Annotated in this window: 53 protein-coding genes, 2 tRNA genes and 1 pseudogene (2 of these 56 only partly in view); 44 read left to right on the top strand and 12 right to left on the bottom strand. The window is 70.6% G+C overall.

Annotated elements, in window-relative coordinates; all coding sequences use genetic code 11:
- The 9 genes from JOC24_RS12890 to JOC24_RS12930 all read left to right on the top strand — a co-directional run.
- On the top strand, positions 1 to 116 hold the 3' portion of the coding sequence (locus JOC24_RS12890) for a hypothetical protein (protein WP_205020358.1). The gene continues 37 nt to the left of window position 1, outside the view; 116 of the gene's 153 nt are visible here — the last part of the coding sequence; its start codon lies beyond the left edge, outside the window; the stop codon is at positions 114 to 116.
- 84 nt (positions 117 to 200) lie between these two features.
- The gene (locus JOC24_RS12895) at positions 201 to 362 is read left to right on the top strand and encodes a hypothetical protein (protein ID WP_205020359.1); all 162 of its coding nucleotides are present in this window, start codon (positions 201 to 203) and stop codon (positions 360 to 362) included.
- 38 nt (positions 363 to 400) lie between these two features.
- A complete protein-coding gene (gene nadD / locus JOC24_RS12900; protein ID WP_205020360.1) occupies positions 401 to 1,018 on the top strand; it encodes a nicotinate-nucleotide adenylyltransferase in 618 nt (205 codons plus the stop codon).
- Positions 1,019 to 1,037: 19 nt separating this feature from the next.
- Positions 1,038 to 2,783 carry an LCP family protein gene (locus JOC24_RS12905; RefSeq protein WP_205020361.1) on the top strand — a complete coding sequence of 582 codons (1,746 nt, stop codon included), beginning with the start codon at positions 1,038 to 1,040 and terminating at the stop codon, positions 2,781 to 2,783.
- Between the two features lie 60 nt (positions 2,784 to 2,843).
- Positions 2,844 to 3,275, top strand: coding sequence for a ribosome silencing factor (gene rsfS / locus JOC24_RS12910; protein ID WP_033305683.1), 432 nt, complete (start codon positions 2,844 to 2,846; stop codon positions 3,273 to 3,275).
- Positions 3,272 to 3,925, top strand: coding sequence for a histidine phosphatase family protein (locus tag JOC24_RS12915; RefSeq protein ID WP_205020469.1), 654 nt, complete (start codon positions 3,272 to 3,274; stop codon positions 3,923 to 3,925). The genes rsfS and JOC24_RS12915 overlap by 4 nt, the downstream gene beginning before the upstream one ends.
- Before the next feature lie 116 nt (positions 3,926 to 4,041).
- A tRNA-Ala gene (locus JOC24_RS12920) sits at positions 4,042 to 4,114 on the top strand.
- Between the two features lie 443 nt (positions 4,115 to 4,557).
- Positions 4,558 to 4,791, top strand: coding sequence for a hypothetical protein (locus JOC24_RS12925; protein WP_205020362.1), 234 nt, complete (start codon positions 4,558 to 4,560; stop codon positions 4,789 to 4,791).
- A gap of 155 nt (positions 4,792 to 4,946) precedes the next feature.
- Positions 4,947 to 5,019, top strand: a tRNA-Ala gene (locus tag JOC24_RS12930).
- 84 nt (positions 5,020 to 5,103) lie between these two features.
- On the opposite strand, the pseudogene JOC24_RS33180 reads toward JOC24_RS12930, so the two are convergent.
- Positions 5,104 to 5,945, bottom strand: a pseudogene (locus tag JOC24_RS33180) (ferredoxin); the annotation flags it as partial.
- A gap of 428 nt (positions 5,946 to 6,373) precedes the next feature.
- Here JOC24_RS33180 and leuS point away from each other — a divergent pair.
- The 7 genes from leuS (at position 6,374) to JOC24_RS12970 (ending at position 17,532) form a co-directional block, all read left to right on the top strand.
- Positions 6,374 to 9,247, top strand: coding sequence for a leucine--tRNA ligase (gene leuS / locus JOC24_RS12940; protein WP_205020364.1), 2,874 nt, complete (start codon positions 6,374 to 6,376; stop codon positions 9,245 to 9,247).
- 201 nt (positions 9,248 to 9,448) lie between these two features.
- The gene (locus tag JOC24_RS12945) at positions 9,449 to 10,135 is read left to right on the top strand and encodes a hypothetical protein (RefSeq protein ID WP_205020365.1); all 687 of its coding nucleotides are present in this window, start codon (positions 9,449 to 9,451) and stop codon (positions 10,133 to 10,135) included.
- A gap of 181 nt (positions 10,136 to 10,316) precedes the next feature.
- Positions 10,317 to 11,162, top strand: a complete 846-nt coding sequence (locus tag JOC24_RS12950; RefSeq protein ID WP_205020366.1) for a DegV family protein — start codon at positions 10,317 to 10,319, stop codon at positions 11,160 to 11,162.
- A 226-nt stretch (positions 11,163 to 11,388) separates the two neighbouring features.
- Entirely contained in the window at positions 11,389 to 12,705 is a 1,317-nt protein-coding gene (locus tag JOC24_RS33185) for a ComEA family DNA-binding protein (RefSeq protein ID WP_307792678.1), read from the top strand.
- On the top strand, positions 12,702 to 15,329 hold the full coding sequence (locus tag JOC24_RS12960; protein ID WP_205020367.1) for a ComEC/Rec2 family competence protein: 2,628 nt from the start codon (positions 12,702 to 12,704) through the stop codon (positions 15,327 to 15,329). The genes JOC24_RS33185 and JOC24_RS12960 overlap by 4 nt, the downstream gene beginning before the upstream one ends.
- Before the next feature lie 270 nt (positions 15,330 to 15,599).
- Entirely contained in the window at positions 15,600 to 16,418 is an 819-nt protein-coding gene (locus JOC24_RS12965) for an arylamine N-acetyltransferase family protein (protein ID WP_205020368.1), read from the top strand.
- A 229-nt stretch (positions 16,419 to 16,647) separates the two neighbouring features.
- Entirely contained in the window at positions 16,648 to 17,532 is an 885-nt protein-coding gene (locus tag JOC24_RS12970) for a YceI family protein (protein WP_205020369.1), read from the top strand.
- Positions 17,533 to 17,814: 282 nt separating this feature from the next.
- On the opposite strand, the gene JOC24_RS12975 is transcribed toward JOC24_RS12970, so the two are convergent.
- Positions 17,815 to 18,060: a hypothetical protein gene (locus JOC24_RS12975; protein ID WP_205020370.1), complete on the bottom strand. Its 246-nt coding sequence runs from the start codon at positions 18,058 to 18,060 to the stop codon at positions 17,815 to 17,817.
- A gap of 89 nt (positions 18,061 to 18,149) precedes the next feature.
- Here JOC24_RS12975 and holA point away from each other — a divergent pair, with 89 nt between their 5' ends.
- Positions 18,150 to 19,139 carry a DNA polymerase III subunit delta gene (gene holA / locus JOC24_RS12980; protein ID WP_205020371.1) on the top strand — a complete coding sequence of 330 codons (990 nt, stop codon included), beginning with the start codon at positions 18,150 to 18,152 and terminating at the stop codon, positions 19,137 to 19,139.
- 296 nt (positions 19,140 to 19,435) lie between these two features.
- Here holA and rpsT read toward each other — a convergent pair whose 3' ends face one another.
- Positions 19,436 to 19,702: a 30S ribosomal protein S20 gene (gene rpsT / locus JOC24_RS12985; RefSeq protein ID WP_014156344.1), complete on the bottom strand. Its 267-nt coding sequence runs from the start codon at positions 19,700 to 19,702 to the stop codon at positions 19,436 to 19,438.
- 215 nt (positions 19,703 to 19,917) lie between these two features.
- On the opposite strand from rpsT, the gene lepA reads away from it, so the two are divergent.
- The 4 genes from lepA to hemW all read left to right on the top strand — a co-directional run bounded on the left by lepA (position 19,918) and on the right by hemW (position 27,404).
- Complete coding sequence (gene lepA, locus JOC24_RS12990) at positions 19,918 to 21,792, top strand: translation elongation factor 4 (RefSeq protein ID WP_205020372.1); 1,875 nt, start codon at positions 19,918 to 19,920, stop codon at positions 21,790 to 21,792.
- 299 nt (positions 21,793 to 22,091) lie between these two features.
- On the top strand, positions 22,092 to 23,981 hold the full coding sequence (locus tag JOC24_RS12995) for an AMP-dependent synthetase/ligase (protein WP_205020373.1): 1,890 nt from the start codon (positions 22,092 to 22,094) through the stop codon (positions 23,979 to 23,981).
- Positions 23,982 to 24,155: 174 nt separating this feature from the next.
- The gene (locus JOC24_RS13000) at positions 24,156 to 26,114 is read left to right on the top strand and encodes an ATP-binding SpoIIE family protein phosphatase (RefSeq protein WP_205020374.1); all 1,959 of its coding nucleotides are present in this window, start codon (positions 24,156 to 24,158) and stop codon (positions 26,112 to 26,114) included.
- Between the two features lie 57 nt (positions 26,115 to 26,171).
- The gene (gene hemW, locus JOC24_RS13005) at positions 26,172 to 27,404 is read left to right on the top strand and encodes a radical SAM family heme chaperone HemW (protein WP_205020375.1); all 1,233 of its coding nucleotides are present in this window, start codon (positions 26,172 to 26,174) and stop codon (positions 27,402 to 27,404) included.
- Between the two features lie 43 nt (positions 27,405 to 27,447).
- Here hemW and JOC24_RS13010 read toward each other — a convergent pair whose 3' ends face one another.
- Positions 27,448 to 28,266, bottom strand: coding sequence for a DUF3097 domain-containing protein (locus JOC24_RS13010; RefSeq protein WP_205020376.1), 819 nt, complete (start codon positions 28,264 to 28,266; stop codon positions 27,448 to 27,450).
- A gap of 25 nt (positions 28,267 to 28,291) precedes the next feature.
- Positions 28,292 to 29,014 carry an MBL fold metallo-hydrolase gene (locus JOC24_RS13015; RefSeq protein ID WP_205020377.1) on the bottom strand — a complete coding sequence of 241 codons (723 nt, stop codon included), beginning with the start codon at positions 29,012 to 29,014 and terminating at the stop codon, positions 28,292 to 28,294.
- Between the two features lie 165 nt (positions 29,015 to 29,179).
- On the opposite strand from JOC24_RS13015, the gene hrcA reads away from it, so the two are divergent.
- The 7 genes from hrcA to JOC24_RS13050 all read left to right on the top strand — a co-directional run bounded on the left by hrcA (position 29,180) and on the right by JOC24_RS13050 (position 35,639).
- Positions 29,180 to 30,196, top strand: coding sequence for a heat-inducible transcriptional repressor HrcA (gene hrcA / locus JOC24_RS13020; RefSeq protein WP_205020378.1), 1,017 nt, complete (start codon positions 29,180 to 29,182; stop codon positions 30,194 to 30,196).
- Positions 30,197 to 31,336, top strand: a complete 1,140-nt coding sequence (dnaJ, locus tag JOC24_RS13025; RefSeq protein WP_205020379.1) for a molecular chaperone DnaJ — start codon at positions 30,197 to 30,199, stop codon at positions 31,334 to 31,336.
- 121 nt (positions 31,337 to 31,457) lie between these two features.
- Positions 31,458 to 32,531, top strand: a complete 1,074-nt coding sequence (locus JOC24_RS13030; RefSeq protein ID WP_205020380.1) for a nitronate monooxygenase — start codon at positions 31,458 to 31,460, stop codon at positions 32,529 to 32,531.
- Positions 32,528 to 33,274 carry a 16S rRNA (uracil(1498)-N(3))-methyltransferase gene (locus JOC24_RS13035; protein WP_205020381.1) on the top strand — a complete coding sequence of 249 codons (747 nt, stop codon included), beginning with the start codon at positions 32,528 to 32,530 and terminating at the stop codon, positions 33,272 to 33,274. The genes JOC24_RS13030 and JOC24_RS13035 overlap by 4 nt, the downstream gene beginning before the upstream one ends.
- An 81-nt stretch (positions 33,275 to 33,355) precedes the next feature.
- Positions 33,356 to 33,715: a histidine triad nucleotide-binding protein gene (locus JOC24_RS13040; RefSeq protein WP_205020382.1), complete on the top strand. Its 360-nt coding sequence runs from the start codon at positions 33,356 to 33,358 to the stop codon at positions 33,713 to 33,715.
- Positions 33,716 to 33,727: 12 nt separating this feature from the next.
- The gene (locus tag JOC24_RS13045) at positions 33,728 to 34,636 is read left to right on the top strand and encodes a ribonuclease Z (protein WP_205020383.1); all 909 of its coding nucleotides are present in this window, start codon (positions 33,728 to 33,730) and stop codon (positions 34,634 to 34,636) included.
- A gap of 10 nt (positions 34,637 to 34,646) precedes the next feature.
- A complete protein-coding gene (locus JOC24_RS13050) occupies positions 34,647 to 35,639 on the top strand; it encodes an adenosine deaminase (RefSeq protein WP_205020384.1) in 993 nt (330 codons plus the stop codon).
- Here JOC24_RS13050 and JOC24_RS13055 read toward each other — a convergent pair.
- Complete coding sequence (locus JOC24_RS13055) at positions 35,603 to 36,961, bottom strand: MFS transporter (RefSeq protein WP_205020385.1); 1,359 nt, start codon at positions 36,959 to 36,961, stop codon at positions 35,603 to 35,605. The two genes, JOC24_RS13050 and JOC24_RS13055, sit on opposite strands and share 37 nt — an antisense overlap.
- Positions 36,962 to 37,340: 379 nt before the next feature.
- Between JOC24_RS13055 and JOC24_RS13060 the strand changes: the two genes are divergently transcribed.
- From JOC24_RS13060 to JOC24_RS13090, 7 genes are all read left to right on the top strand, one after another.
- Entirely contained in the window at positions 37,341 to 38,444 is a 1,104-nt protein-coding gene (locus tag JOC24_RS13060) for a carbohydrate kinase family protein (RefSeq protein ID WP_205020386.1), read from the top strand.
- A 127-nt stretch (positions 38,445 to 38,571) separates the two neighbouring features.
- Positions 38,572 to 39,594 carry a PhoH family protein gene (locus JOC24_RS13065; RefSeq protein WP_205020387.1) on the top strand — a complete coding sequence of 341 codons (1,023 nt, stop codon included), beginning with the start codon at positions 38,572 to 38,574 and terminating at the stop codon, positions 39,592 to 39,594.
- 12 nt (positions 39,595 to 39,606) lie between these two features.
- Positions 39,607 to 40,104 carry an rRNA maturation RNase YbeY gene (gene ybeY / locus JOC24_RS13070; RefSeq protein ID WP_205020388.1) on the top strand — a complete coding sequence of 166 codons (498 nt, stop codon included), beginning with the start codon at positions 39,607 to 39,609 and terminating at the stop codon, positions 40,102 to 40,104.
- The gene (locus JOC24_RS13075) at positions 40,101 to 41,384 is read left to right on the top strand and encodes a hemolysin family protein (RefSeq protein WP_205020389.1); all 1,284 of its coding nucleotides are present in this window, start codon (positions 40,101 to 40,103) and stop codon (positions 41,382 to 41,384) included. The genes ybeY and JOC24_RS13075 overlap by 4 nt, the downstream gene beginning before the upstream one ends.
- Positions 41,381 to 41,734 carry an MmcQ/YjbR family DNA-binding protein gene (locus tag JOC24_RS13080; protein WP_205020390.1) on the top strand — a complete coding sequence of 118 codons (354 nt, stop codon included), beginning with the start codon at positions 41,381 to 41,383 and terminating at the stop codon, positions 41,732 to 41,734. Before JOC24_RS13075 ends, JOC24_RS13080 begins: the two co-directional genes overlap by 4 nt.
- A gap of 70 nt (positions 41,735 to 41,804) precedes the next feature.
- The gene (locus tag JOC24_RS13085; RefSeq protein ID WP_205020391.1) at positions 41,805 to 42,158 is read left to right on the top strand and encodes a cytidine deaminase; all 354 of its coding nucleotides are present in this window, start codon (positions 41,805 to 41,807) and stop codon (positions 42,156 to 42,158) included.
- Positions 42,159 to 42,209: 51 nt separating this feature from the next.
- A complete protein-coding gene (locus JOC24_RS13090) occupies positions 42,210 to 43,238 on the top strand; it encodes a GTPase Era (protein WP_205020392.1) in 1,029 nt (342 codons plus the stop codon).
- Positions 43,239 to 43,313: 75 nt separating this feature from the next.
- On the opposite strand, the gene JOC24_RS13095 is transcribed toward JOC24_RS13090, so the two are convergent.
- Complete coding sequence (locus tag JOC24_RS13095; RefSeq protein ID WP_205020393.1) at positions 43,314 to 43,580, bottom strand: protealysin inhibitor emfourin; 267 nt, start codon at positions 43,578 to 43,580, stop codon at positions 43,314 to 43,316.
- 52 nt (positions 43,581 to 43,632) lie between these two features.
- Positions 43,633 to 44,709, bottom strand: coding sequence for a M4 family metallopeptidase (locus JOC24_RS13100; protein WP_205020394.1), 1,077 nt, complete (start codon positions 44,707 to 44,709; stop codon positions 43,633 to 43,635).
- A 292-nt stretch (positions 44,710 to 45,001) separates the two neighbouring features.
- Here JOC24_RS13100 and leuA point away from each other — a divergent pair, with 292 nt between their 5' ends.
- The 4 genes from leuA (at position 45,002) to JOC24_RS13120 (ending at position 49,365) form a co-directional block, all read left to right on the top strand.
- Entirely contained in the window at positions 45,002 to 46,795 is a 1,794-nt protein-coding gene (gene leuA / locus JOC24_RS13105) for a 2-isopropylmalate synthase (RefSeq protein WP_205020395.1), read from the top strand.
- Between the two features lie 202 nt (positions 46,796 to 46,997).
- A complete protein-coding gene (locus JOC24_RS13110) occupies positions 46,998 to 47,699 on the top strand; it encodes a TerB family tellurite resistance protein (protein ID WP_205020396.1) in 702 nt (233 codons plus the stop codon).
- A gap of 66 nt (positions 47,700 to 47,765) precedes the next feature.
- Positions 47,766 to 48,512 (top strand): DNA repair protein RecO, encoded by a 747-nt coding sequence (gene recO / locus JOC24_RS13115; RefSeq protein ID WP_205020397.1) that lies wholly within the window; start codon positions 47,766 to 47,768, stop codon positions 48,510 to 48,512.
- A gap of 22 nt (positions 48,513 to 48,534) precedes the next feature.
- Positions 48,535 to 49,365 carry an isoprenyl transferase gene (locus JOC24_RS13120; protein ID WP_205020398.1) on the top strand — a complete coding sequence of 277 codons (831 nt, stop codon included), beginning with the start codon at positions 48,535 to 48,537 and terminating at the stop codon, positions 49,363 to 49,365.
- Positions 49,366 to 49,428: 63 nt separating this feature from the next.
- On the opposite strand, the gene JOC24_RS13125 is transcribed toward JOC24_RS13120, so the two are convergent.
- The 4 genes from JOC24_RS13125 to JOC24_RS13140 form a co-directional block, all read right to left on the bottom strand.
- Positions 49,429 to 49,863, bottom strand: a complete 435-nt coding sequence (locus tag JOC24_RS13125) for a Fur family transcriptional regulator (protein ID WP_205020399.1) — start codon at positions 49,861 to 49,863, stop codon at positions 49,429 to 49,431.
- Positions 49,864 to 49,928: 65 nt separating this feature from the next.
- Entirely contained in the window at positions 49,929 to 50,828 is a 900-nt protein-coding gene (locus JOC24_RS13130; protein ID WP_205020471.1) for a metal ABC transporter permease, read from the bottom strand.
- Positions 50,825 to 51,565 (bottom strand): metal ABC transporter ATP-binding protein, encoded by a 741-nt coding sequence (locus JOC24_RS13135; RefSeq protein ID WP_205020472.1) that lies wholly within the window; start codon positions 51,563 to 51,565, stop codon positions 50,825 to 50,827. The genes JOC24_RS13130 and JOC24_RS13135 overlap by 4 nt, the downstream gene beginning before the upstream one ends.
- Before the next feature lie 71 nt (positions 51,566 to 51,636).
- Complete coding sequence (locus tag JOC24_RS13140) at positions 51,637 to 52,605, bottom strand: metal ABC transporter substrate-binding protein (RefSeq protein ID WP_205020400.1); 969 nt, start codon at positions 52,603 to 52,605, stop codon at positions 51,637 to 51,639.
- 216 nt (positions 52,606 to 52,821) lie between these two features.
- Here JOC24_RS13140 and JOC24_RS13145 point away from each other — a divergent pair, with 216 nt between their 5' ends.
- The 5 genes from JOC24_RS13145 to ppdK all read left to right on the top strand — a co-directional run.
- Positions 52,822 to 54,204, top strand: a complete 1,383-nt coding sequence (locus JOC24_RS13145) for a glycine--tRNA ligase (protein ID WP_205020401.1) — start codon at positions 52,822 to 52,824, stop codon at positions 54,202 to 54,204.
- Between the two features lie 94 nt (positions 54,205 to 54,298).
- A complete protein-coding gene (locus JOC24_RS13150; protein ID WP_205020402.1) occupies positions 54,299 to 54,502 on the top strand; it encodes a hypothetical protein in 204 nt (67 codons plus the stop codon).
- Positions 54,503 to 54,697: 195 nt separating this feature from the next.
- Positions 54,698 to 54,901 carry a DUF6243 family protein gene (locus JOC24_RS13155; protein ID WP_205020403.1) on the top strand — a complete coding sequence of 68 codons (204 nt, stop codon included), beginning with the start codon at positions 54,698 to 54,700 and terminating at the stop codon, positions 54,899 to 54,901.
- A 124-nt stretch (positions 54,902 to 55,025) separates the two neighbouring features.
- Entirely contained in the window at positions 55,026 to 56,174 is a 1,149-nt protein-coding gene (dusB, locus tag JOC24_RS13160) for a tRNA dihydrouridine synthase DusB (protein ID WP_205020404.1), read from the top strand.
- A gap of 573 nt (positions 56,175 to 56,747) precedes the next feature.
- On the top strand, positions 56,748 to 57,671 hold the 5' portion of the coding sequence (gene ppdK / locus JOC24_RS13165) for a pyruvate, phosphate dikinase (RefSeq protein WP_205020405.1). It continues 1,788 nt past the right edge of the window; the window shows 924 of its 2,712 coding nt (coding positions 1–924); the start codon lies at positions 56,748 to 56,750; its stop codon lies off the right edge, out of view.

The following is a 57,671-nucleotide window of genomic DNA, read 5'->3' on the forward strand; positions in this document are numbered from 1 at the left end:
AGGACCAGGGACCGGGCGACACCCTCCGAGTCGTGCTGCTCGTCGCGCTCGTCGGTGCCGCCCTGCTCGCCTGGTTCCTGCTGCGCGGATACGGCAACGACGACAACAACGACTGAGTCGGCGTGAGCGTGCCCGTGGCGCCCGCATACGATGTGCGCGACGTCTCCCTCCTGATTCCCGATGGATAGGTCCTGCAGAAGATGAGCCTCTCGAGCACCGCGCACCAGCTGGTCACCCTCGCCTCCGAAGGCGAGCAGGGTGGTAACCACGAAAGCCTCAGCCCCTACCTCACCGGCGCAGGCGCGTTCGTCGCGTTGATGATCCTGCTGTGGATCACCACTCGTTTCAACCGAGACCGCTGAGGCAGAGGCGAACGGCTGTGCCAGTAGGGTCTGCACGCATGGGAGAGCAGGAAGTGCCCACCGGCCGGGGCAAGCGCCGACTCGGCGTGATGGGCGGGACTTTTGACCCGATCCACCACGGCCACCTGGTGGCGGCCAGCGAAGTGGCCGCCCACTTCCACCTCGACGAGGTCGTCTTCGTCCCCACGGGGCAGCCTTGGCAGAAGAGCCACAAGCAGGTGTCCCCGGCCGAGGACCGCTATCTGATGACGGTCATCGCGACGGCGTCCAACCCGCAGTTCTCGGTCAGCCGCAGCGACATCGACCGCGGCGGGCCGACGTACACGATCGACACGCTGCGGGACCTGCGCACGGTGCACGGCGACGCCGACCTCTTCTTCATCACCGGCGCCGACGCCCTGTCCCAGATCCTGACCTGGCGGGACGCCGACGAGCTGTTCTCGCTCTCCCACTTCATCGGTGTGACCCGGCCGGGTCACGTACTGACGGACGACGGGCTGCCCGAGGGCGGCGTCTCGCTGGTGGAGGTGCCCGCACTGGCGATCTCGTCCACAGACTGCCGTGCCAGGGTCGCGCAGGGCGAGCCGGTCTGGTACCTGGTGCCGGACGGTGTCGTCCGCTACATCGACAAGCGCCAGCTGTACCGCGGCGAATGAGCCACGCAGAGGGGCACCTGTGAACGACCGACACGACCCGTACGACCCGTACCGGCAACAGCCGCAGATCATCGGCTACGACGAGTACGGGCAGCCGGTCCATCAGCAGCAGGGGCAGCAGCACTACGACCCGTATGCCCAGCAGCAGCCCCAGCAGTCCCAGCACGACGGGCAGTCCCAGCACGAGGGGCAGCCGCATCAGGGCTACGGCTACGACCCGTACGCCGGTGCGCAGCAGGGTTACGACCCGTACGCCGCCCAGCACACCCAGCAGCAGGCGCAGCCGACGCAGCAGGGATACGGGTACGGCGACGGCTACGGTGCGTACGGCTACGACACGGGCGGGCAGCCCGCCGTGGACGACTCCGCCCAGCAGTGGCAAGCGCCTCAGCCCCCCGCCGCGCCCGTGGCCGAGCCTCCACCGCCTCTGCCGGAACAGCGGCGTGAACCCGAACCGGCGGCCGACGCCACCGTGCCCGGGCAGCGCCGCGCCGACCGCGACTACGGCACCGAGCAGTTCTCCTTCATCGAGGAGCCCGACGAGGACTCCGAAGACGTCATCGACTGGCTGAAGTTCACCGAAAGCCGCAGCGAGCGCCGCGAGGAGGCACGCCGACGCGGGCACAACCGGATGGTCGCGCTCATAGTCGTCGTGGCCCTCGTGATCGTCGGCGGAGCGGGCTACCTGTGGTTCGCCGGAAAGATCCCGGGAGTCGCCGGCGAGGACGGACAGAACACCACGGCGACGGGCCCGCAGAAGCGGGACGTCATCGTCGTCCATCTGCACAACACCAAGAAGGGCGGCACCTCCACGGCGCTGCTCGTCGACAACGTCACCACCGAGCAGGGCACCACCGTCCTGCTCCCCAACTCGGTTGCCCTGGCCGGGGAGGACGGGACCACCACCACGCTCGCCAAGTCCGTCGACGACGACGGCTCGACCGGCACCCGTGAGGCGATCGACACCCTGCTCGGCACCAGCATCAGCGGAACCTGGCGGCTCGACACCCCGTACCTCGAGAACCTCGTCGAGCTCGTCGGCAACATCGAGGTCGACACCGACACGGCTGTGCCCGACACCAAGAAGGGCGCCTCGCCACTCGTCAACAAGGGAGAGGGCCAGACCCTGAGCGGCCCGATGGCCGTCGCGTACGCCACCTACCAGGGCGCGGGCGAGCCGGAGGCCAAGCAGCTGATGCGCTTCGGCCAGGTCATGCGGGGCGTGCTGCGCAAGCTGTCGGAGGACCCCAAGGCCGCGGCCGTCACCATCGAGACCCTCGCGCAGATCCTCGACCCGTCGCTGCCGGAGCAGGACCTCGCCGCATCGCTGGCGAAGCTTGCCGGGCACGCCAAGGTGGGCGACTACAAGACGGAGCTGCTCCCCGTCCAGGGGGACGGGACCCTCACCGAGGAGGCCACGGAGCGCGTCGTCAAGGACGTCCTCGGAGGCAAGGTGAAGGCGTCGGAGCAGGGCGCGGCGGTACGCGTGGGGATCAAGAACGCAACGGGGAACACGCAGGGCACCGAGTTCGCCCGGGTCCAGCTCGTCAACGGCGGCTACGCCTTCGTCGACAGCGGCAGGGCGAGCACCGCGGCGTCGTCCGAGGTGGTCTACGGGGCAGCGGAGGAGAAGGCGAAGGCGGTCGAGGTCGCCAAGACCCTCGGCCTGCCGGAGAGCGCGGTGGAGAAGGGCGATCCCGCCGCGAACGCCGATGTGTCCGTCGTACTCGGACAGGACTACAAGATCTCCGATCAGACGTCGTAAGGGCTGTCGGCGGTCCGTGAGACCCTAGAGGTCGATCTGACCGCCGACGAAAGCCTGCATGTGACCGCCACGGACCGCTCCATCGAGCTCATTACCGCCGCCGCCCAGGCTGCGGCCGACCGGCTCGCGCACGACATCATCGCCTACGACGTCAGCGATGTGCTGTCGATCACCGACGCCTTCCTGCTCGCCTCGGCCCCCAACGACCGCCAGGTCAAGTCGATCGTCGACGAGATCGAGGAGCGGCTGCAGAAGGAGCTCGGCGCCAAGCCGGTACGCCGCGAGGGCGACCGCGACGCCCGCTGGATCCTCCTCGACTACGTCGACATCGTGATCCACGTCCAGCACAGCGAGGAGCGCGTGTTCTACGCGCTCGAGCGCCTGTGGAAGGACTGTCCCGAGATCGCCCTCCCCGAGGACGCGCTCAAGACCCGGGGCAAGGCCGAGGAGCACGCCCAGCTCAACGGCGGCACGGAAGGTGACCAGAGCTGAACGGCAGCGGCAGCGGCAGGGGCCGCAAGATCGTCCTCTGGCGGCACGGCCAGACGGCGTGGAACCTGGAGCGCCGTTTCCAGGGCTCGACGGACATCGAGCTGACCGGGACGGGTGTCGAGCAGGCACGTCGCGCCGCCCGGCTGCTCGCCTCGCTGCAGCCGCACGCGATCGTGGCGTCCGACCTGCGGAGGGCGGCGGCCACGGCTGCCGAGCTCGCCTCGGTCACCGGCCTGGCCGTCGCGCACGATGCCGCGCTGCGCGAGACGTACGCGGGCGCCTGGCAGGGCCTCACGCACGAGGAGATCGTCGGCCGGTACGCCGAGCAGTACACGGCGTGGAAGCGCGGTGAGCCCGTCCGCAGGGGCGGTGGCGAACTGGAGACCGAGGTCGCCGACCGGGCGGCCCCCGTCGTCCTGGAGCATGCCGACAAACTGCCCGACGCCGGCACGCTCGTCGTGGTGAGCCACGGTGGCACGATCCGGACGACCATCGGCCGACTGCTCGGGCTCGAGTCCCACCACTGGGAGGGGCTCGGCGGGCTTTCCAACTGCTGCTGGTCCGTCCTGGGCGAAGGCGCGCGCGGCTGGCGTCTGCTCGAGCACAACGCCGGGACGCTCCCCGAACCGGTGCTCGGGGACGACGACTAGCAGGTGCCCGGAGGCTTCCTCCGGGCTGCTGGGGCCGGATTTCACTTTCCGGGTCGTCGCAGGCTAAAGTTCTTCTTGTTCGCAGCGCGGAAACGTGGAGAATCACAGCGGACAGCGGGGCTATAGCTCAGTTGGTAGAGCGCCTGCATGGCATGCAGGAGGTCAGGAGTTCAATTCTCCTTAGCTCCACAGTCAAGATCCCGTCCCCGGCAGGGGGCGGGATCTTTTTTTGCCGAATGTGCGGCACCGGTGACGTCACTCGTGCCGGTCACGTCTCAACTGCCCCGGCCCGCCTGGGACAAGGGCCGCCAGGGTGCTCGGGCGGCGTTGTCGCAGGTGCACCGGCCGGACAGGCGCCCTGCCCTTCGGGGCAAAGGCGCGCAGCTGGGCGCTCTTCGGGCTGACCCCCTTGCGGGGTCATGGCAGAATCGGAGCGCCGGAGGGGGCGACGGACCGATCGGGAGGGAGCGCGATGCCTGCGAGCCGCGTACGGGCCCCGGGCCCGCCCCTTACCCCCGCCGCGCTCCACCGCTCGACCCGCACCCACCGTCCCACCGTGACCCCCTCCCTCTGCGCCTCGCCGCAGCGCTCCGTCACGTGCACGGCCTGCGGCCGCCCTCGGAGCTGACCGGATGGGTGCACACAGGCGGAAGTGCGACTGGTGCGGCAGCGGTACGCCCATCGTGAGGGACATGGATCCCGTCAACGCCGAGTTCCAGTACTGGTGCGAGGAGTGCGCGCAGGCGCTGATCATAAAAGGCGACCCCATCGAGACCTACCGGGAGCTCGAGGGGGAGCCCATCTACGGCCGGCTCCTGGAGGAGCACTGCACCCTCAAGCGCTTCTACTCCTTCGCCACGGCCTGACACGGCCCTCCGGCCCACCTGCCCACCCGCGCGGGGCCGCTGGTCAGTGCGTTGGCCACCGGTCCCACCGGGGTCGGGTGGAACGATTTTTGATGGGCCGGTGGGAGCGTGTAATGTTCTCGATGTCGCCAGGGAAACCAGGTGGCAAACAGCACGGGGCTATAGCTCAGTTGGTAGAGCGCCTGCATGGCATGCAGGAGGTCAGGAGTTCAATTCTCCTTAGCTCCACAGTGAGGAAGCGGGTCATCCGAATCGGATGACCCGCTTCTTTGTCGTGTCCGTCGTCTCTTTCGTCTCCCGGTGGTGTGCGGGTCAGCCCCGTCCGTTGTTGAGCGCCCCGCGCGGGGCGCTCGACAACGAGGGGCGTTCGGTGGCCTGCTCGATACGGAGGGCCGCCGGCGCCGGGCATCGGCGTGCGGCATGCTGGGCCGGTGCCCCGCAGGTGGACCGGAACCACGGCGTCGGCGAGCGCCGGACAGCCGTCGGGGCCGAGCCTGACCAGCTCCGGAACGACGTCCGCGCACAGGCCGTGGCCCTGGCGCAGCGTCCAGTTCACCGCCAGCTTCTCGCCGCTGGGGACGGACTCCTCCGGATGCTCGTAGTCGGGAGAGGGCAACGGCAGCCACCCCGAGTGCTTCCCGTCCGCAGCCACCGTCCAGCACGTGGGCCGAGAGGTCGTCCGTGAACGCCGAGAGGGTGGACGAGAGGGAGCGGGCCGATCCGTCCGGATGCGTCTGCACGCCCTGCGGCCCTTCACCGCCCGGGTCACCTCGCGAAGCGCTTCCGGGGCGGCGGGTCCACCGCCGTTCGTGACGTCGACGAGGCCGCCCGCGGCGGCGGGCAGCCCCAGCTCGCACCGGCCGCACCGGCCCGCCGTCTCGGCCGCCGGCCAGTTCGTAAACCTCGGCGACTCGCCGATCGGGCAGGTCTCCGGCCCGATCCGCAGGATGGCGCCGGCGCCGAGCGTGCCGCCCGCAGCGGCCGGTGAGGCCCTGGAGGCCATGGCGTCGTGCGAGGCGGCAGCGTCGATCCAGGTGCTGTGACAGCCGCCGGCGAGCACGCCCTGCGGGACCGGTGGCGCGCCGGCCAGTTGCAGGACGTAGCGCAGGGCCTCCGGTGGGAACCTCGACCACCATCGGGCGCTCCACGGAGCCCGGTCTCCTGCCGGTGTGTGCCAGGGCTCTCCAGCCGGCGCCGTATACCGGCCGGTACGAGGTTTGCGCTGTTGCCCCGACAGCGGGCAGTACGCGGAGAAACCTCCGGAGTGTGCGGGTCACGTGGAAGATTCGTGCTGATTGCGTGCCCGTCGACCTCGGGTGTCGAGATGCGCACGGCTTCCCGAGCGGATATACGCAGGGCCGGGCGCCGGGCCCGTGCGGTACCCTGACGCCATGCGTGCCGTAGGCCTTCTGCTTAGCGAGCCGCGCTGACCATTCCCGACCGGTGAGAATGCCTGGTCGGACTCGGCGCGGCGTCCCCTCCTGTGCGAGGGGATTTTTCGTTTCCGTAGACGTGTGTCCGTAAGACGTGTGTCCGTGGACGTGGGTGCCGGCAGATGACGATCGATGGAGCTTTGAGGATCATGAGCGAGACGAACACCGCGGCCGAGGTGGCCGCGCCGCACCGCTATACGGCAGCGATGGCCGCCGACATCGAGGCACGCTGGCAGGACTTCTGGGACGCCGAGGGGACGTACGAGGCACCCAACCCGACCGGCGACCTGGCGGACGATCCCGAGCTGGCCGCCAAGCCGAAGCGCTTCGTCATGGACATGTTCCCGTATCCGTCGGGGTCGGGTCTGCACGTCGGGCACCCGCTGGGCTACATCGCCACGGACGTCTACGCCCGCCACCAGCGGATGACCGGGCACAACGTCCTGCACACCCTGGGCTTCGACGCGTTCGGCCTGCCGGCCGAGCAGTACGCCGTGCAGACGGGCACACACCCGCGGGCCTCCACCGAGGCCAACATGGAGAACATGAAGGTCCAGCTGCGCCGGCTGGGACTGGGACACGACAAGCGCCGCTCCTTCGCGACGATCGACTCGGACTACTACAGGTGGACCCAGTGGATCTTCGTGCAGATCTTCAACTCGTGGTACGACACCGAGGCCGACCGGGCCCGGCCGATCGCCGAGCTGGTCGCGCAGTTCGAGAGCGGTGAGCGCCCGCTGCCGGACGGCCGTGAGTGGGGTGCGCTGAGCGCCGCCGACCGCGCCGACGTCCTGGGGCAGTACCGCCTGGCATACGCCTCGGACGCGCCCGTCAACTGGTCGCCGGGGCTGGGGACCGTGCTGGCCAACGAAGAGGTGACGGCCGACGGCCGCTCCGAGCGCGGTAACTTCCCGGTCTTCAAGGCCAAGCTGCGCCAGTGGAACATGCGCATCACGGCCTACGCCGACCGGCTGCTGAACGACCTGGACGGGCTGGACTGGCCCGAGGCCATCAAGCTGCAGCAGCGCAACTGGATCGGTCGTTCCGAGGGCGCGCGGGTCGACTTCCCCGTCGACGGAGCGGGAGACATCACCGTCTTCACCACCCGTCAGGACACCTTGTTCGGCGCGACCTACATGGTGCTGGCGCCCGAACACGAGCTGGTCGAACGGATCATCCCCGCCGCCTGGCCCGAGGGCACCCACCCGGTCTGGACCGGAGGACACGCCAACCCGGCCGAGGCCGTCACGGCGTACCGCAAGCAGGCCGCGGCCAAGTCCGACGTCGAGCGGCAGGCCGAGGCCAAGGACAAGACGGGTGTCTTCACCGGCGCCTACGCGACCAACCCCGTCAGCGGCGAGAAGGTTCCCGTCTTCATCGCCGACTACGTCCTGATGGGCTACGGCACCGGCGCGATCATGGCCGTACCGGCGCACGACGCACGCGACTTCGCCTTCGCGCGCGCTTTCGAGCTGCCGATGCGCTGCGTCGTCGAGCCCTCGGACGACCGTGGCCTGGACACGTCGACGTGGGAGGACGCGTTCGCCTCGTACGAGGCGAAGCTGGTCAACTCGGCCAACGACGAGGTCTCGCTGGACGGCCTGGGTGTCGTCGACGCCAAGGCGAAGATCACGGAGTGGCTGCAGACGCACGGAGTCGGTGAGGGCACGGTCAACTTCCGCCTGCGCGACTGGCTGTTCAGCCGTCAGCGCTACTGGGGTGAGCCCTTCCCGATCGTGTACGACGAGGAGGGCATCGCCCACCCGCTGCCCGAGTCGATGCTGCCGCTGGAACTGCCAGAGGTCGAGGACTACTCGCCGCGCACCTTCGACCCGGAGGACGCCGACACCCAGCCCGAGACCCCGCTGTCCCGGAACGCAGACTGGGTCAACGTCGTCCTGGACCTCGGCGACGGATCCGGCCCGCGGAATTACCGCCGCGAGACCAACACCATGCCGAACTGGGCGGGCTCCTGCTGGTACGAGCTGCGCTATCTGGACCCGAACAACGACCAGCGGCTGGTCGACCCGGCGATCGAGCAGTACTGGATGGGCCCGAGGGAGGGACAGCCCACCGGCGGTGTGGACCTGTACGTCGGCGGCGCGGAGCACGCCGTACTGCACCTGCTGTACGCCCGCTTCTGGTCGAAGGTGCTGCACGACCTGGGGCACATCTCGTCCGCCGAGCCGTTCCACAAGCTGTACAACCAGGGCATGATCCAGGCGTTCGTCTACCGTGACAGCCGCGGTATCGCGGTCCCGGCCACCGAGGTCGAGGAGCGCGACGGGGCGTATTACCACGCGGGTGAGAAGGTCAGCCGTGTCCTGGGCAAGATGGGCAAGTCCCTGAAGAACGCCGTGACGCCCGACGAGATCTGCGGCGAGTACGGCGCGGACACCCTGCGGCTGTACGAGATGGCCATGGGACCCCTGGACGTCTCCCGCCCGTGGGACACCCGCGCGGTGGTCGGCCAGTACCGGCTGCTGCAGCGGCTGTGGCGCAACGTCGTCGACGAGGAGACCGGTGAGGTCACCGTCGTGGACTCGGAGCCCGGCGAGGACACGCTGCGGGCGCTGCACAAGGCCATCGACGGAGTCAGCCAGGACATGGCGGGGATGCGTTTCAACACCGCCATCGCCAAGGTCACCGAGCTGAACAACCACCTGACGAAGGCGGGCGGTCCGCTGTCGCGGTCGGTCGCCGAGCGGCTGGTGCTGCTGATCGCACCGCTGGCGCCGCACGTGGCGGAGGAACTGTGGCGCCGACTGGGTCACACCCGGTCCGTCGTGCACCAGGACTTCCCGGTCGCCGACCCGGCGTACGTCGTGGACGAAACCGTGACCTGTGTGGTGCAGATCAAGGGCAAGGTGAAGGCGCGCCTGGAGATCTCCCCGTCGATCTCGGACGAGGAGCTGGAGGCACTGGCCCTGGCGGACGAGAACGTCGTCGCCGCGCTGGGCGGGAACGGAATCCGCAAGGTGATCGTGCGGGCGCCGAAGCTGGTCAACATCGTCCCCGCGTAACGGCGCCGTGGGCCCTGCGTGACGGCGTTCGGGCAGTGCGCGTGCCTGCGGGACGACGCTGTACCAGCCGCGCGGGCGTGTCAGGGCTTTCCCTTACGGGCAGGCTGGGGGTTCCGGTGGAACCCTCGGCCTGCCCGTTCCGTTTACCGTAGAAGGGGTGGCCGCACGCGGGTGGCCGATCCGACGACCGAGGGGGCCCTCATGGAAGCCATGATCCTGATCCTGCTGTTGGTGGCGTTCATGGCCCTCGGGGTGTACGCCGGTGTGAAGGCGGTGCGCGCGGCCAAACGCGGCGTGGACCGGACGATCACGCAGGCGCGCCGCTCGGTGGAGGACACCGCGCTGCGTGCCAAGAGCTACGGCCAACCGGGCGTGCCGGGGGAGCTCGCACAGCTCAGGCTCACCTTGCGCACATCGATGCGGGCCACCCAGGACGCGCTGAGCGCCGGCGCGGCGGAGGACGACTCGCTCTCGGAGTCGCTGGGCCTCTTCCAGCGCCTGAGCGCGCACGGACGCGAGCTCGACAACGACCTCAAGCGGCTGGAGCGCGAGCCGGACCGGGCCACGGTGGCGACACTGCTGCCCGGCCTGCGGGAGCGAACGGAGCGCATCACACACTCGGCGGAATCGTTGCGCTGGGCGGCGCGTGACCGGGCCGTTCAGTTCGCCGACGACGATCTGGCGGCGCTCAACGCGCAGATCGGCCTGGAGGCCGGTGCCCTGCGCCACTGGACTACCGAGGAGCCGGCGCCCCGGAGCGAAACGGCCCGGCACGACTGGAGCGCGCCGGCGGATGAGGTGACGCCGCCGTCGCTCACCCCGCCGGACCCGCGGCTGCACACGGGCTATCCGTGGCAGAAGTCGGCCAGACCCGAGACCACGAACTGACCTCGTCGGGCTGCGAAGCAGCAGACCGTGGGCAGGACTGCCACGGTCATGTCCGTACGCGTGCTGAAGGGGTCCGGAATCTTCCGATGCGCGCCAGGGCCGGATAACGGCCGGACCGGAATTGATGAGCAGGCCGGTCCCGGGCTGCCGTGCACCCACCCCGGAAGGTAACCTCCGGCTCATGTCCCGCCATGTCGCTATCGTCACCGATTCAACGGCCTACCTGCCGCCCCAGACGATGGAACGGCACGGCATCACCGCAGTGCCGTTGACCGTCGTCCTGGGTGATCAGGCCCTCGAGGAGGGCATGGAGATCTCGGCCCGCTCGCTCGCGCTGGCCCTGCAGAAGCGCCGCTCCGTGACCACGTCGCGGCCCAGCCCGGAAGTCTTCGCCGCCGCGTACCGTGCCGTGGCGGAGACGGGGGCCACCGGGATCGTCTCCCTGCACCTGTCGGCCGAATTCTCCGGTACGTACGACGCGGCCGTGCTCGCCGCGAAGGACGCCCCTGTGCCTGTACGCGTGGTCGACACCGGCATGGTCGCCATGGCCCTCGGATTCTGTGCTCTCACCGCCGCCGAGGCCGCCGAGGCGGGCGAGGGCCTGGACGAGGCGGTCGCGGCGGCCGAGAAGCGCGCGGCGGGCACGTCGGCGTTCTTCTACGTCGACACGCTGGACTACCTGCGTCGAGGTGGCCGCATCGGTGCCGCACAGGCACTGCTGGGATCGGCACTGGCCGTCAAACCACTGCTTCAACTCGATGGCGGGCGGATCGAGATGCTCGAGAAGGTGCGGACGGCGTCCAAGGCGATCGCACGGCTCGAGGAGATCGTCGCGGAGCGGGCCGGCACGGGTGCGGTGGACATCGCCGTACACCATCTGGCAGCTCCGGAGGGGGCGGAGCGTCTGGCGGAGCGGCTGCGGGGGCGGGTTCCGGGGCTTGTGGACCTGCACGTGAGCGAAGTGGGCGCGGTGATCGGGGCGCACACAGGGCCGGGTCTGCTGGGAGCTGTGGTCGCGCCGCGCTGAATCTCCTTCCGGCCCTCGCCCCGGCCGCGACTCCGCTGTCGCCCTGGACGGGCTTGTGCCGTCACCTCGGCCGGGACTGCGCTGTCCACTTGGCCGTCCCTCTCCGAGGCGGTGCGCCTTCGCCCTTCATTCCGGCGGGTGATGAGGTTTTCCACAACTGATGGGTTATCCAATGTAATTGGGTCAGCTCGGCGGATTTCCGCAGACATGTCTAGCGTCGTGTGGCATGACCTTCCGATCACCTCCCACCTCCATCGGTGCCACTGACGCGCTGAGCGCGACCGGCGGCGCGGCGAACCCGGCCGTGCATCAGTTCGCGGATCTCCCCGCGCCTGCGGCGATGGATCCGCCGACCCGCCCGCCGACGCGGCGGGCCACGCACCGCGCCGCACACCAGGTGTCCCGTGGGGCCGGTACGGCCGGGCGTGCCCGTCACAGGTCCGGTGTCCGTCCCGGCGGAGCCGCCGGCACCTCGCCGGGCACCACGTCCGGCGCCGCCCGGCCCGGCCGTCGACGGCGCACTGTGCGCGGGGCGGACGCGGCGATCAGCGCAGCTTCGCGGCTCCGCGCGGACGCACTCATGACCGTCGACCGGCCGGCGGCTGCCGCGTCGACGACGGCGTCCACGCCTGCTGGGGCGGCTCGGGCGTGCACGTCTGCGGCTACGACCGGCGAGCCGGGCCGTGCCCGTGCGGCACCCTCCTGGGCGGCGGATCCGCTGCCGTCCCCGACTCCCGATGCCGGCGCCACGGCAGCCCCTGCGGCCTGGGCGGCACTCCCGCCGCGCCACGGGGACCCCGACGGCTCCGTCGTGCGTCCCAGAGGGTGGCGGGAGTTCGGGCCCGCACTGCGGGACCGGTTGCCCCTGTGGGTGCGGTCGCGATGCGGCCTCGAGCCACGGGCGCTCGCCGCGCTCGCCGTCGTCCTGGTCGGGGCAGCGGTGCTCGCGTGCACCCACTTCTGGTCGGCCCGCCCTGAGCCCGTACGAGCTCCCGACCGGGTCACGGAGGCGGCCGCCGCTGTACAGGCGGGCGAGCCGGAGCCCTCGAACGCCCCGCCGCACGGCCCGTCCACCGGCTCGAAGGCCGGTGCCGCACCCGGCGGACAGATCGTCGTCGACGTGAGCGGGAAGGTGCGCCGGCCGGGGATCCAGTACCTGCCTTCCGGCTCCCGCGTCGCGGACGCCCTACGAGCCGCGGGAGGCGTCCGGGAGGGCACCGATGTCACCGTGCTCAACCGCGCACGCGTTCTGACGGATGGCGAGCAGGTAGCGGTGGGCATGCCGCCCGCGCCGCCGCCCGTGGGCGGCGCCGGGGCGGGCGGAAGCGCGGGGGGACAGGCCGGTCCGGCCGCGCCGCTGAGCCTCGGCACGGCCACCGTCGAGCAACTGGACACGCTGCCGGGCGTCGGACCGGTGCTCGCCCAGCACATCATCGACTACCGGACGGAGCACGGGGGTTACCGCTCGGTCGACGAACTCCGCGAGGTCAACGGCATCGGGGACCGGCGGTTCGCGGACCTCCGGCCGCTGGTCAGGCCATGAGCGTCCCTGAGGTCCACACGGACTCGGGGCGGCGGCTCGGCGACGCCGACCCGAGTCAGGAGGCTCCAGCCGATCTACGGCTGGTCCCTCCCGCTCTGGCGACCTGGGCAGCAGCCGCCCTGGCCCTGGGGGCGCAGGGCCGGTGGGTGGCGATCGGGGTGGTTCTCTGCGCATGCGCCGGTCTGGGCGTCCTCGCCCTACCGCGCGTGGCGGCGCGAGCACACCACAGGGAGGACACGGCCGATCCGGTTGACGGGGCCGCCCCGGAGCATCGGAGCCATCCGGGCGGACGTACGGGGCCGGGGGCCGACCCGGGCGGACGTACGGGGCCGGTGGTCCGCCCGGAGCCGGCGAGGCGCTCCCGGCGCGCGGGGACACGTGCCACTGCCGTGGCCGGGGTGCTGCTCTGCGCAGCGGCCGGGGCGGCGGCGGCCGGGCTGCACGGCGCGGATGTGCGCAGCGGTCCCGTCCCCGGACTGGCCGAGTCATACGCTCGCGTCGAAGCGGAGGTGACCGTCACCTCCGACCCCCGGCGGACCCGGCCCCGGGTACGCGGCGACCACAGCACTCCGGTGTCCCTGCTCCTCGACGCCGAGGTGGACCGGCTGACCGCTCCCGACGGGACGGTCACCAAGCTCCGTACGCCGATCCTCGTCATGGTCGCACCGGGTGACGCGACGGAGCGGTGGCAGAGGCTGCTCCCCTCGACGGGCCTCCGGATCAGCGGGCGGCTCGTGCCACCCAGGCATGAGGGGGAGCGCTCAGCGGCCGTACTCGGCACAGACGCGGATGATCCACCGCGGGTCAGCAGGCAGCCCAGCCTCCTCCAACGGGCAGCGGGACAGCTGAGGGCGGGCCTGCGGGAGGCCACCGAGGGACTCGACGCCGATGCGCGGGCACTCCTGCCGGGGCTGGTCGTCGGAGACACCTCACGGGTTCCGCCCGATCTGCACGATGCATTCAAGGCCACCGACCTCACCCACCTGCTCGCCGTGTCGGGGGCCAACCTGTCGATTCTGCTCTTCCTCCTCATCGGACCGCCGGGGACGGCCTCGCGCAGCGAACGTCGCGGTCTGGCGCCCCGGCTGGGCATGTCCCTGCGCATGACAGCCCTGACCGGTGGCGGGGTCGCGCTCGCCTTCGTGATCGTCTGCCGCCCGGAGCCGAGTGTTCTGCGAGCGGCGGCCTGCGGTCTCATCACACTGCTCGCCATCGGGACGGGCAGGCGCAGATCGCTGATTCCCGCGCTGGCCGCGGCCGTTCTGCTGCTCGTGCTGTACGACCCTTGGCTGGCCCGAAGTTATGGCTTCCTGCTCTCCGTGCTCGCCACCGGGGCGCTCCTCACCCTCGCCCCGAGATGGAGCGGTGCTCTTCAGCAGTACGGGGTACCGGCGCGGCTCGCCGAGGTGGTGGCCGCGGCGGGAGCCGCCCAGGCGGTCTGCGCACCCGTCGTCGTGGTCCTCGCGTCGCGGGTCAGCCTGGTGGCGATTCCCTGCAATCTGCTGGCCGAGTTCGCGGTGGCGCCCGCGACGGTCCTGGGTTTCGCCGCGCTCGCCGCTGCCCCCGTGTCCATACCGGTCGCGGAGACGCTTGCCGAGGTCGCCGGCTGGCCGGTCGGATGGATCGCGTCCGTGGCCCGCACCGGTGCCGCACTCCCCGGGGCGGAGGTCGACTGGCCCGGCGGCTGGCGCGGTGCTGCTCTCCTCGCCGTCCTCACAGCCCTGCTGGTGCTCTCGGCCCGGCGCCTGGCCCGCCACCCCTGGGTCTGTTCCGCCGCCGCGCTGCTGCTGGTGCTCGCGGTGCTGAGGCCGGTGCCGATCACCCGCCTCATCTCGGGATGGCCGCCGCCGGGCTGGACCTTCGCGCTCTGTGACGTGGGGCAGGGGGACGCCATGGTCCTCGCCGCCGGGGACGGCACGGGAGTGGTCGTCGACACCGGTCCCGAACCCCGTCTCGTGGACCGGTGCCTGCGGGATCTCGGCATCACCCGGGTGCCTCTGCTTCTGCTCACCCACTTCCACGCCGACCATGTGCGCGGCCTGCCCGGGGTGCTGGAGGGCCGCGAGGTCGGCACGATCCAGACGACGACTCTCGACGAACCGCCGGAGCAGGCCGCATTCGTGAAGAGAACGGCCGCGGCGGCGCACGTCCCGATGGCCCGGGCCGTTCCGGGGGAGCGCCGCAGGACGGGACCGCTCGACTGGCAGGTGCTCTGGCCCGCGGCCGGCGTGCCGGGGGCGGCACCGGCCCCCGTGACCGAGGAACCCAACGATTCCAGCGTCACACTCCTCGTCAGGTCCGGCGGACTGACTCTGCTGCTCCTCGGCGATCTCGAGCCTCCGGCTCAGCAAGGGGTGCTGCGGAGCCATCCGGCGCTGCCCCGCGTGGACGTGCTCAAGGTCGCGCACCACGGCTCCGCCCACCAGAACACCGCGCTTCTGAGCAGTGCACGCCCGAGACTCGCGCTCATCAGCTGCGGCAGGGACAACCCGTACGGCCATCCGGCGGCCCGTACGGTCGAAGCACTCCGATCGGTGGGAGCGAAGGTCCTGCGCACCGACACGCACGGCGCGATCGCGGTGACGGGTGCCGGTGCCGGGCTGCGGGCGGCAGGCCGGTCATGAAGGCGGGATACGCCCGGTGCGGTGTTCCGCCGCCGCGCCGGCTCCCGCTGTCCTCGCGGCCCTGCCGCGGACCGGAGCCCCGCAGGACGTTCCGACCGCGCCTCCGGGGCGGGCGCCTTCTGCGCGCGCTGTTCCTGGCCGCGCGCCCGCTCTCACCCTCGCTCCGTCAGGGCGGACACACCAGCCATCGGCAGCCACCGGCTAATCCGTCGGCGGTCCTAGGTCCAGGACCTCATGGCGTCGGCCGACACACCGCGACAGACTTCCGGCATGAGCGAGGAAGCGAAGCAGCAGGCCCGAGAGCCCGCCTGGGTGGACGCCTACCTGGAACGCATCGGTGCGTCCCGGCCCGCCCGCCCCGATGTCGCTGCACTGCGCGAGCTGCAGCTCCGGCACCTGGTGACCGTTCCCTTCGAGAACCTGTCGATCCATCTGGCCCAGGACATCGTCCTGGAGGAGGACAGGCTCGTCGAAAAGATCGTGACGGACCGCCGGGGTGGCTTCTGTTACGAGCTGAACGGTGCCTTCGCCGCGCTGCTGGGCGGACTCGGCTTCCGCGTAACCCTCCTCCAGGCGCGGGTGTTCGGCGACGACGGACGCCTCGGTATCCCGTACGACCACGTCGCACTGCGAGTGGAGACCGACGACGGGACGGGGCCGTGGCTCGCCGACGTCGGGTTCGGCGACCACGCTTTGCGCCCGCTCGAGCTGGAGGCCCGTGCCGAACAGGACGATCCCTGCGGCAGTTTCCGCTTCAAGGAGGCGCCGCAGGGAGACCTCGACCTGCTCCGCGACGGTTCGCAGCAGTTCCGCCTCGATCCTCGGCCGCGCGAGCTGGCGGACTTCCGGGCCGGGTCCTGGTACCACCGGACCTCGCCGGATTCCCACTTCACCCGGTCACTCGTCTGCTCCCGGCGTACCGGGGAGGGCCGGGTGACGCTCCGCGGCCGCACCCTGATCACGACCGTGCGGGGCGAGCGGCACGAGACGGAGTTGCGCGACGACATCGAGGTGCTCGCCGCCTACCGCGACCACTTCGGCCTGGTCCTCACCGCCCCGCCCGAGGTACGCCCGCCCCGGACCGTGTGACACGTACGGCGCGGGCGCCGACGCCCTGCCCAATTCGGACCTTCGGTAGTACCTGCGTACAGGGGAGCACAGCTGGGTACAGCTCGGGGCAACCCCCTCTGAGCTGCTGCGTTTGCCCCGAACATCGCAACGGTGATCGAATGCGTATTCGTCGGCGGGCCGCTGATCCGACAACGACGTCAGGCTGTCAGGGTCCGAGGTGAGAACCGCCCCTGGGGAGTACGTGCACATGTTCGGCCGTTGGCTAGGCAGCAGAGCGAAGTCCGGCAACGCACCGAGCAATGTCCTCCCAGGATTCCCGATGCCGCACAACGCGGGGATGCTGAGCTGCCGAGTGCTGGACCCCGTGTCCGAGCCCGTGCGGCAGGCCGATTTCGTCGTCACCGACAGTGCGGGCCGCAAGGTCGTCGGCGGAGAGACAGACCCGTTCGGAAACGTCGTCGCCACCGTGCCGGCGGGCGAGTACCGGCTGGGAGTCACGGCCGAGGGCTTCACCCCCTTCCACGGTCCGGTCACCGTGGACCAGGGGGCTCATGCCGGCCTCGGCGACGTCTCGCTCCAGGTGGCCCAGCCCCCGCAGCTCCCCGACCCGGGTGAGTGGGAGATCGAGCCGTCGCACACCCAGATCGGGTTCACGGCGCGGCATATCGGTATGGCCCGCATCCACGGCAGGTTCAACACCTTCGCCGGTGCCGTGCGGATCGCCGACCGCATGGAGGACTCCGCCATGCACGTCGTCATCGACGCCTCGTCGATCGACACGAACGTCAAGATGCGCGACGACCACCTGCGGTCCGGCGACTTCCTCGACGTCGAGCGCTACCCGACCCTCGAGTTCTACAGCGAGCGCTTCGTGCACCGCGGCGGCACCCGCTGGGGGGTCACGGGCGCGCTCACCCTGCACGGGGTCAGCCGTACCGTCACCCTGGACACCCAGTACCTCGGCCTGGGCAGCGGTCTGGAGGGCGAGACCCGGGCCGCCTGCCGGGCGACCACCGAGCTGCACCGTGAGGACTTCACGCTCACCTGGCAGACGATGCTGGCGCGCGGCATCGCCGTGGTCGGCCCGAGTATCAAGATCGAGATGGACATCCAGATCATCCCCAAGGGCTGACACCACTCGGACTGCCGACCACCGCGCGGCTGTGGCGCACCCTGCCGGCTGCGGCACCCCCTGCCGACGGTGTGCGGCTGCGGCACGCACCCCTGCCGGCACCGTGTACCGGCCGTGCGGCTGAGGCGCCTGGTAGCGGCCGTCGGGCCGTGCACCGCGTACAGGATCTGCGGTCGCGCGACCGTGTACCACCGGCGGTCGCGGGTGCCGCACCCCGTGTACCACCGGCGGTCGCGGGTGCCGCACCCCGTGTACCACCGGCGGTCGCGGGTGCCGCACCCTTCACGGGGCCTCCAGCCAGCCCTCGTACTCCCCGGCGAACGCGTCGAGCGCCGCCGAGTCCAGCCGTGAGGCCGGGTCCTCCACCACCACCAGCCACTGGGCGTCCTCGGCGTCGTCCTCGCCGGCCAGGGCATCTCGGACGATCTGCGGTTCCTCGGTGACCCCGAACCGGTCGGGCAGCTCACCGGCGACCTCCTCGGCCGCCTCCCGGTCGGGCAGCACCAGCACATGTCTCACATCGCTCACCCGGTCATTCTCCGGTACGCCCAGGCACGGTACGGCCGGGGTCGGCGCCCCCACGGCGTTGTCACAGAGGCGTGGGATGCTGGACCGCGATGGCCACCAGACGCAGTTCCACCGACGACCCGCTCGCCCCCGTCACGCTTGCCGTGGGCCAGGAGGACCTGCTCCTGGACCGTGCCGTGCAGCACGTGGTGGCTGCGGCCCGCGCCTCCGACGCCGACACGGACGTCCGCGACCTCACCCCGGACCAGTTGCAGCCCGGCACGCTCGCCGAGCTCACCAGCCCCTCGCTCTTCGCCGAGCGCAAGGTGGTGATCGTCCGCAACGCGCAGGACCTGTCCGCCGACACCGTCAAGGACGTCAAGGCCTATCTGGGTGCCCCGGCCGAGGAGATCACCCTGGTGCTCCTGCACGCGGGCGGGGCCAAGGGCAAGGGGCTGCTGGACGCGGTGCGGAAGTCGGGCGCGCGTGAGGTGGCGTGTCCCAAGACCACCAAACCGGCCGAGCGGCTGTCGTTCGTGCGGGCCGAGTTCCGGGCCCTCGGGCGCTCGGCGACCCCGGAGGCCTGCCAGGCGCTGGTGGACTCCATCGGCAGTGACCTGCGGGAGCTGGCGAGCGCGGTCTCGCAGCTCGCCGCGGATGTCGAAGGCACCATCGACGAAGCGGTCGTCGGCCGCTACTACACGGGCCGGGCGGAGGCCTCCTCCTTCACCGTCGCCGACCGCGCGGTCGAGGGCCGGGCGGCGGAAGCGCTGGAGGCCCTCCGGTGGTCGTTGTCCACCGGTGTCGCCCCCGTCCTGATCACCAGCGCCCTTGCCCAGGGTGTCCGGGCGATCGGCAAGCTGTCCTCGGCCCGGGGCGGCCGGCCGGCCGACCTGGCGCGGGAGCTGGGCATGCCGCCCTGGAAGATCGACCGGGTCCGTCAGCAGATGCGCGGATGGACACCGGACGGAGTGGCGGCCGCGCTGATCGCGGTCGCGGCGGCGGACGCAGGCGTCAAGGGCGGCGGGGACGACCCCGAGTACGCCCTGGAGAAGGCAGTGGTCGCCGTGGCCCGGGCCGCACGCTCCGGCGGCCGCTGAGCCCGAGAGTTCCCGGCGCCCCGTACCGACCACCGCACAGGGCCCTGCACCAGGTCACCCTGCCGGCCCCGTCACAGGGCCCCACCGGCCGATGTGCCGGCCCCCGCCCTCGCCGGGAAAACACCAAGCACGAAGGCCCCGGCCGTCGTCCTGGGGAGGACGCGGCCGGGGCCTTCGGATCAGGCTGTGTGCGCCGCACCCGCGTGGCGAACGCAGGTTCGGTGTGCGGCGCGGAGTGCCGGTCAGGAGCGGGAGAGAGGGCCCGCTGAATCCGTTCCGGCGATCACATCAGTAGCTCAGCCCTGGAGGGCGGCAACCTTGAGAGCCAGCGCCGACTTCTTGTTGGCGGCGGCGTTCTTGTGGATGACACCCTTCGAGACAGCCTTGTCGAGCTGGCGGGAGGCGTCACGGACGGCCACAGTGGCCTTCTCGACGTCACCGGCAGCGGCAGCCTCACGGGCCTTGCGGATCGAGGTCTTGAGCGAGGACTTGACGGCCTTGTTGCGCAGGCGCGCCTTCTCGTTCGTCTTGTTCCGCTTGATCTGGGACTTGATGTTCGCCACGAAAGAGCCTTTTCAGGTTCGTTGGATCTTCTATGTGCGCCACGCGGCTTCTGAGGGCCACGAGGCACAGCTGCCCACGGTAGCAGCCACCCTCGGACCGGCCCAAACCGGTCCCGGCCCCGCAGGCGTGGGACCATGGAGGCTACGTATCGATCCGTCCGACCCGACATCGACCCGAGACACGGCGTCCGGCGTCTCAAGAATCAGGACCCTGCGTGCCCGCGACTCCTACCAACGTGCCCGAGCCGAGCCGTACCGACCCGGCGCTGATCCGTAACTTCTGCATCATCGCGCACATCGACCACGGCAAGTCGACCCTTGCCGACCGGATGCTCCAGCTGACGGGAGTGGTCGACCAGCGGCAGATGCGCGCCCAGTATCTCGACCGGATGGACATCGAGCGCGAGCGCGGCATCACCATCAAGTCCCAGGCCGTACGGCTGCCGTGGGCGCCCACCGAGGGTGAGGACAAGGGCGCGACCCACATCCTCAACATGATCGACACCCCGGGCCACGTGGACTTCACCTACGAGGTCTCCCGTTCCCTGGCCGCGTGCGAGGGCACCGTCCTCCTGGTCGACGCGGCCCAGGGCATCGAGGCGCAGACGCTCGCCAACCTCTACCTGGCGATGGAGAACGACCTCACCATCGTCCCGGTGCTCAACAAGATCGACCTGCCCGCGGCGCAGCCGGAGAAGTTCTCCGAGGAACTGGCCAACCTCATCGGCTGCCAGCCCGAGGACGTGCTCAAGGTCTCCGCGAAGACCGGTGTCGGCGTGGACGCGCTGCTCGACCGGGTCGTCCGGGACGTTCCGCCCCCGGTGGGCCAAGCCGACGCCCCCGCCCGCGCGATGATCTTCGACTCCGTCTACGACGCGTACCGCGGTGTCGTCACCTACGTCAGGGTCGTCGACGGGCAGCTCAACAAGCGTGAGCGCATCCGGATGATGTCGACGGGCGCCACCCACGAACTGCTGGAGATCGGTGTCTCCTCCCCGGAGATGACCCCGGCCGACGGCATCGGCGTGGGCGAGGTCGGCTACATCATCACCGGTGTGAAGGACGTCCGGCAGTCCAAGGTCGGTGACACCATCACCTCCCTGAACAAGGGGGCGACCGAGGCGCTGGGCGGCTACAAGGACCCCAAGCCGATGGTGTTCTCCGGGCTCTACCCCCTGGACGGCTCCGACTACCCGGACCTGCGCGAGGCGCTGGACAAGCTCCAGCTCAACGACGCCGCCCTGGTGTACGAGCCGGAGACCTCGGCCGCGCTCGGCTTCGGCTTCCGCGTCGGCTTCCTCGGCCTGCTGCACCTCGACGTGATCCGTGAGCGCCTCGAGCGCGAGTTCGGCCTCGAGCTCATCGCCACCGCCCCCAACGTGGTCTACCGCGTGGAGATGGAGGACGGCACGGAGCACATCGTCACCAACCCGAGCGAGTTCCCCGAGGGCAAGATCGACAAGGTGCACGAGCCGGTCGTGAGGGCCACGGTCCTGGCGCCCAGCGAGTTCATCGGCGCGATCATGGAGCTGTGCCAGAACCGGCGCGGCACCCTGCTCGGCATGGACTACCTCTCCGAGGACCGGGTGGAGATCCGCTACACCCTGCCGCTCGCCGAGATCGTCTTCGACTTCTTCGACCAGTTGAAGTCGAAGACCCGCGGTTACGCCTCCCTCGACTACGAGCCCACGGGCGAGCAGTCGGCCCAGCTGGTCAAGGTCGACATCCTGCTGCACGGCGACAAGGTCGACGCCTTCTCGGCGGTCACGCACAAGGACAAGGCGTACGCGTACGGCGTCCGGCTCGTCGCCAAGCTGCAGAAGCTCATCCCCCGGCAGAACTTCGAAGTGCCGATCCAGGCCGCCATCGGTTCCCGGGTCATCGCCCGTGAGACCGTCCGAGCCATCCGCAAGGACGTCCTCGCCAAGTGCTACGGCGGTGACATCTCCCGTAAGCGGAAGCTGCTGGAGAAGCAGAAGGAAGGCAAGAAGCGGATGAAGATGGTCGGCAACGTGGAGGTGCCGCAGGACGCGTTCATCTCCGTCCTGTCGACCGACGAATCCGCCGGCGAAAGCAAGGCCAAGAAGTAGAGGGCGAGGCCGCGAAGTAGCGGCCGACCCGTCCCGCCCGGGAGTACGCCTTCGGGCGCGTCCGGGACGGGGCCCACGTGCCCCTGTGCCGCGGACACTCGCGGCGCAGGGGCACGGTTCGTTATCAAGCGGCGGCCTGTTGCCCCTTACGCGACGGTGCCCCGCGCTCTACTCTGATCACCACCCCGTTAGTTACTCGCCAGTTAAACAAGCAGGCCGAGCGGGAACGAGAAGCAGGACAGACGAGCAGCAGCACCCATAAGACGGTCGTAGCAATGCCCGCATGCCCGGAGGACGTCGTGAGCGACACACATACCCTGATCGATAGCCGACCGCCCTCCGTGGCGACTCTCTTCATCGACCGCGTGGCGGCCACCCCCGACGGGGAGGCCTACCGCTACCCGGTGCCGGCCGCATCGGGCCAGGGCCCGGACGAGTGGAAGTCGCTCAGCTGGGCGCAGGCCGCCGAGCGGGTCCACGCCGTCGCGGCCGGCCTGATCGCTCTGGGTGTCCAGCCGGAGGAGCGTGTCGCGCTCGCCTCGTCCACCCGCGTCGAATGGATCCTCGCCGACCTCGGCGTGATGTGCGCGGGCGCGGCGACCACGACGATCTACCCCTCCACGAACACGGAGGAGTCCGCCTTCATCCTGGCCGACTCCGACAGCCGCGTCCTGATCGCGGAGGACGCCGCCCAGCTGGCGAAGGCCCGGGCGAACAGGGACACCCTGCCCGAACTCGCGCACGTCGTCGTCATCGACCCGGCCGGCGCCGAGTCCGAGGAGGGCGACCCCGAGGGATGGGTCCTCACCCTGGCCGAGCTCGAGGCCAGGGGTGCCGAACACCTGGTGAAGAACCCGGACGCGGTCACCGACCGGGTCGCCGCGATCACCCCTGACCAGCTGGCGACCCTGATCTACACCTCGGGCACCACCGGCCGCCCCAAGGGTGTGCGCCTGCCGCACGACAACTGGTCGTACATGGCCAGGGCGACCGTGGCGACCGGCCTGATCACCGCGGACGACGTCCAGTACCTCTGGCTGCCGCTCGCGCACGTCTTCGGCAAGGTGCTCACGTCCGGCCAGATCGAGGTCGGTCACGTCACGGCCGTCGACGGCCGGGTCGACAAGATCATCGAGAACCTTCCGGTGGTCCAGCCGACCTACATGGCGGCCGTTCCCCGCATCTTCGAGAAGGTCTACAACGGGGTCGCGGCCAAGGCGCGGGCCGGCGGCGGCGCCAAGTACAAGATCTTCCAGTGGGCGTCCGGCGTCGCCCGCGAGTACGCCACGGTGTCGCAGGACAACTTCCGCCGCACGGGCAGGGCGTCCGTCCCGTTCGCGCTCGGCGCCAAGCACAAGGTCGCCGACACCCTCGTCTTCGCGAAGATCCGCGAGGCCTTCGGCGGAAGGCTCCGAGCCTGCATCTCCGGCTCGGCGGCCCTCGCCCCCGACATCGGTCTCTTCTTCTCCGGAGCGGGCATCCACATCCTGGAGGGCTACGGACTCACGGAGTCCAGCGCCGCGTCCTTCGTCAACCCGGGCGAGGCCTACCGCACCGGCACCGTGGGCAAGCCGCTCCCCGGCACCGAGGTCCGGATCGCCGACGACGGCGAGATCCTCCTGCGCGGACCCGGCCTGATGGAGGGCTACCACCGGCTGCCCGAGAAGACCGCGGAGGTGCTGGAGTCCGACGGCTGGTTCCACACCGGCGACATCGGCGAGCTCTCCGAGGACGGCTACCTGCGGATCACCGACCGCAAGAAGGACCTGATCAAGACCTCCGGCGGCAAGTACATCGCCCCCGCGGAGGTCGAGGGGCAGTTCAAGGCCGTGTGCCCGTTCGTCTCCAACATCCTGGTGCACGGCGCGGACCGCAACTTCTGCACCGCCCTCATCTCGCTCGACGAGCCGACCATCCTCGGCTGGGCGGAGGAGAACGGTCTGGGCGGCAAGCCGTACGCCGACGTGGTGGCCTCCCCGCAGGCCGTCGAGCTCATCGAGGGCTACGTGAAGCGGCTCAACGAGGGACTGCAGCGCTGGCAGACCATCAAGAAGTTCCGGCTCCTGCCGCGCGACCTCGACATCGAGCACGGAGAGCTGACCCCCAGCCTCAAGCTGAAGCGGCCGGTCGTGGAGCGCGAGTACAAGGACCTCATCGACGACATGTACGCGGGCTCCCGCGAGGCGTGACGGCCGAGGCGTGACTCCGGACCGGGGCCGGCGGGTGCGCGAGCACCCGCCGGCCCCGGCCCGTTTCCGCCCGGCCCCGGGAAGTTCCGTCACTCGGCGCTTATGGGAACGCCCGGTCTGTCACTCTGTCGAGATACGTCAGCGGCGTTTCGCGAGATCGTCAGGAGCCGCACCGTGGGGCCCATACCCTTGCAGCGGGACATCGTCCAGCGTCCCGGCGCCGTCGTCGCAGGTCAGGGCGACGACCGGCGTCCGGTCGCCCGCACGAGCCTGCCCGGCATCCCGCAGGCTTCGGCCGCGGCCCGCAGATTCGTCAGGGCCGCGCTTGCCGACTGGACCGGGCTCGGCCTGCCGACCGTCGGTGAGTTCGGCGAACGGCTCACCGACGACGCGCTGACCGTGGCCAGCGAACTGGTCACCAACGCGGTCGTGCACGCCGGGACGGCGGTCGAGCTGCTCCTCAGGCTGGAGGACTCCGCCGGACCCGAGCCCGCCGCGCTGGTGCTGGAGATCACCGACCACCATCCCGCCCGGTCGGTGCGCGACGGCCGGGCCGAGCGCCCCGACCCAGCCGAGTACGGCCGGGGACTTCAGCTCGTCGCCACCCTCGCGGAATCCTGGGGCATCACCTACCGCACCGGCCTCAAGACCGTCTGGGCCCGCCTGCCCGGTGACGACCGCTACGGACTGCCCGACACCCCGGCCGGCGACGACGCCGCCCGCGGGCGTGACCCGCGCGCCAAAGGGCCCCTCACCCCGCCGGCCGGACACGCCGCGCGCGACGACGCGGGCTGGGCCGGCCGCGGCGGGCCCTCCTTCCTCGCCGAGGCGTCCGGCCTCCTCGCGGGCCAGCTCGACGAGGACCTGGTGGCATCCACGGCGGGGCCGCTCCTGGTGCCCAGGCTCGCCGACTGGTGCGCGATATGGCTGGAGAGCGAGGGCGGTGGACCGGCGGCCGCACCCAGGCTCGCGGGGGTCTGGCACCGCGACGAGGCGCGGGCCGAGCTGCTGCGCCCCGCGCTTCAGAAGGAGCCGGTCCGCTTACCCGGGAGCGTCGGTACCCGCCCCGTGCCCATCCCGTGGCCGGGAGGCGCCACGACGGAGCGCGGGGACGTCACGGGAGCCGCGCTCGCCCACCGCATCATCTCGGGCGGGCGTACGCTCGGCGCCGTCCTCGTGGGCCGCGAGGGCACCGACCACATCCCCGACGAGGTCGCCGCGCTCCTCGCGGACTTCGTACGCAGGGTCGGCCTCGCCGTGGGCGCCGCCCGCGCCTACACCCGTCAGGCCACCATCAGCCGCATCCTGCAGCGGGGACTGCTGCCGAGCAAGGTGGCCGAGATACCCGGGGTCACCAGCGCGCTGGTGTACGAGCCGGGGGACGACGGCGTGGTCGGCGGTGACTTCTACGACCTGTTCCCGTGCCCCGGCGGCCGCTGGTGCTTCGTGCTCGGCGACGTCCAGGGCAGCGGCCCGGAAGCCGCCGTCGTCACCGGCCTCGCGCGGCCCTGGCTGCGCCTGCTGTCCCGGGAGGGCTACCGCGTAGGCGAGGTCCTCGACCGGCTCAACCGGCTCCTCCTGGACGACGCCATGGAGGCGGCCGAGGCAGCCGCTCTCATGGTCGCCGCGGCGGGCGGCCAGCAGATCCAGGGCGGCGAGCAGATGCAGGACGGCTCCCAGTCCCGCTTCCTCTCCCTCCTGTACGGCGACCTCGTGCCACAGCCGGGCGGCGGCGTGCGCTGCACCGTGGCGAGCGCCGGCCATCCGCTCCCGCTGCTGCTGCGCCCCGACGGCTCCGTACACCCGGCCGCCGAGCCGCAGGTGCTTCTCGGAGTCGTCGAGGACGTGGCGTACGGGAGTCAGAGCTTCGACCTGGCTCCCGGCGACAGCCTGCTCTGCGTCACCGACGGAGTGACGGAGCGGCGCTCGGGGCGGCTGATGTTCGACGACGACGACGGTCTCGCGCGGGTCCTCGCGGGCTGCGCGGGGCTCTCGGCAGCCGCGACGGCCGACCGGATCAAACAGGCCGTGCACGCCTTCGCCGAGCGCCCGCCCGACGACGACCTGGCCCTGCTCGTGATCCAGGTCGACGGGGACGCGGACGGGCCGGGCGCCGCCGCGGCAGCCAGGTGACAGCCGTCGAGAGGCAGGCGTGCGGGGCAGCTCCGCCGACGAGTGACAATGGACGGTATGCCTTCCGTACTGCCCGATGGTGAACCCGTGCCCGACGACGGGGCGCTGCCCCGCCATGCCCTGGAAGGCGCCGCCGGCCGGCCGCTCGGCTTCTACCTGCACGTTCCCTACTGCGCCACCCGCTGCGGCTACTGCGACTTCAACACCTACACCGCGACCGAGCTGCGCGGTTCCGGCGGCGCCCTGGCCTCCAGGGACAACTACGCGGCCCATCTGATCGAGGAGGTCCGCCAGGCCCGCAAGGTCCTCGGCGACGACCCCCGCCCCGTCCGCACGGTCTTCGTCGGCGGCGGTACGCCGACGCTGCTGCCCGCCGACGACCTCGTCCGGATGCTCGCGGCGATCCGTGAGGAGTTCGGGCTGGCCGAGGACGCCGAGATCACCACGGAGGCCAATCCGGAGTCCGTCGATCCGGCGTATCTCACGGCGCTGCGGGAGGGGGGCTTCAACCGGGTCTCCTTCGGTATGCAGAGCGCCCGGCAGCACGTCCTGAAAGTCCTCGACCGCACCCATACGCCCGGCAGGCCCGAGGCATGCGTCGCCGAGGCCCGTGCGGCCGGTTTCGAGCACGTCAACCTGGACCTGATCTACGGGACCCCCGGCGAGTCCGACGACGACTGGCGGGCCTCCCTCGACGCCGCGATCGGCGCCGGGCCCGACCACGTGTCGGCGTACGCGCTGATCGTCGAGGAGGGGACCCAGCTCGCCCGCCGCATCCGCCGGGGCGAGGTCCCGATGACGGACGACGACGTCCACGCCGACCGCTACCTGATCGCCGACGAGGCGATGGCGGCTGCGGGCTTCTCCTGGTACGAGGTCTCGAACTGGTCCCGCACGCCCGAGGGCCGCTGCCTGCACAACGAGCTGTACTGGCGTGGTGCCGACTGGTGGGGTGCCGGCCCCGGGGCCCACAGCCACGTCGGCGGGGTCCGCTGGTGGAACGTCAAGCACCCCGGGGCCTACGCGCAGGCCCTGGCCGAGGGCCGCTCGCCCGGCGCCGGACGTGAGGTTCTCGGCGACGAGGACCGGCGGGTCGAGCGCATCCTGCTGGAACTGCGGCTCGTCGAGGGCTGCCCGCTGTCGCTGCTCGCCCCCGCGGGCCTGGCGGCGGCCGGCCGCGCGGTCGCGGACGGGCTGCTGGAGCCCGGACCGTACGGCGAGGGGCGCGCGGTCCTCACACTGCGGGGCCGGCTGCTGGCCGACGCCGTGGTGCGGGACCTGGTGGACTGAGGGCACGGGCCCGGTCGTCACGGCCGGGCCCGTGCCGGGGGCGTCAGGAGGGAAGGGTGACGAAGTCGATCAATTCCTCGACACGGCCCAGCAGCTGCGGCTCCAGGTCCTTGTACGAGCCGACCCCGGAGAGAATGCGCTGCCATGCCGCACCCGTGTTCTCCGGCCAGCCCAGCGCACGGCACACGCCCGTCTTCCAGTCCTGACCGCGCGGCACCACCGGCCAGCCGGGGATACCCACGGACGAGGGCTTCACGGCCTCCCAGACATCGATGTACGGATGTCCCACCACCAGCACGTGCGCGTCGGTGACCTGGGCGGCGATCCGGGACTCCTTCGAACCGGGAACCAGGTGGTCGACCAGGACACCGAGCCGGGCGTCCGGCCCGGGCGAGAACTCCCGCACGATCGCCGGGAGGTCGTCGACGCCCTCCAGGTACTCCACCACCACGCCCTCGATGCGCAGGTCGTCGCCCCAGACCCGCTCGACGAGCTCGGCGTCGTGCCGCCCCTCCACGTAGATGCGGCCCGCCCGCGCCACCCGTGCCCGCGCCCCGGGGACCGCCACCGAACCGGAGGCCGTACGTGAGGGGCGGACGGGGCCGCCGGCCGACGGGCGCACCAGGGTGACCACCCTGCCCTCCAGCAGGAAACCACGCGGCTCCATCGGGAAGACCCGGTGCTTGCCGAAGCGGTCCTCCAATGTGACCGTCGGCCCCTGAGCCGTCTTCTCGCAGTGGATCACCGCACCGCAGAAGCCGGTGGCGGCCTCCTCGACGACCAGATCGGGTTCTGCGGGGACCTCGGGGGCGGGAGCGGACTTCTTCCACGGCGGGGTCAGATCCGGCTGGTAGCTGCGCATGGCACGACGATAAGCGGACGCCCTTTCACGACACGCCGAAGCGGGCGGCCAGTCGGGCGCGCTGCGCCCGTACGAACGCCGCGTCCACCACCGCCCCGTGTCCCGGTACGTACAAGGCGTCCTCGCCGCCGAGCTCCAGCAGCCGGTCCAGCGCCGCAGGCCAGTGCGAGGGGACCGCGTCCCGGCCCGCCTGCGGTTCGCCGGACTCCTCGACCAGGTCGCCGCAGAGCACCACGACGGGTGAGCCCGGAACCAGCACCGCGAGGTCGTGACCGCTGTGCCCGGGGCCCACATTGGCCAGCAGCACCTGGAGCCCGCCACCGAGGTCGAGCGTCCACTCGCCGCTCACCTGATGCCGCGGGGCCACCAGCGCGTCCGTCGCCGCTGTGGCGTCGGCCTCACTCATGCCGTGCCGCAGCGCGTCCGCGCGCAGTTCCGCGGCGCCCCGCCCCAGTAGATCCGCTGTGCCGACCGCTCCGTAGACCTCCGCCCCGGAGAACGCGGCCGTGCCCAGCACGTGGTCGAAGTGCGGATGACTCAATGCGATATGCGTCACCCTCCGGCCCAGCATGCCCTCCGCCTGGGAGCGCAGCTCGACGCCCTCCCGGAGCGTCGAACCCGTGTCGTAGAGCAGCACACCGTCCGCCCCGGCCACCAGCGCGGCGGTCGCGTCCCAGACGGGAAGGCGTCGCCGCCCCGTACCGTTGCCCAACCGCTCCCAGCCGAACTCTTCCCAAGAGACGTCCATACGGCGACGCTATCGGCAACGACCTGCGCAGTCCCGCGAGGGCGTGGCCGGTCGGCCTTGCCCCGGGACCACCCTCCCCCCGTACACTGACCGGGGGGATTGCTGGCACTCGAACGCACAGAGTGCCAGGCAGACGCCGGAGAACCACAGCTGGAGGTGTGCGCGGTGCTCAGTGAACGCAGACTCGAAGTGCTGCGCGCCATCGTCCAGGACTATGTCGGCACCGAGGAGCCCGTCGGCTCCAAGGCGCTCACGGAGCGGCACAGCCTCGGGGTCTCCCCGGCGACCGTCCGCAACGACATGGCGGTGCTGGAGGACGAGGGCTTCATCGCCCAGCCGCACACGAGTGCGGGGCGTATCCCGACGGACAAGGGCTACCGTCTCTTCGTCGACAGACTCGCGGGCGTCAAGCCCCTGTCGTCGCCGGAGCGCAAGGCCATCCAGAACTTCCTCGACGGCGCGGTCGACCTCGACGACGTCGTGGGCCGCACGGTCCGGCTGCTCGCGCAGCTGACCAGACAGGTCGCCGTCGTGCAGTACCCCTCGCTGACCCGGTCGACGGTCCGGCACGTGGAGTTGCTGTCGCTGGCTCCGGCCCGGCTGATGCTCGTGCTGATCACGGACACGGGCCGGGTCGAACAACGTATGATCGACTGCCCTGCTCCGTTCGGTGACATGTCGCTGGCCGATCTGCGGGCCCGGCTCAACAGCCGGGTCGTCGGACGACGCTTCGCGGACGTGCCCCGACTGGTGCAGGACCTTCCGGAGTCCTTCGAGACCGAGGACCGGGGAACCGTGTCGACGGTGCTCTCCGTCCTTCTCGAGACCCTGGTCGAAGAGACGGAGGAGCGGCTGATCATCGGCGGCACCTCCAACCTCACCCGCTTCGGGCACGACTTCCCTGTGATGATCCGGCCGGTGCTGGAGGCACTGGAGGAGCAGGTCGTGCTGCTGAAGCTGCTGGGTGAGGCAACGGATTCGGGCATGACCGTACGGATCGGGCACGAGAACGCCCATGAGGGCCTCAACTCCACGTCCGTCGTCGCGGTCGGCTACGGTTCGGGCGACGAGGCAGTCGCCAAACTCGGCGTGGTCGGACCGACCCGCATGGACTACCCCGGAACGATGGGAGCGGTACGCGCAGTGGCACGTTACGTCGGACAGATCCTGGCGGAGTCGTAAGTGGCCACGGACTACTACGCCGTACTAGGCGTACGCCGCGACGCATCCCAGGACGAGATCAAGAAGGCATTCCGTCGGCTCGCCCGCGAGCTGCACCCGGATGTCAACCCGGATCCGAAGACCCAGGAGCGGTTCAAGGAGATCAACGCCGCTTACGAGGTGCTGTCGGACCCGCAGAAGAAGCAGGTCTACGACCTCGGCGGCGACCCGCTGTCCGCCTCTGGCGGCGGCGGTGGCGCGGGAGGGTTCGGAGCCGGCGGCTTCGGCAACTTCAGCGACATCATGGACGCGTTCTTCGGCACGGCGTCGCAGCGCGGACCCCGTTCGCGCACCCGGCGCGGCCAGGACGCGATGATCCGCCTGGAGATCGACCTCTCCGAGGCGGCCTTCGGCACGACCAAGGACATCCAGGTCGACACGGCGGTCGTCTGTACGACCTGCAGTGGCGAGGGCGCCGCACCCGGCACCTCCGCGCAGACCTGTGACATGTGCCGCGGCCGTGGTGAGGTGTCCCAGGTCACGAGGTCCTTCCTCGGCCAGGTCATGACCTCCCGGCCCTGCCCGCAGTGCCAGGGCTTCGGCACGGTCGTCCCGACCCCGTGCCCCGAGTGCGCCGGCGACGGCCGCATCCGGTCGAGGCGCACCCTGACCGTGAAGATCCCGGCCGGTGTCGACAACGGCACCCGGATCCAGCTCGCGGGCGAGGGCGAGGTCGGCCCCGGCGGCGGCCCCGCCGGCGACCTGTACGTCGAGATCCACGAGCTGCCCCACGCCGTGTTCCAGCGGCGTGGTGACGATCTGCACTGCACGGTCACCATCCCGATGACGGCGGCGGCCCTCGGCACCCAGGTGCCTCTGGAGACGCTGGACGGCCTGGAGGAGATCGACATCAGGCCGGGCACCCAGTCCGGGCAGTCGGTCCCGCTGCACGGGCGCGGCATCACGCATCTGCGTGGTGGCGGGCGCGGGGACCTGATCGTGCACGTCGAGGTGATGACCCCGACGAAGATGGACCCCGAGCAGGAGCGCCTCCTGCGGGAGCTGTCCAAGCTGCGTGGTGAGGAGCGGCCCACCGGGCAGTTCCAGCCGGGGCAGCAGGGGCTCTTCTCCCGCCTGAAGGACGCCTTCAACGGCCGCTGAACCCTGTCACCGCACCGCCCGCCGGTCTCCTGCCGGCGGGCGGTGCCGTGTGTCCGGGGCCCGTTCGCAGGGGTGTGACCGCTGATTCGGCACGATCCTCCGGACGTGGCACGATGCGCTCATGTCCTTGGCGCTGACCGATCTCTGCCGGTACCCCATCGTGCAGGCCCCGATGGCGGGCGGCGCCTCCCGGCCGGAGCTGGCCGCAGCCGTGGCCGAGGCCGGCGGGATCGGATTCCTCGCCGCCGGCTACAAGACGGCCGACGGGATGTACAACGAGGTCAAGCAGCTCCGGAGGCTGACCGGGCTCGCCTTCGGCGTCAACCTCTTCATGCCGCAGCCACCGGTCGCCGACCCCGGCGCCGTGGAGGTCTACCGCCACCAGCTCGCAGGCGAGGCCGCCTGGTACGAGACCCCCCTCGGTGACCCGGACTCCAGCGGGGACGACGCCTACGAGGCCAAGGTGGCGATCCTGCTGGAGGACCCCGTACCCGTGGTCTCCTTCACGTTCGGATGCCCCACCCGTGAGGTGCTCCAGGCGTTCGCCGACGCCGGGACGCTCACCGTCGTCACGGTCACCTCACCGCAGGAGGCGCGGAACGCGCAGTGGTCGGGGGCCGGCGCCCTCTGTGTCCAGGGTGTCGAAGCGGGCGGTCACCAGTCCACGCACCGCGACGACCCGCAGGCCGGCTCCACCGGAACCGGGCTGCTTTCCTTGATCTCCGAGGTCCGCGAGTCCGTGCGGCTGCCCGTCCTCGCGGCAGGCGGACTGATGCGCGGCTCGCAGATCACCGCCGTGCTGGCGGCCGGGGCCGACGCGGCCCAGCTCGGTACGGCGTTCCTGCCCTGCCCCGAGTCCGGGGCACACCCGCTGCACAAACAGGCCCTGACCAACCCGCTGTTCGTGACCACGGCCCTGACCCGTGCCTTCTCCGGGCGTCCCGCGCGCGGGCTGGTCAACCGGTTCGTCCGGGAGCACGGCCCGTACGCCCCCGCCGCCTACCCGCAGGTGCACCAGCTGACCAGCGGGCTGCGCCGGGCCGCCGCCGAGGCAGGGGACGCCCAGGGGATGGCCCTGTGGGCGGGCCAGGGACACCGGCTGGCACGCGAGCTGCCCGCCGGGGAGCTCGTGGGTCTGCTCGCCGCCGAAACGGAAGCCGCGCGTGCGGCAGTGAGTGTGAGGAGTGCCCAGTGACGGCACCGGTCTTCGTCGTCGAACAGCTGCCCGGGGGGCCGGAGTTCGTCCTGGACGGACCCGAGGGACGGCACGCCGTCTCCGTGAAGCGGCTGAACCCGGGGGAGGACGTGGTCCTGACCGACGGGCGGGGACGCTGGGCGGAAGGTGTCGTACGGGCGGCCGAGGGCAAGGACCGGCTCGTGGTCACCGGTCTCGAGAGCGTCCACGAGGAGCCCGCGCCCACCCCGTTCCTCACCGTCGTCCAGGCCCTGCCCAAGGGCGACCGCGGCGAGGTCGCCGTGGAGACGATGACCGAGACGGGCGTCGACGCGATCGTGCCCTGGCAGGCCGCGCGCTGCATCACTCAGTGGAAGGGCGACCGGGGGCTCAAGTCCCTCGCCAAGTGGCGCAGCACCGCGCGTGAGGCGGGGAAGCAGTCGCGCCGGGTCCGCTTCCCCGAGGTGGCGGAGGTCATGACGACCAGACAGGTCACCGCCCTGCTGGCCGCCGCGGACTTCGCGGGCGTCCTGCACGAGGACCGGGCCGGCGACAGCGAGCCGCTCGCCACCGCCGGACTCCCCGCCCACGGCACCGTCGTGCTGGTCGTCGGCCCGGAGGGCGGGGTGTCCCCCCAGGAACTCGCCGCCTTCGCCGAGGCGGGGGCACCCGCCTACCGGCTCGGCCCCAGTGTCCTGCGCACCTCGACCGCCGGGACGGCCGCGGCGGCACTGCTGATGGGACGCACCGGGCGCTGGAGCTGAGAGCCGCCCCGTGCCCCGGCCCGGGCCGATAGCATGCCGGTGTACTGATCACGAGGACCGAACGACCGAGGAGGCCGGGCCATGGCGGGAGAGCCGCAGACCGACTGCCTGTTCTGCAAGATCGTTACCGGGGACATCCCGGCGACCATCGTCCGCGAGAGCGAGACGACCGTCGCCTTCCGCGACATAAACCCCCAGGCCCCGACACACGTCCTGGTCATCCCCAAGGCGCACTACCCGGACGCCGCCGCGCTCGCCGCCGGCGACCCGCAGACCGCCGCCGACGTGCTGCGCGAGGCGGGACTGGTCGCCGCCGACGAGAAGATCACCGAGAGCGGATACCGCATCGTCCTCAACACCGGTGCGGGCGCAGGCCAGACCGTCTTCCACGCGCACGCCCACGTCCTGGGTGGCCGCGGGATGCAGTGGCCCCCCGGTTAGGGCCCCTCACCCGTGTCCGTACGAGAACTCGTGGTCCTCGGCACCGCCAGCCAGGTGCCGACCCGTCACCGCAACCACAACGGCTATCTGCTGCGCTGGGACGGACAGGGCATCCTCTTCGATCCCGGTGAGGGAACTCAGCGGCAGATGCTGCGGGCGGGCGTCGCCGCGCACGACATCGACCGCATCTGCGTCACGCACTTCCACGGCGACCACTCGCTGGGTCTGGCGGGGGTGATCCAGCGGATCAACCTCGACCGGGTCCCGCACCCCGTCACCGCCCACTTCCCGGCGAGCGGACAGCGCTTCTTCGACCGGCTGCGGTACGCGACGGCCTACCGCGAGTCGGTCGAGCTGACCGAGGCCCCGGTTGCCGCGGACGGCGTCCTCGCCACCACCGACGCGTACACCCTCGACGGCCACCGGCTCTCGCACCCCGTCGAGTCCTACGGCTACCGCCTCACCGAGCCCGACCGGCTGCGCATGCTGCCCGCGAAGCTGGCCGAGCACGGCATCACGGGGCCCGACGTCGGACGGATCCAGCGGGACGGAGTCCTGCGCGGCATCCCGCTGGACGAGGTCTCCGAGACCCGCCGCGGACAGCGCTTCGCGTTCGTCATGGACACCCGGCTCTGCGACGGCGCCTTCGCCCTCGCCGAGAGATGCGACATGCTGGTCATCGAGTCGACGTTCCTCGACGAGGACGGCCGGCTCGCCGCCGACCACGGCCACCTCACCGCCGGCCAGGCGGCCCGGGTGGCGACGGAGTCCGGCGTACGGCACCTCGTGCTGACGCACTTCTCCCAGCGCTACACCGACCCCGACGCCTTCGAACGCCAGGCCAGGGCAGCCGGTTTCGAAGGCGAACTGACCATCGCCCAGGACCTGATCAGGGTCCCGGTACCCACCCGCCACACGTAACGAGAACCCCGTGCACCTCCCCAAAGCCGAACTCCACCTCCACATCGAAGGAACCCTCGAACCCGAGCTGGCCTTCGCACTCGCCGCGCGCAACGGCGTGGACCTGCCCTACGCGGACACCGAGGAGCTGCGCGAGGCGTACCTCTTCGACGACCTGCAGACCTTCCTCGACCTGTACTACGCGCTCATGGCGGTGCTGCGCACCGAGGACGACTTCGCCGAACTGGCCGACGCCTATCTCGCCCGCGCCGCCGCCCAGGGCGTCCGGCACGCGGAGATCTTCTTCGACCCGCAGGCCCACACCGACCGCGGCGTCCCGATCGGCACCGTCATCGAGGGTCTCGGCAGGGCGCTGGACCGCAGTGAGGAGACGCACGGCATCTCCACCCAGCTGATCATGTGCTTCCTGCGCGACAAGTCCGCGGAGTCGGCACTGGAGACCCTGGACGCCGCGAAGCCGTACCTGAACCGCATCAGCGCGGTGGGCCTGGACTCCGCGGAGGTCGGCCACCCGCCCGCGAAGTTCCGTGAGGTGTACGCGGCGGCCACGGCCCTCGGTCTGCGCAAGGTCGCCCACGCCGGGGAGGAGGGCCCGCCGGAGTACATCCGGGAGGCCCTCGACGTACTCGGCGTCGAGCGCATCGACCACGGCCTGCGCTGCATGGAGGACCCGGACCTGGTGGACAGGCTGGTCTCCGAGCGCATCCCGCTGACGCTCTGCCCGCTGTCCAACGTACGGCTGCGCGCCATCGACGTCCTGGAGCAGCACCCGCTGCGGTCCATGATGGACGCGGGGCTGCTCTGCACGGTGAACTCCGACGACCCCGCCTACTTCGGCGGATACGTCGGAGACACCTTCCGCGCCGTGCACGAGGCGCTCGGCCTGGACCGCGAGCAGCTGCGCACCCTGGCCCGCAACTCCTTCGAGGCGGCGTTCCTCGACCACGACGAGGAACGCAGGGCGCGCTACCTCTCCGAGGTCGAGGCGTACGCGTTCGACTGACCGGTCCCGCCGTCCGGTCCAGCCGTCCGGAAGGCGCTCCGCGCCAGCCGCCTGCGCCGCAGGGCGGGCATGCTGATCTCCGTGACCGCCTGCTCCGGTGCGCCGAGCTTGGGCACCGCGCCGGACAGGCTGTTGGTCGTGGCGGCGAGCAGTGCGGCGGGGGCTCCACCCCTGCGCCGTACGGAACCGGGCACCAGCGGCCTGCCGCCGGTGTGCAGGGCCACCGCGGTGACGGGGGCCGCGACCAGGAGGGTCGCGGCGCCCAGGATCAGCCCCATCACCGCGTAGCCCGCCTGCTGGGAGAGCACGCTGCCGAGGAGGGGGCCGCAGGCGGTGCCGACCGACGCCGCCGAACCCGCCAGGACCGCCCAGCGGCCGCGTACGTCCAGCGAGGCCGCCAGCCCGATCAGATACGACAGGACCACCGGATAGAAGGTGTTCCACGCGATCTCACCGGTCGCGAAGGAGCCCAGGTCCTCGGCCGAGGAGCTGAGCACGATGCTCCCCGCGATGATCATCGTTCCGAGCCCGATCGGCACCGCCCGTCCGAGCCGCGCCCCCAGTGCGCCCGCGCCCATCACGCCGAGCAGTCCCGCACCCAGGGCGGCCGCGAACACGGCGCCGATGGTCACCTCCGACAGCCCCACCTGGTCGGCGCCGATGCGGCTGCTCACGCCCCACAGGGCGTTCTGCGCCATGGACCAGACGAGCATCCCGCCCGCCAGTACCAGTCCCGACCGCCGGTGCGGCAGCCGTCCCCGCACCGAGGACGTCCCGCCCGCTGGAGTGGGGCCGCCCAGCCGGGAGGTGGCGGGCCAGACGAGCAGGGCGACCAGCGCGATGGAGGCGAAGGGAAGCCGGTGGCCGCCGCCCAGGTGGGGGACCGTCAGGTAGAGGGCTCCCGCCGTGGCGGAGACGCTGAGCAGCCCGAGCGACGAGGTCCGGTGCGGGTCGTGCTGCGCGGCGATGCCGGACGCCGCGACGGCGGTCGCCGTACCGGAGCCGAATCCACCGATCACGACGCCCAGGATCACCAGCGGCACCGACGTGGTCAGTGCCGCGCAGCCGTAGCCGAGCGCGGCGAGCAGCAGCCCCGCGCGCGCCGGTCTCCGCGACCCGTATCTCTCGACGCGTCCCGCAAGCGCGAAGCCGGCCGAGGCCGAGCTGAGCAGGAGGGCGCTGCCGACCAGACCGGCCTGGGCCGAACTCAGCCCCAGATAGGTGTTGAGCCGGCCGACGATGGTGGGGAGCAGGTAGGCGGCGAGGTAACCGGCGGTGAAGACGGCTACCAGGGGCCACGCGGCGCGGGGGCGCGAGGACATGGGCGTTCCTGAGGACATGCCAGAAGAGGCGGAAGAGGGCAGGGGAGGGTGGAGCGGGGCAAGGCAGGGGAGGGCAAGGCAGGGGTGGGGCAGGGGAGGGTGGAGCGGGAAACGCGGGAGAAGCGGCACTCGTCGTCGACCGTCCCGATCGGTGCTCGCGGGGCAATTTGTATCAAGCGCGCCCTGGCAGCGGAAAGTCGGCTCGTTGTGATCTGGGTCACATAAAGGTTTATGCATAATCAGGCCGGGTAGCAGCGCATGTTTATGCAGGTGGGAGTGGAGATGCGCGGTGCGGCGCGGACCCTCCGGATGTGAAGGCGGATCCGGCACACTGGCCGGATTCGCACTGTTCAGATCTGCCACAGCCGGGGAGCGCACGGTGAGCACAACCAATCCAGGCATCGACCCGCTGCTCGGGCTGCGCGCCCCGCAGGATCCGGCCTGTGACGTCTACCTGACCGGCACGGTCTTCCTGGACATCATCTTCACCGGACTGGACAGCGCACCGGTGCGCGGGACCGAGTCCTGGGCGCGGGGGATGGGATCCAGCCCCGGAGGCGTCGCCAACATGGCCACCGCGCTCGCCCGGCTCGGCCTGCACACCTCGCTGGCCGCCGCGTTCGGCGACGACCACTACGGCGAGTACTGCTGGGACGCCCTCGAACAGGGCGAGGGCATCGACCTGTCCATGTCGCGCACGGTTCCCGGCTGGCACTCGCCCGTCACCGTCTCCATGGCGTACGAGGGCGAGCGCACGATGGTCTCGCACGGTCATGAGGCCCCGGCCCCGGACGCCTCCGCGGTGCCCGGCCGTACGCTCCCGCACTGCCCGCCGCGCGCCCGTGCCGCCGTCGCCTCGCTGACCCCCGGCCGCAGTGAGCCCTGGGTGGCCGCAGCGGCCAGGAACGGCGCGATGGTCTTCGCCGACGTCGGCTGGGACGAGACCGGCCGCTGGGACCTGGACGCCCTGCCGGACCTCGGACACTGCCTGGCCTTCCTGCCCAACGCCGAGGAGGCCATGCGCTACACGCGCACCGACTGCCCCCGCGCCGCCGCCCACGCCCTGACCGAGCGGGTGCCGCTCGCCGTGGTCACCCTCGGCGCGGAAGGGGCGTACGCGGTCGACCGGGTGGCCGGCACTGCCGCCGAGGTGCCCGCCATCGAGGTGGAGGCCCTGGACCCCACCGGAGCGGGCGACGTCTTCGTCGCCGGATTCGTCACCGGGACGCTGGCCGGCTGGCCGCTCGCCGACCGGCTCGCCTTCGCCGGACTGACGGCCGCCCTGTCCGTCCAGGAGTTCGGCGGATCACTGTCCGCGCCCGGATGGGCGGAGATCGCCGGGTGGTGGCAGCAGGTACGCACCACCGCCGGTCAGGACCCGGCGGCACTGGAGCGCTATGCCTTCCTGGAGGAGCTGCTGCCCGCCACGAGCAGGGCATGGCCCCTGCGCCGCGCCGTCCCGACCATCGGCTTCCGTCAGTGAAGGGCTGATGATCACCGGGTAAAACCTCTCTGCGATGTCGGCGGTGAGTCGTACGCTGGTAGTCCAGAGGCGGTCGAGCAGCGACGGCCCTGCAACGGGAGGTATGCGCAGGCCCGAGGGCCGGCCCATGACTCAGTCACCTACACAGCCGCAGGCGCGGGCCCAGATCAGCATTCCGGCCGCACACCCCATGGTGATGCTGCTGGGGTCGGGCGATTCGCTGCTGCGCGTGATCGAAACGGCGTTCCCGGCCGTCGACATCCATGTCCGGGGCAACGAGATAAACGCGACTGGAAGTGCGACGGACGTCGCCCTGATCCAGCGCCTGTTCGACGAGATGGTGCTGGTGCTCCGCACCGGACTGCCGATGACGGAGGACGCTGTGGAACGCTCGATCGCCATGCTCAGGGCGAGCGGGAACGGCAACGGGGAGGCCGCGGAGACCCCCGCGGAGGTGCTCACGCAGAACATCCTCTCCAGCCGCGGCCGCACGATCCGGCCCAAGACGCTCAACCAGAAGCGGTACGTCGACGCGATCGACAAGCACACCATCGTCTTCGGCATCGGCCCCGCGGGTACCGGCAAGACCTATCTCGCCATGGCCAAGGCGGTCCAGGCCCTGCAGTCCAAGCAGGTCAGCCGGATCATCCTGACCAGGCCCGCCGTCGAGGCGGGGGAGCGGCTCGGCTTCCTGCCCGGCACGCTCTTCGACAAGATCGACCCGTATCTGCGCCCGCTCTACGACGCCCTGCACGACATGCTCGACCCCGACTCGATCCCACGGCTGATGGCCGCGGGCACGATCGAGGTCGCGCCGCTGGCATACATGCGTGGTCGCACCCTGAATGACGCCTTCATCATCCTGGACGAGGCGCAGAACACCAGCGCCGAGCAGATGAAGATGTTCCTCACCCGCCTCGGCTTCGACTCGAAGATCGTCGTCACCGGCGACGTCACCCAGGTGGACCTGCCCACGGGCACCAAGAGCGGTCTCCGCCAGGTCCAGGAGATCCTGGAGGGTGTCGAGGACGTGCACTTCTCCAGGCTCACCTCCCAGGATGTCGTCCGGCACAAGCTCGTCGGCCGTATCGTCGACGCGTACGAGAAGTACGACAACGCAGAGGGCCCCAAGGGCCGCAACGGGAAGTAGTCGCAGCGCACCATGTCGATCGACGTCAACAACGAGTCCGGAACCGAGGTCGACGAGCAGGCGATCCTCGACATCGCCCGCTACGCGCTCGCCCGGATGCGGATCCATCCGCTGTCCGAACTCTCGGTGATCGTGGTGGACACCGCCGCCATGGAGCAGCTCCACATCCAGTGGATGGACCTCCCGGGCCCCACGGATGTCATGTCCTTCCCGATGGACGAACTCCGTCCCCCGGCCAAGGACGACGAGGAGCCCCCGCAGGGGCTCCTCGGTGACATCGTGCTGTGCCCGGAGGTCGCGAAGAAGCAGGGCGAGGACGCCGAGACGCAGCACTCGATGGACGAGGAGCTCCAGCTCCTCACCGTCCATGGGGTGCTGCACCTCCTCGGCTACGACCACGAGGAGCCCGGCGAGAAGGCCGAGATGTTCGGTCTCCAGGCGGCGATCGTCGACGGCTGGCGCGGTGAGCGCGGACTGACCGGTCCGTCCCCGGCCCCCACCGTCTCGTGAGCGTCCCCCTCATCTCCGGCGCCGTCCTGCTGATCGTCGTCGGCTGGCTCGCGGCCTGCGCCGAGGCGGGCATCGCGCGCACGTCGAGCTTCCGTGCGGCCGAGGCCGTGCGGGCGGGACGCCGGGGCAGCGCCAAGCTCGAACAGGTCGCCGCCGACCCCACCCGCTACCTCAACGTGGCTCTGCTCGTCCGGGTCGCCTGCGAGATGTCGGCCGGCGTGCTCGTCACCTATGCCTGCCTCCAGGAGTTCACCGAGACCTGGCAGGCCCTCGCCCTCGCCATGGGCGTGATGGTCCTCGTCAGTTACGTCGCCATCGGGGTCTCGCCGCGCACCATCGGCCGCCAGCATCCGCTGAACACCGCCACGGCCGCGGCGTACGTGCTGTTGCCGGTGGCCAGGATCATGGGACCGATCCCGCAGCTGCTGATCCTCCTGGGCAACGCGCTGACCCCCGGCAAGGGCTTCCGCAAGGGTCCCTTCGCCAGCGAGGCGGAACTGCGCGCGATGGTCGACCTCGCCGAGCAGGAATCGCTCATCGAGGACGACGAACGCCGCATGGTGCACTCGGTCTTCGAGCTCGGCGACACCCTCGTGCGCGAGGTGATGGTGCCCCGCACCGACCTGGTCTGCATCGAGCGGTACAAGACGGTCCGTCAGGCGCTCACCCTGGCGTTGCGCTCCGGCTTCTCCCGTATTCCGGTGACCGGGGAGAACGAGGACGACATCGTCGGCATCGTCTACCTGAAGGACCTGGTCCGCAAGACGCACATCAACCGGGACGCGGAGGCGGACCTGGTCTCCACGGCGATGCGCCCCGCCGCATTCGTCCCCGACACGAAGAACGCCGGGGACCTGCTGCGTGAGATGCAGCAGGACCGCAGCCACGTGGCCGTCGTCATCGACGAGTACGGCGGCACGGCCGGCATCGTCACCATCGAGGACATCCTCGAGGAGATCGTCGGTGAGATCACCGACGAGTACGACCGCGAGCTCCCGCCCGTCCAGGAGCTGGAGAACGGCTGCTACCGGGTGACCGCCCGGCTCGACATCGGCGACCTCGGGGAGCTGTTCGGCCTCGACGCGTACGACGACGAGGACGTGGAGACGGTCGGAGGCCTGCTGGCGAAGGCGCTCGGGCGGGTCCCGATCTCCGGAGCCTCCTCGATCGTCGACCTTCCCGACGGACGCAAGCTCCGCCTGACCGCGGAGTCCCCTGCGGGCCGCCGGAACAAGATCGTCACGGTGCTGGTGGAACCGGAGGGAATGGAAGCGGCATGACGCCCCAGGAGCTGCGCACGTTCTGCCTGGAGTTCAACGCGAGCGCGGAGGAGTTCCCCTTCGGGCCCGAGGCCTCGGTCTTCAAGGTCCTGGGGAAGATGTTCGCCCTCAGCTCCCTCGACGCGCGGCCGCTCCAGGTCAGCCTCAAATGCGATCCGGACGAGGCCCTGCGGCTCCGCAAGGACCATGAGGCGATCGTCCCCGGCTGGCACCTGAACAAGCGGCACTGGAACACCGTGACGGTCTCCCAGCTCCCGGACCGGATGGTCCGGGAGCTCGTGGAGGACAGCTACGACCTGGTGGTCGCCGGGCTCCCCAGGGCGGAACGTCTGCGCCTGGACCGGCAGTAGACCCCGCCCGGCCGGCGGTGAACCGACCCCGTCGCGGGGTGGGTGGCCACCCACTTCGTATGCTCGGCCCATGACCGACAGCACCGACCTCGGCCCCGAGGACCGCAAGATCGTCACGCTGGCCCGCAGCGTCCGCGCCCGCAACGCAGTGCCGGAGGGCGCGGCGGTACGGGACGAGACCGGACGCACCTACGCCGCCGGCACCGTGGCCCTGGAGTCGCTGAAGCTCAGCGCGCTGCAGACCGCCGTCGCCATGGCGGTGGCCAGCGGTGCCACGTCCCTGGAGGCTGCGGCCCTCGTCTCCGAGGCCGCGAACGTCTCCGACGCCGACCGGGCCGCGGTCCGTGACCTGGGCGGACCTGACACTCCCGTGCTTCTCGCGGGGCCCGACGGAACGCTCAGGTCCACCGCGACCGCGGGCTGATCCGGGGCGGCGGCGCCCTGCTGTGCATCGCGGCCGTCCGGATCGGGGAGAATGGGCGCCATGAGCGCTCGACCGAACACAGAAGCTGCTGCGCAGCAGGCTGAGAACACCGCCCCCCACCGGGCCGGCTTCGCCTGCTTCGTGGGCCGCCCCAACGCGGGCAAGTCCACCCTCACGAACGCTCTGGTCGGTCAGAAGGTGGCGATCACCTCCAACCGCCCCCAGACCACCAGGCACACGGTGCGGGGCATCGTGCACCGCGACGACGCCCAGCTGATCCTGGTGGACACGCCCGGCCTCCACAAGCCGCGCACGCTGCTCGGGGAGCGGCTGAACGACGTCGTACGGACCACCTGGGCCGAGGTCGACGTCATCGGTTTCTGCCTGCCCGCCGACCAGAAGCTCGGCCCCGGCGACAAGTTCATCGTCAAGGAACTCGCCGGGATCAAGAAGACCCCGAAGATCGCGATCATCACCAAGACCGACCTGGTCGAGCCCAGGGTGCTCGCCGAGCAGCTGCTCGCCGTTTCCGCGCTGGCCGACGAGCTCGGCTTCGAGTGGGCCGAGATCGTGCCGGTCTCGGCGGTCAAGGAGGAGCAGGAAGGGGGACGCGGTGCCTCGAAGAAGGGGAGTGACGGGCGAGGTGCGGGCCAGGTGAGCCTGCTCGCCGACCTCATCGCACCCCTGCTGCCCGAGAGCCCGCCGCTCTACCCGGAGGGTGACCTCACCGACGAGCCCGAGATGGTCATGGTCGCCGAGCTCATCCGCGAGGCCGCGCTGGAAGGCGTACGGGACGAGCTGCCGCACTCCATCGCCGTCGTCGTCGAGGAGATGCTGCCCCGCGAGGACCGTCCGGCGGACAAGCCGCTGCTGGACATCCACGCCAACGTCTACATCGAGCGTCCCAGTCAGAAGGGCATCATCATCGGCCCGAAGGGGAAGCGGCTCAAGGACGTCGGCACGAAGTCGCGCAAGCACATCGAGGCACTGCTCGGCACCCCGGTCTTCCTGGACCTGCACGTGAAGGTCGCCAAGGACTGGCAGCGCGATCCGAAGCAGCTGCGCAAGCTCGGATTCTGAGGCCGCCCTCCCGGGCCCGGTCGCACCGCGTGCGGTCGAAGGGCCCGGGAGCACGCGTCTGCGGGCCGCGGGGGGCTACGCGCCCTCTTTCAGGACCCGGGAGATCAGAGTCCGCTGCGCCTCGGTCAGACGGGGGTCCGCGCAGTCGACCGTCAGGTCGCCCACGGTGATCCGGTAGCGGAAGCCGTCCGGCACCCCCGCGGGCGGGCCGCCCCGGCCGACGGCGACTGCCGCCTCGGCCAAGGCCTCCCAGTCGGCGGCGTCGGGCCGTCCCGCGGTCTCGACCTCGCCCTGGCGCGCGATACCCGCGAACCCGCCGGTCCGGCTCACCTGAATGCGCATGCGTACGGCTCCTGCCTGGCCCCGTCGGACGGCCCCGCTCGTACCTACCCGGTCACCTGGTCGGCACGCCCACCTCCGACCAGGCCTTCAGCACCGCCTCGGCCTCGTCGCCCTCCCCGAACCTGTGCTGCGCCGCCGAGACGGTCAGCTTGGCGAAGTCCGTGAAGGACGCGTCCTGGGCCAGCTCCCCGCCGGTCAGCACGTCGAACCAGATCCGGCCGGCCCGTTCCCAGGCGTTGCCGCCGAGTGCCGTGGCCAGGAGGTAGAACGCCCGGTTGGGGATGCCGGAGTTGATGTGGACCCCGCCGTTGTCCTCGTCCGTCTCGACGTAGTCGTCCATCGAGGCGGGCTGCGGGTCCTTGCCGAGTACGTCGTCGTCGTACGCGGTGCCGGGAGCCTTCATCGAGCGCAGCGCGACGCCGCTGACCCGGGGGGCGAGCAGCCCCGCACCGATCAGCCAGTCGCCCTGGTCCGCGCTCTGGCCCAGTGAGTGCTGCTTGACCAGGGAGCCGAAGACGTCGGACACCGACTCGTTGAGCGCGCCGGACTGGCCCTCGTACGCCAGGTTGGCCGTGTACTGGGTGAGTCCGTGCGCCAGTTCGTGGGCGATCACGTCGATGGCGACGGTGAAGTCGAGGAAGATCTCGCCGTCGCCGTCCCCGAAGACCATCTGCTCGCCGTCGAAGAAGGCGTTGTTGTACTTCTCGTCGTAGTGCACGGAGCCGATGAGCGGCAGCCCCTTGCCGTCGATCGAGCTGCGGCCGTACTCCGTGAGCAGTAGGTCGAAGGTGGCGCCGAGTCCGGCGTACGCGCGGTTGACGCTGGCGTCCTGGGTCGGTTCGTCGCCCTCGTCGCGGACCTTGACACCCGGCAGGTCCGTGCCGTGCCGGCAGTCGTGCAGAGTGCGGTGGGGCTTGGTCGGGACCGCGGCGGAGGTACGGGCGGCCCCGGTGGTCCGGGCGAGCGCGGTCACCCGCCGGTGGTGGCGCCTGGCGCCGTCGGCCTCCAGGGTGCGCCGTGCGGGATCGGCCAGGCGCGGATCGTCGGCCTGGGACAGCTTGTCGAGGACGTGCGGCGGCACGATGGTGCAGAAGACGGGCTGGAATCCGTTGTTCGGGCGAGGCTGCATGCAAATGACTGTGGCACTCCGTCACCGCAATGTCACTGGTTGCAATGGTGATTGACGAAATGGAGTGATGTATCACCGTTGTGCCTCCACCAGGGCCCGATCCCGCATACTGATACGGACCGACGCACCAGGCGCCCCTCGGTTAGTGTTGCCGCATCATGCGTTTCGGGCTGCTCCTTCTTAGCTGCCGCGGCGAGGGCCTGTAGTCGTAGGCCGGCTCCCTCCCCGCGGAGTTCGCTGTTGCAGCGACACAGTCGGCCGCCCCTGCTGGACCTCAGAGGAGCCGTACGCCATGACCGCAGTGAACCCCTCCGTGCACACCGATGCCGTCACCACCCCCGTCGGTGGCGCCACCCCGGTGACCGACGCGAAGCGGCTGCAGAAGCCCTCCGGGATGCCGGTCCACAAGTACCGCGGCTACGAGGCCGTGGACATCTCCGACCGTACGTGGCCGGACAACCGCATCACCGTGGCGCCCCGCTGGCTGTCCACCGACCTGCGTGACGGCAACCAGGCCCTGATCGACCCCATGTCGCCGGCCCGCAAGCGCGAGATGTTCGACCTGCTCGTACGCATGGGCTACAAGGAGATCGAGGTCGGCTTCCCGTCCTCCGGCGAGACCGACTTCGCGTTCGTACGTTCGATCATCGAAGAGGGTGCCATCCCCGAGGACGTGACGATCTCCGTCCTGACGCAGGCCCGCGAGGAACTGATCGAGCGGACCGTCGAGTCGCTGGTCGGCGCGCGGCGCGCCACCGTCCACCTGTACAACGCCACCGCCCCCACCTTCCGCCGTGTGGTCTTCCGCGGCTCGAAGGAGGAGGTCAAGCAGATCGCCGTGGACGGCACCCGCCTGGTCATGGAGTATGCGGACAAGATCCTGGGCGACGAGACGATCTTCGGCTACCAGTACAGCCCCGAGATCTTCACCGACACCGAGCTGGACTTCGCCCTGGAGGTCTGCGAGGCCGTCTGTGACGTCTGGCAGCCCGAGGAGGGCCGCGAGATCATCCTCAACCTGCCCGCCACCGTGGAGCGTTCGACGCCGTCCACGCACGCGGACCGGTTCGAGTGGATGTCCCGCAACCTGACCCGCCGCCCGTACGTCTGCCTGTCGGTCCACCCGCACAACGACCGCGGCACCGCCGTCGCCGCCGCCGAACTGGCGGTCATGGCGGGCGCCGACCGCGTCGAGGGCTGCCTGTTCGGACAGGGTGAGCGCACCGGCAACGTGGACCTGGTCACCCTGGGCATGAACCTGTTCTCCCAGGGCGTCGACCCGCAGATCGACTTCTCGCAGATCGACGAGATCCGCCGCACCAGCGAGTACTGCAACCAGATGGAGGTCCACCCGCGCCACCCCTACGCGGGCGACCTGGTCTACACCGCCTTCTCCGGCTCCCACCAGGACGCCATCAAGAAGGGCTTCGACGCCATGGAGGCCGACGCGGCCGCCCGGGGCGTGACCGTCGACGACATCGAGTGGGCGGTGCCCTACCTGCCGATCGACCCGAAGGACGTCGGCCGCTCCTACGAGGCCGTCATCCGGGTCAACTCGCAGTCCGGCAAGGGCGGAATCGCCTACGTCCTGAAGAACGACCACAAGCTGGACCTGCCGCGCCGGATGCAGATCGAGTTCTCCCGGATCATTCAGGCCAAGACCGACGCCGAGGGCGGCGAGGTCACGCCGACCCAGATCTGGTCGACCTTCCGGGACGAGTACCTGCCGAGCCCCGAGAACGCCTGGGGGCGCGTGCAGATCCGCTCCGGTCAGACGACCACCGGTTCCGACGGCCAGGACACCATCACCGTCGAGGCCACCGTCGACGGCTCGGACACGGTGCTGACCGGCACGGGCAACGGACCTATCTCCGCGTTCTTCGAAGCGCTGCAGGCCATCGGCATCGACGCCCGCCTGCTGGACTACACCGAGCACACGATGAGCGAGGGCGCGAGCGCCCAGGCCGCCTCCTACATCGAGTGCGCGATCGACGGCAAGGTGCTGTGGGGCATCGGTATCGACTCCAACACCACGCGCGCCTCCCTGAAGGCGGTCGTCTCCGCGGTCAACCGCGCGACCCGCTGACACCATCGGGCGGCATGGCGGACATACGTCCCATACGCCGCTGAAATGTCCGGCTCCGGAGCCCCGTTCACCCGTCGAGGGTGGGCGGGGTTCGGCCATATCCGGGTGTTGTGACGTCCGGGATACTGACGCCACATCACGCATGTGGCTAACATCACGTCCAACGCGGCAATGTTGCCGTGGCGTTACGGAGGTGTGCGACGTGCGGACAGCCAAAGGACAACGCGCCATAAGACTGCGCATCTACGGCATCCGTACGGCCTGGGACACCGTCGGCGACGGCGAGTTCTTCTGCCCGTGCTGCGGGGGCGACCGCAACTACCGGCGCCTCACCGGCCGCCGGCGCCTCACCGTCCTCGGGCTGCCGCTGCTGGCGCGGGGCAGCGCCGGTTCCGTCGTGGAGTGTGCCGCCTGCGGGACGCACTTCGAGCCCGGCACCCTCGACCAGCCCACCACCAACCGCTTCTCCGCCATGCTGCGGGAGGCCGTGCACGCGGTCACGCTCGCGGTGCTCGCGGCGGGCGGCAGCACCTCCCGCACGGTCCTGGAGACGGCCGCGGCCGTCGCCCGGGACGCGGGACTGGACGACTGCTCCCAGGAGCGGCTCTTCACCATCGTCGAGGTGCTCGCCGCCGACACGGGATCGGGCGACGGGACCGACCCCGACGCCGAGGCCTGTGGCGCGGCCCTCGCCATCGAGCTGCACGAGACGCTGAAGCCCCTCGCGCCGCACCTGGCGGTGGCCGGCCGGGAGGCGCTCCTGCTGCGGGGCGCCAGGGTCGCGCTGGCGGACGGCCCCTACACCCAGGCGGAGCGCCAGGTGCTGACGACGGTGGGCAGCGCACTCCAGCTCTGCCCCGCGGACACCGCGAAGCTGCTGGAGGCGGCGCGTACGCCCTCCTGAGGGCTGTACCGCCCGCCCCGCGGTCCCAGCCCACCGGCCGGCGCGCCCGTGGGCGACAATGGGCGTATGAGCTTGTTCCGGGACGACGGCGTCGTGCTGCGCACGCAGAAGCTGGGCGAGGCCGACCGGATCATCACGATCCTGACCCGCGGCCACGGGCGGGTGCGTGCCGTGGCGCGCGGGGTGCGCCGCACCAAGTCCAAGTTCGGGGCGCGGCTCGAACCCTTCTCCCACGTGGACGTGCAGTTCTTCGCGCGCGGCAGCGAACTCGTCGGCCGGGGCCTTCCCCTGTGCACCCAGAGCGAGACGATCGCTCCCTACGGTGGCGGCATCGTCTCCGACTACGCCCGGTACACCGCGGGCACCGCGATGCTGGAGACCGCCGAGCGGTTCACCGACCACGAGGGCGAGCCCGCGGTCCAGCAGTACCTGCTGCTCGTCGGCGGGCTGCGGACCCTGGCGCGCGCCGAGCACGCGCCGAATCTCATCCTGGACGCGTTCCTGCTGCGTTCCCTCGCCGTCAACGGCTACGCCCCGAGTTTCGTCGACTGCGCCAGGTGCGGAATGCCCGGACCGAACCGGTTCTTCTCCGTCGCGGCGGGCGGCGTCATATGCGGCGACTGCCGGGTGCCCGGCAGCGTCGTACCCTCGGCGGAGGCCGTCGAACTGCTGAGCGCACTGCTCACCGGTGACTGGGAGACGGCGGACGCGTCCGAGGCGCGTCATGTCAGGGAGGGGAGCGGGCTCGTGTCCGCCTATCTGCACTGGCATCTGGAGCGCGGTCTGCGCTCGCTGCGGTACGTGGAGAAATGACACAGGGAGACGAGAGAAGCCCATGGCAGTACGCGGGATGCTCGGCGGCCGTAACCGGCGTGAGTACAAGGCCCCCGAGCCGCACCCCTCCGGCGCCACCCCGCCGAAGATCCCCGGCGAGCTCGTGCCCAAGCACGTCGCCGTCGTGATGGACGGTAACGGCCGCTGGGCCAAGGAGCGGGGTCTTCCCCGCACCGAGGGCCACAAGGTCGGTGAGGGCGTCGTCATGGACGTTCTCAAGGGCTGTATCGAGATGGGCGTCAAGAACCTCTCGCTGTACGCGTTCTCCACGGAGAACTGGAAGCGCTCGCCGGACGAGGTGAAGTTCCTGATGAACTTCAACCGGGACGTTATCCGCCGCCGCCGCGACGAGATGGACGAGCTGGGCATCCGCATCCGCTGGGTCGGCCGCATGCCGAAGCTGTGGAAGTCCGTCGTCCAGGAGCTCCAGGTCGCCCAGGAGCAGACCAAGGACAACGACGGGATGACGCTGTACTTCTGCGTCAACTACGGCGGCCGGGCCGAGATCGCCGACGCGGCGCAGCGCATCGCCCAGGACGTCGCGGCCGGGAAGCTCGACCCCTCGAAGGTCAACGAGAAGACGTTCGCGAAGTACACCTACTACCCGGACATGCCGGACGTGGACCTCTTCGTGCGCCCCAGCGGGGAGCAGCGCACCTCGAACTACCTGATCTGGCAGAGCGCGTACGCCGAGATGGTCTTCCAGGACGTCCTGTGGCCGGACTTCGACCGCCGCGACCTGTGGAACGCCTGCCTGGAGTTCGCCCGTCGCGACCGGCGCTTCGGCGGCGCCGATGACATCAGCAAGGACGACGGGATCAGCAAGGGCTGACACCGTGCGGAGGGGGCCCGGGAGCCGGGGCCCCCTCCGGGGCCGGTCGTCGCGCGTCCGGGTTCAGTTCTTGGCGCCCGCGCAGTCCACGCAGGTCCCGAAGATCTCCACCGTGTGGGCCACGTTCACGTAGCCGTGCTGCGAGGCGATGGTCTCGGCCCACTGCTCCACCGCGGGACCCTCGACCTCGACGGCCTTTCCGCAGACGCGGCAGACCAGGTGGTGATGGTGGTCCCCCGTCGAGCAGCGCCGGTAGACGGCCTCGCCGTCGGTCGTGCGCAGGACGTCGACCTCGCCGGCGTCGGCGAGCGACTGGAGCGTGCGGTAGACCGTGGTCAGTCCGACCGAGTCGCCCCGGTGCTTGAGGACGTCGTGCAGGTCCTGGGCGCTGCGGAACTCGTCGACCTCGTCGAGCGCCGCCGCGACCGCCGCCCGCTGCCGGGTCGACCGGCCGCGCACCGGAGCCGCGTTCGTGCCACTGATCGGCGCCGTCGCCACAGCTGCCTCCTCGTGTCGCCCGTACGTATGTCGGGCCATTGTGCCAGCCCGGCCACGCGTCACGGTCACACCTGTACGTCGTCCTTCGCACGGCGGGCGGCCGGTACCTCAAGGGTGCACCGGTCCGGCTCGTTCGTGCCGCCCCGGGCGCGCCTGCGGGCCAGCGGCGTGGCGAGCGCCGTGAGCACGACGAACGCGGCGATGGCGAGCAGCACGATCGTCGCGCCGGGCGGCACGTCCTGGTAGTACGAGGTCACGGTGCCGGCCAGGGTGACGGCCGTGCCGATGACGACGGCCAGGACGAACGTCACCTTGAAGGACTTCGCGATCTGCTGCGCCGCGGCGACCGGCACCACCATCAGCGCGCTGACCAGCAGCAGGCCGACGACCCGCATCGCCACGGTGACGGTGACGGCCGCCGTCACCGCGACCAGCAGGTTGAGCACCCGCACCGGCAGGCCGGTGACCCGCGCGAACTCCTCGTCCTGGCTGACCGCGAACAGCTGCCGCCGCAGCCCCACGGTGACCAGCACCACGAAGGCGGCCAGCACCACGATCGCGGTGACGTCCTCCTCGGAGACCGTCGACAGGGAGCCGAAGAGGAACGAGGTCAGGTTGGCGTTGGAGCCGGTGTCCGACAGGTTGATCAGCATCACTCCGCCCGCCATGCCTCCGTAGAACAGCATGGCCAGGGCGATGTCGCCGCGGGTGCGTCCGTACCAGCGGATCAGCTCCATCACGACCGAGCCGGCCACGGCGACGAGCGTCGCCATCCAGACGGGGTTGGTGGACAGCAGGAAGCCGAGACCGACGCCGGTCATGGCGACGTGCCCGATGCCGTCGCCCATCAGGGCCTGCCGGCGCTGGACGAGGTAGATGCCGATGGCGGGTGCGGTGATCCCGACCAGGACGGCCGCGATCAGGGCCCGCTGCATGAAGGGAGGGTTCAGGAATTCCAGCATCAGCTCAGCAGTCCCGTCCGGACGGGCTCGGAGGCCGCGTGGGGGTGTACGTGGTCGTGGCCGGGCAGGGCGTGCTGGCCCACGGCCTCGGGGGGCGGTCCGTCGTGCATGACGCAGCCGTCCCGCAGGACGATCGCCCGGTCGATCAGCGGTTCCAGCGCGCCGAGCTCGTGAAGGACGAGCAGCACCGTCGCCCCGCCGGCGACCTGCTCGCGCAGTGTCGAGGCGAGGATCTCCTGGCTGGCCAGGTCCACGCCGGCCATCGGCTCGTCCATGATCAGCACCTCGGGCTCGGAGGCGAGCGCGCGGGCGATCAGGACCCGCTGGTGCTGGCCGCCGGAGAGGGCGTTCACGGAGTCCTTGGCGCGGTCGGTGAGGCCGACGAGCTCGATGGCCCGGTCCACGGCCGCCCGGTCCGCCCGGCCGGGGAGGCCGAGCTTCGTACGGGACAGCCGCCCCGAGGAGACGACCTCGCGGATCGTGGCCGGGACGCCGCCCGCCGCCGTGGTGCGCTGCGGTACGTATCCGACGCGGGCCCACCGGCGGAAGCGGCGCAGTGGTGTGCCGAAGAGCTCGACGGTCCCGCCGGTCAGCGGCACCTGGCCGATGACGGAGCGTACGGCGGTGGACTTGCCGGACCCGTTGGCGCCGAGCAGCGCCACGACCTCGCCGCGGTGGACGGTGAGGTCGACGCCGCGCAGCACGGGGCGCGCGCCGAGCGTCGCCGTGGCTCCGCGCATGCTGATCACGGGTTCTGGCGTACTGGACTCGGGCACGATCGCCTCCGGTGCGGGTCTGGGTGCTGCCTGGGTCACTTCGCGCCGAGTGCCTTCTGCAGCGCGGTCAGGTTGGACTTCATGACCTCGGTGTAGTCAGCGCCCGCGGACTTGTCGGTGATTCCCTCCAGCGGATCCAGGACGCCCGTCCTCAGCCCGAGGTCCTTCGCCAGGGTCTTGGCGGTCTTGTCACTGGCGAGCGTCTCGAAGAACACGGTGGTCGCCCCGCTCTTCTCGGCGACGGAGTGGATCTCGTCGATCCGGGCCGGGCTGGGCTCGGCCTCGGGGTCGATGCCGGCGATGCCCTCCTGGGTGAGGCCGTAGCGCTCGGCGAGGTACCCGAAGGCGGAGTGCGTGGTGATGAACGTCTTGGTGGCGGTGCTCTTCAGCCCGGTCTCGTACGCCGTGTTCAGCGCGTTCAGCTCGGTGACCAGGGCGTCGGTGTTCTTCCGGTAGTCCGCGGCATGGTCGGGGTCGGCCTTCTCCAGCGACTTGCCGACACCCTCGGCGACCTCGGCGTACTTCACCGGGTCCAGCCAGATGTGCGGGTCGAGGCCGGCCTCCTCGTCCTCGTGCCCGTGGTCCTCGCCCTCCTCGTGGCCGTGGTCGTGGCCGACCTCGGAGCCGTGCTTCTCGAGCGTGGTGAGCTCCGCCGCGTCCACGGTGTCCTCCACGCCGGCCTGCGCGACGGCGTCGTCCACGGCGGGCTGGACGCCCTTGAGGAACAGGATGTAGTCGGCCTCGCTCAGGCTGCCGGTCTGCCGGGGGGAGAGCTCCAGGTCGTGCGGCTCGGTGCCCGGCTTCGTGAGGGTGGTGACCGAGACGTGGGATCCGCCGATCTCCTCGGCCAGGAACTGCATCGGGTAGAAGGACGCCACCACGTTCAGCCTGCCGTCGCTTCCGCCCTCGGCCGCGTCGGAGGAGGAGCAGGCGGAGAGCGCGGTGAGGCCGAGGGCTACTGCTCCGGCGACGGCGGCTGTGGGTATGAGGCGACGTACGTTCATGACAGTCATTTTCAACAAAAGTGGAAACGATTGTCAACAAGGCTGATGAGATGCCCGGATCCGGACCCGGTGACCGCGATGCGCCCCACCGATTTGATCCAAGGGGTGCGCCCGCCGGTAATCTGGGGCATTCGCCCGCCCGCCTCGCGTACAGCCCCCAGCGAGGCGCTTCGCGCCGCCCCTGTCCAGTTCCGCCGTCGTAATGAAGAGAGCACCGTGGCCGCCGACAAGATCGACACCATCGTCAGCCTGAGCAAGCGCCGTGGCTTCGTCTACCCCTGCAGTGAGATCTACGGCGGCCAGAAGGCCGCGTGGGACTACGGGCCACTGGGCGTCGAGCTGAAGGAGAACCTCAAGCGCCAGTGGTGGCGCTACATGGTCACCGCGCGCGAGGACGTGGTCGGTCTCGACTCGTCGGTCATCCTTGCCCCCGAGGTCTGGGTCGCCTCCGGACACGTCGCCACGTTCTCCGACCCGCTCACCGAGTGCACCTCCTGTCACAAGCGCTACCGCGCCGACCACCTGGAGGAGGCGTACGAGGAGAAGCACGGCAAGCCGCCCGTCAACGGCCTGGCCGACCTCAACTGCCCCAACTGCGGGAACAAGGGCACCTTCACCGAGCCCAAGGCGTTCTCGGGGCTCCTCTCCACCCACCTCGGCCCCACCCAGGACACCGGCTCCGTCGCCTACCTGCGTCCCGAGACCGCCCAGGGCATCTTCACCAACTTCGGCCAGGTGCTGCAGACCTCGCGCAAGAAGCCGCCGTTCGGCATCGCGCAGATGGGCAAGTCCTTCCGGAACGAGATCACTCCGGGCAACTTCATCTTCCGCACGCGCGAGTTCGAGCAGATGGAGATGGAGTTCTTCGTCAAGCCGGGCGAGGACGAGCAGTGGCAGGAGTACTGGATGGAGCAGCGCTGGAACTGGTACACCGGCCTGGGCCTGCGCGAGGAGAACATGCGGTGGTTCGAGCACCCGAAGGAGAAGCTCTCCCACTACTCCAAGCGCACCGCTGACATCGAGTACCGCTTCCGCTTCGGCGGCAGCGAGTGGGGCGAGCTGGAGGGCGTGGCGAACCGCACCGACTACGACCTCAAGGCGCACTCCAAGGCGTCCGGCACGGAGCTGCACTACTTCGACCAGGAGAAGGGCGAGCGCTACACGCCCTACGTGATCGAGCCCGCAGCCGGTGTCGGCCGGTCGATGCTGGCCTTCCTCCTCGACGCCTACAGCGAGGACGAGGCCCCCAACGCCAAGGGCGTCATGGAGAAGCGCGCCGTGATGCGCCTCGACCCGCGCCTGGCGCCGGTCAAGGTCGCGGTCCTGCCGCTGTCCCGCAACCCGCAGCTCTCGCCGAAGGCCAAGGGCCTCGCCGCCGACCTGCGGCAGAACTGGAACATCGAGTTCGACGACGCGGGCGCCATCGGCCGCCGCTACCGCCGCCAGGACGAGATCGGTACGCCGTTCTGCGTCACCGTCGACTTCGACACCCTCGACGACAACGCGGTGACCGTGCGCGAGCGCGACACGATGAAGCAGGAGCGCGTCTCCCTGGACCAGATCCAGGGCTACCTCGGCTCCCGTCTGCTGGGCTGCTGACGGCACCCGTCTCCATAACGATGCCCCCGGTTCCGCCTCATGGAGCCGGGGGCCTCGTGCACACTGGGCCCACTCGTCCACAGGGGAGGCCGGCATGCCGTCCATGACCACGAGCAAGGTCAGCAGATGGGACCAGCACGGTCGTGAACACATCGTTCACGTAAGGAAGTCGGGGACGCGGCGGCAACTGGCCTGCGACACCTGCGGATGGCGCCGGAGCACGCAGTTCCTGCCCTGGCTGAAGGCCGAGGAGCACCTGGCCGAGGCCCATCAGGCGACGGTCGACCCGACCGCCTGAACCCGCGCCGGGGGCCTCCGCCCGAAAACCGGGTGTGGACGCCCACTCGGGCCGGGTACCTTTTCGGGCATGTCTTCGTTCTTCCAGATCTACGAGTGAGCGTGCGACGGGCCGACCGCCCGTCGCCCACCGAATCGATCCCCGAGGTCTCCGATCACCTCGGACCTCATTTCTCACCACGAATGGGAGAACCCCGTGGCCAAGAGCCGCAACAGCCTCCTCGGTGTGGGCGGACAGCGCAAGAAGCTGTCCCGCGCCGAACAGCAGGGCGCGGGCTCCGCGCGTGAAAGCGACCGCAAGGCGGCCGAGGACAAGAAGCAGGAGCTGGTGCGCAAGATGCGTGAGCGTGCCGCCGCAGCGGGGGCCGCGCCGGCGCAGGACGCACCGGCCGAGAGCTGACCTCCTCGCACGACCCGTACGACCACGGGCCCGGATCACCTCGGTGGTCCGGGCCCGTGACCGTCCCCGCCGGTACCCGACCGGCGAGGGCCGCACCGCTGCCGGCGTGCGGGACAATGGGGCCATGACCTCGCTCGCCCCTGCCCTCCCGCTGCTCCGGATCGGCCCGCACACCGTGCAGCCGCCGGTCGTGCTCGCCCCCATGGCCGGCATCACCAACGCGCCCTTCCGCACCCTGTGCCGTGAGTTCTCGGGCGGCAAGGGGCTGTTCGTCAGCGAGATGATCACCACACGGGCGCTGGTCGAGCGCAACGAGAAGACCATGCAGCTCATCCACTTCGACGCGAGCGAGACCCCGCGCTCCATCCAGCTGTACGGGGTGGACCCGGTCACCGTCGGCAAGGCGGTCCGCATGATCGTCGACGAGGACCTCGCCGACCACATCGACCTGAACTTCGGCTGCCCCGTCCCCAAGGTCACCCGCAAGGGCGGAGGGTCCGCCCTCCCGTACAAGCGGCCCCTGCTGCGCGCGATCCTCCGCGAGGCCGTGGAGCAGGCGGGCGACCTCCCCGTCACCATCAAGATGCGCAAGGGCATCGACGACGACCACACCACCTACCTCGACGCGGGCCGCATCGCCGTCGAGGAGGGCGTCACCGCCGTCGCCCTGCACGGCAGGACAACCGCGCAGCACTACGGCGGCACGGCCGACTGGGACGCCATCGCGCGTCTCAAGGAGCACGTCCCCGAGATCCCCGTCCTCGGCAACGGCGACATCTGGAGCGCCGACGACGCCCTGCGGATGATGCGCGAGACGGGCTGTGACGGCGTCGTCGTCGGCCGCGGCTGCCTGGGGCGCCCGTGGCTCTTCGGCGACCTCGTCAGCGCCTTCGAGGGCGCGGGGACGAGGCAGGCGCCCGACCTGCGCCAGGTCGCGGACGTCATGCTGCGCCACGCCACGCTGCTGGGGGAGTGGATTGGTGACGAGAGCCGGGGCGTGATCGACTTCCGCAAGCACGTGGCCTGGTACCTCAAGGGCTTCGCGGTCGGCTCGGACATGCGCAGGAGGCTGGCGGTCACGTCGTCGCTGGAGGAGCTGGGCGGCCAGCTCCAGGAGCTCGACCTGGACCAGCCCTGGCCGCAGGGCGCGGACGGCCCCAGGGGGCGCACGTCGGGCAACAACCGGGTGGCACTGCCGGACGGTTGGCTCAAGGACCCGTACGACTGCGCGGGCGTGAGCGCCGAGGCGGAGCTGGACACCTCGGGCGGCTGAGAGCCGGCCCCGCGCAAGGGCACCGAGTGCCCCCTCAAAAGCCCGCTCAAATGAGCGGGCTTTTCCGTGCCCTGAGTCGCATCCCGCAGCCGCTTCTGTGGTGCTCGCGCCCGTTCGCTCCGCGACTGTCGAGCTTTACTCACTTTACGTAGTGACCACGTGACCCCAGGGTCACCGGTAGTCGGCGTACGGGCGTCCGGATGGTGACATCTGAGCGCGGGGGACGGCGTGATTCTCGCCACCCCTGAGGGGTGTTTGGCTCAGATGAGCGCTCATCGGGCGGCTGTACTTCTCAAATGACGGCACTGGGTGCCAGGTGAGTTTACTTTGATCGATCAAGGCATCCACTACCTCGCGTGATCACATCGCACACAAGTGCCCACTCTTCGTGACTATGACTTCAAGAAATGAATGAGTTCCTCCTTCCGGAGGTACCGACGCGTTACTTTCGATCTGCTGGCGGACGGGTGGTTGAGACCTCGTGACGCGCACGTGGGCGTACCCAGACACCTTCGATCTGGGTATGTTCCTCGCCGTCAGGGCAGCCACCGCGTCCTCGAGGAGTCGAGACCCGTGTCGGAAAACAAAGATCCCCAGAAGTTCGTCTACGACTTCACCGAGGGCAACAAGGATCTGAAAGATCTTCTGGGCGGCAAGGGTGCCAACCTCGCCGAGATGACCAACCTCGGGCTGCCCGTCCCTCCGGGTTTCACGATCACCACCGAGGCCTGCAAGGTCTACCTCGACAGCGGTGACGAGCCGGCGGAGCTGCGCGACGAGGTCAGCTCGCACCTCGAGGCGCTCGAGAAGCGGATGGGCAAGAACCTCGGCCAGGCCGACGACCCGTTGCTGGTGTCCGTCCGCTCCGGCGCGAAGTTCTCGATGCCCGGCATGATGGACACGGTCCTCAACATCGGCCTCTCCGACGCCTCGGTCGTGGGCCTCGCCGCCCAGGCCGGCGACGAGCGCTTCGCCTGGGACTCCTACCGCCGCCTCATCCAGATGTTCGGGAAGACCGTGCTCGGTGTCGACGGCGACCTCTTCGAGGAGGCGCTGGAGGCGGCGAAGGAGGCCAAGGGCGTCACGGTCGACGTGGATCTGGACGCGGCCGACCTGAAGAGGCTGGTCGAGCACTTCAAGAAGATCGTCGTGCGGGACGCCGGGCGGGACTTCCCGCAGGACCCGCGTGAGCAGATGGACCTGGCCATAAACGCGGTCTTCGACTCGTGGAACACCGACCGGGCCAAGCTCTACCGCCGCCAGGAGCGCATCCCCGGCGACCTCGGCACGGCCGTCAACGTCTGCTCGATGGTCTTCGGCAACCTCGGCCCCGACTCCGGCACGGGCGTCGCCTTCACCCGCGACCCGGCCAGTGGCCACCAGGGCGTCTACGGCGACTACCTCCAGAACGCGCAGGGCGAGGACGTCGTCGCGGGCATCCGCAACACGGTGCCGCTCGCCGAGCTGGAGTCGATCGACAAGACGTCGTACGACCAG

It is taken from the genome of Streptomyces sp. HB132 (assembly GCF_016909575.1).
Lineage (GTDB): Bacteria > Actinomycetota > Actinomycetes > Streptomycetales > Streptomycetaceae > Streptomyces.

Coding starts and splice junctions, on each gene's coding strand:
- JOC24_RS12895 (WP_205020359.1), top strand. CDS start 201: ATGAGCCTCTCGAGCACCGCGCACCAGCTGGTCACCCTCGCCTCCGAA.
- nadD (WP_205020360.1), top strand. CDS start 401: ATGGGAGAGCAGGAAGTGCCCACCGGCCGGGGCAAGCGCCGACTCGGC.
- JOC24_RS12925 (WP_205020362.1), top strand. CDS start 4,558: ATGGGTGCACACAGGCGGAAGTGCGACTGGTGCGGCAGCGGTACGCCC.
- leuS (WP_205020364.1), top strand. CDS start 6,374: ATGAGCGAGACGAACACCGCGGCCGAGGTGGCCGCGCCGCACCGCTAT.
- JOC24_RS12945 (WP_205020365.1), top strand. CDS start 9,449: ATGGAAGCCATGATCCTGATCCTGCTGTTGGTGGCGTTCATGGCCCTC.
- JOC24_RS12950 (WP_205020366.1), top strand. CDS start 10,317: ATGTCCCGCCATGTCGCTATCGTCACCGATTCAACGGCCTACCTGCCG.
- JOC24_RS33185 (WP_307792678.1), top strand. CDS start 11,389: ATGACCTTCCGATCACCTCCCACCTCCATCGGTGCCACTGACGCGCTG.
- JOC24_RS12960 (WP_205020367.1), top strand. CDS start 12,702: ATGAGCGTCCCTGAGGTCCACACGGACTCGGGGCGGCGGCTCGGCGAC.
- JOC24_RS12965 (WP_205020368.1), top strand. CDS start 15,600: ATGAGCGAGGAAGCGAAGCAGCAGGCCCGAGAGCCCGCCTGGGTGGAC.
- JOC24_RS12970 (WP_205020369.1), top strand. CDS start 16,648: ATGTTCGGCCGTTGGCTAGGCAGCAGAGCGAAGTCCGGCAACGCACCG.
- holA (WP_205020371.1), top strand. CDS start 18,150: ATGGCCACCAGACGCAGTTCCACCGACGACCCGCTCGCCCCCGTCACG.
- hemW (WP_205020375.1), top strand. CDS start 26,172: ATGCCTTCCGTACTGCCCGATGGTGAACCCGTGCCCGACGACGGGGCG.
- JOC24_RS13010 (WP_205020376.1), bottom strand. CDS start 28,266: ATGCGCAGCTACCAGCCGGATCTGACCCCGCCGTGGAAGAAGTCCGCT.
- JOC24_RS13015 (WP_205020377.1), bottom strand. CDS start 29,014: ATGGACGTCTCTTGGGAAGAGTTCGGCTGGGAGCGGTTGGGCAACGGT.
- JOC24_RS13030 (WP_205020380.1), top strand. CDS start 31,458: ATGTCCTTGGCGCTGACCGATCTCTGCCGGTACCCCATCGTGCAGGCC.
- JOC24_RS13040 (WP_205020382.1), top strand. CDS start 33,356: ATGGCGGGAGAGCCGCAGACCGACTGCCTGTTCTGCAAGATCGTTACC.
- JOC24_RS13055 (WP_205020385.1), bottom strand. CDS start 36,961: ATGTCCTCGCGCCCCCGCGCCGCGTGGCCCCTGGTAGCCGTCTTCACC.
- JOC24_RS13065 (WP_205020387.1), top strand. CDS start 38,572: ATGACTCAGTCACCTACACAGCCGCAGGCGCGGGCCCAGATCAGCATT.
- ybeY (WP_205020388.1), top strand. CDS start 39,607: ATGTCGATCGACGTCAACAACGAGTCCGGAACCGAGGTCGACGAGCAG.
- JOC24_RS13080 (WP_205020390.1), top strand. CDS start 41,381: ATGACGCCCCAGGAGCTGCGCACGTTCTGCCTGGAGTTCAACGCGAGC.
- JOC24_RS13085 (WP_205020391.1), top strand. CDS start 41,805: ATGACCGACAGCACCGACCTCGGCCCCGAGGACCGCAAGATCGTCACG.
- JOC24_RS13090 (WP_205020392.1), top strand. CDS start 42,210: ATGGGCGCCATGAGCGCTCGACCGAACACAGAAGCTGCTGCGCAGCAG.
- JOC24_RS13095 (WP_205020393.1), bottom strand. CDS start 43,580: ATGCGCATTCAGGTGAGCCGGACCGGCGGGTTCGCGGGTATCGCGCGC.
- JOC24_RS13100 (WP_205020394.1), bottom strand. CDS start 44,709: ATGCAGCCTCGCCCGAACAACGGATTCCAGCCCGTCTTCTGCACCATC.
- leuA (WP_205020395.1), top strand. CDS start 45,002: ATGACCGCAGTGAACCCCTCCGTGCACACCGATGCCGTCACCACCCCC.
- recO (WP_205020397.1), top strand. CDS start 47,766: ATGAGCTTGTTCCGGGACGACGGCGTCGTGCTGCGCACGCAGAAGCTG.
- JOC24_RS13120 (WP_205020398.1), top strand. CDS start 48,535: ATGGCAGTACGCGGGATGCTCGGCGGCCGTAACCGGCGTGAGTACAAG.
- JOC24_RS13135 (WP_205020472.1), bottom strand. CDS start 51,565: ATGCGCGGAGCCACGGCGACGCTCGGCGCGCGCCCCGTGCTGCGCGGC.
- JOC24_RS13140 (WP_205020400.1), bottom strand. CDS start 52,605: ATGAACGTACGTCGCCTCATACCCACAGCCGCCGTCGCCGGAGCAGTA.
- JOC24_RS13150 (WP_205020402.1), top strand. CDS start 54,299: ATGCCGTCCATGACCACGAGCAAGGTCAGCAGATGGGACCAGCACGGT.
- dusB (WP_205020404.1), top strand. CDS start 55,026: ATGACCTCGCTCGCCCCTGCCCTCCCGCTGCTCCGGATCGGCCCGCAC.